The 57,671-nt window shown below is 44.2% G+C and carries 58 protein-coding genes and 1 tRNA gene (2 of these 59 running past the window's edge); 47 read left to right on the top strand and 12 right to left on the bottom strand.

The annotated features are described in order from the left end of the window. Window positions 1–767, bottom strand: partial view of an ATP-binding cassette domain-containing protein gene (locus J3U67_RS08010; protein ID WP_267391445.1) — the 5' portion only. Its footprint begins 1,138 nt before the window's first position; the window shows 767 of its 1,905 coding nt (coding positions 1–767); the start codon lies at window positions 765–767; the stop codon falls past the left edge of the window. Window positions 768–807: 40 nt separating this feature from the next. Then, window positions 808–1,830, bottom strand: coding sequence for a tRNA (adenosine(37)-N6)-threonylcarbamoyltransferase complex transferase subunit TsaD (gene tsaD, locus J3U67_RS08005; RefSeq protein WP_267391444.1), 1,023 nt, complete (start codon window positions 1,828–1,830; stop codon window positions 808–810). 196 nt (window positions 1,831–2,026) lie between these two features. On the opposite strand from tsaD, the gene queC reads away from it, so the two are divergent. The 4 genes from queC (at window position 2,027) to lipA (ending at window position 4,666) form a co-directional block, all read left to right on the top strand. Continuing rightward, window positions 2,027–2,689 (top strand): 7-cyano-7-deazaguanine synthase QueC, encoded by a 663-nt coding sequence (gene queC, locus J3U67_RS08000; protein ID WP_267391443.1) that lies wholly within the window; start codon window positions 2,027–2,029, stop codon window positions 2,687–2,689. A 110-nt stretch (window positions 2,690–2,799) separates the two neighbouring features. Continuing rightward, a complete protein-coding gene (locus tag J3U67_RS07995; RefSeq protein WP_100156240.1) occupies window positions 2,800–3,072 on the top strand; it encodes a YbeD family protein in 273 nt (90 codons plus the stop codon). After that, on the top strand, window positions 3,069–3,713 hold the full coding sequence (gene lipB / locus J3U67_RS07990) for a lipoyl(octanoyl) transferase LipB (protein WP_267391442.1): 645 nt from the start codon (window positions 3,069–3,071) through the stop codon (window positions 3,711–3,713). Before J3U67_RS07995 ends, lipB begins: the two co-directional genes overlap by 4 nt. Next, a complete protein-coding gene (lipA, locus tag J3U67_RS07985) occupies window positions 3,710–4,666 on the top strand; it encodes a lipoyl synthase (protein ID WP_267391441.1) in 957 nt (318 codons plus the stop codon). The genes lipB and lipA overlap by 4 nt, the downstream gene beginning before the upstream one ends. 141 nt (window positions 4,667–4,807) lie before the next feature. Here lipA and J3U67_RS07980 read toward each other — a convergent pair whose 3' ends face one another. Next, window positions 4,808–5,017, bottom strand: coding sequence for a hypothetical protein (locus J3U67_RS07980; protein ID WP_267404668.1), 210 nt, complete (start codon window positions 5,015–5,017; stop codon window positions 4,808–4,810). Window positions 5,018–5,828: 811 nt separating this feature from the next. On the opposite strand from J3U67_RS07980, the gene gltB reads away from it, so the two are divergent. Beyond that, window positions 5,829–10,295 carry a glutamate synthase large subunit gene (gene gltB / locus J3U67_RS07975; protein WP_267404666.1) on the top strand — a complete coding sequence of 1,489 codons (4,467 nt, stop codon included), beginning with the start codon at window positions 5,829–5,831 and terminating at the stop codon, window positions 10,293–10,295. A 49-nt stretch (window positions 10,296–10,344) separates the two neighbouring features. Continuing rightward, window positions 10,345–11,754, top strand: a complete 1,410-nt coding sequence (locus J3U67_RS07970; protein WP_267391438.1) for an FAD-dependent oxidoreductase — start codon at window positions 10,345–10,347, stop codon at window positions 11,752–11,754. Window positions 11,755–11,834: 80 nt separating this feature from the next. Here J3U67_RS07970 and J3U67_RS07965 read toward each other — a convergent pair whose 3' ends face one another. Both J3U67_RS07965 and J3U67_RS07960 read right to left on the bottom strand, forming a co-directional pair. Continuing rightward, window positions 11,835–13,463 carry an FAD-dependent oxidoreductase gene (locus J3U67_RS07965; RefSeq protein WP_267391437.1) on the bottom strand — a complete coding sequence of 543 codons (1,629 nt, stop codon included), beginning with the start codon at window positions 13,461–13,463 and terminating at the stop codon, window positions 11,835–11,837. 13 nt (window positions 13,464–13,476) lie between these two features. Further along, window positions 13,477–14,985 carry a polyamine aminopropyltransferase gene (locus J3U67_RS07960; RefSeq protein ID WP_267391434.1) on the bottom strand — a complete coding sequence of 503 codons (1,509 nt, stop codon included), beginning with the start codon at window positions 14,983–14,985 and terminating at the stop codon, window positions 13,477–13,479. A gap of 244 nt (window positions 14,986–15,229) precedes the next feature. Between J3U67_RS07960 and J3U67_RS07955 the strand changes: the two genes are divergently transcribed. The 4 genes from J3U67_RS07955 to speD are packed head-to-tail and all read left to right on the top strand — an operon-like array spanning window position 15,230 to window position 18,924. Further along, window positions 15,230–15,628, top strand: coding sequence for a DUF350 domain-containing protein (locus J3U67_RS07955; protein WP_100139677.1), 399 nt, complete (start codon window positions 15,230–15,232; stop codon window positions 15,626–15,628). A gap of 28 nt (window positions 15,629–15,656) precedes the next feature. Continuing rightward, entirely contained in the window at window positions 15,657–16,688 is a 1,032-nt protein-coding gene (locus J3U67_RS07950) for an SPFH domain-containing protein (protein ID WP_267391432.1), read from the top strand. 8 nt (window positions 16,689–16,696) lie between these two features. Next, the gene (locus J3U67_RS07945) at window positions 16,697–18,559 is read left to right on the top strand and encodes a DUF4178 domain-containing protein (protein WP_267391431.1); all 1,863 of its coding nucleotides are present in this window, start codon (window positions 16,697–16,699) and stop codon (window positions 18,557–18,559) included. Continuing rightward, window positions 18,559–18,924: an adenosylmethionine decarboxylase gene (gene speD / locus J3U67_RS07940; protein WP_267391430.1), complete on the top strand. Its 366-nt coding sequence runs from the start codon at window positions 18,559–18,561 to the stop codon at window positions 18,922–18,924. Before J3U67_RS07945 ends, speD begins: the two co-directional genes overlap by 1 nt. Window positions 18,925–19,313: 389 nt before the next feature. On the opposite strand, the gene J3U67_RS07935 is transcribed toward speD, so the two are convergent. Further along, complete coding sequence (locus J3U67_RS07935; protein WP_100152195.1) at window positions 19,314–20,120, bottom strand: outer membrane protein assembly factor BamD; 807 nt, start codon at window positions 20,118–20,120, stop codon at window positions 19,314–19,316. Here J3U67_RS07935 and rluD point away from each other — a divergent pair. Both rluD and pgeF read left to right on the top strand, forming a co-directional pair. Then, window positions 20,119–21,243: a 23S rRNA pseudouridine(1911/1915/1917) synthase RluD gene (gene rluD / locus J3U67_RS07930; protein ID WP_267391428.1), complete on the top strand. Its 1,125-nt coding sequence runs from the start codon at window positions 20,119–20,121 to the stop codon at window positions 21,241–21,243. The genes J3U67_RS07935 and rluD overlap by 2 nt on opposite strands. A gap of 12 nt (window positions 21,244–21,255) precedes the next feature. Then, window positions 21,256–22,050 carry a peptidoglycan editing factor PgeF gene (pgeF, locus tag J3U67_RS07925; RefSeq protein ID WP_416384681.1) on the top strand — a complete coding sequence of 265 codons (795 nt, stop codon included), beginning with the start codon at window positions 21,256–21,258 and terminating at the stop codon, window positions 22,048–22,050. 84 nt (window positions 22,051–22,134) lie between these two features. On the opposite strand, the gene J3U67_RS07920 is transcribed toward pgeF, so the two are convergent. From J3U67_RS07920 to J3U67_RS07910, 3 genes are all read right to left on the bottom strand, one after another. Continuing rightward, the gene (locus tag J3U67_RS07920; RefSeq protein WP_267391427.1) at window positions 22,135–22,284 is read right to left on the bottom strand and encodes a hypothetical protein; all 150 of its coding nucleotides are present in this window, start codon (window positions 22,282–22,284) and stop codon (window positions 22,135–22,137) included. 289 nt (window positions 22,285–22,573) lie between these two features. Next, window positions 22,574–22,858, bottom strand: a complete 285-nt coding sequence (locus J3U67_RS07915) for a hypothetical protein (protein WP_267391426.1) — start codon at window positions 22,856–22,858, stop codon at window positions 22,574–22,576. Window positions 22,859–23,204: 346 nt separating this feature from the next. After that, window positions 23,205–23,657, bottom strand: coding sequence for a hypothetical protein (locus J3U67_RS07910; RefSeq protein WP_267391425.1), 453 nt, complete (start codon window positions 23,655–23,657; stop codon window positions 23,205–23,207). 593 nt (window positions 23,658–24,250) lie between these two features. On the opposite strand from J3U67_RS07910, the gene J3U67_RS07905 reads away from it, so the two are divergent. The 17 genes from J3U67_RS07905 to J3U67_RS07825 are packed head-to-tail and all read left to right on the top strand — an operon-like array spanning window position 24,251 to window position 38,886. Further along, on the top strand, window positions 24,251–24,979 hold the full coding sequence (locus tag J3U67_RS07905) for a beta-ketoacyl synthase chain length factor (RefSeq protein ID WP_267391424.1): 729 nt from the start codon (window positions 24,251–24,253) through the stop codon (window positions 24,977–24,979). Next, complete coding sequence (locus J3U67_RS07900; RefSeq protein ID WP_416384682.1) at window positions 24,958–25,773, top strand: lysophospholipid acyltransferase family protein; 816 nt, start codon at window positions 24,958–24,960, stop codon at window positions 25,771–25,773. The genes J3U67_RS07905 and J3U67_RS07900 overlap by 22 nt, the downstream gene beginning before the upstream one ends. Continuing rightward, the gene (locus tag J3U67_RS07895) at window positions 25,748–26,008 is read left to right on the top strand and encodes a phosphopantetheine-binding protein (protein ID WP_100139688.1); all 261 of its coding nucleotides are present in this window, start codon (window positions 25,748–25,750) and stop codon (window positions 26,006–26,008) included. The genes J3U67_RS07900 and J3U67_RS07895 overlap by 26 nt, the downstream gene beginning before the upstream one ends. A 31-nt stretch (window positions 26,009–26,039) precedes the next feature. Then, complete coding sequence (locus J3U67_RS07890; protein ID WP_100139689.1) at window positions 26,040–26,297, top strand: acyl carrier protein; 258 nt, start codon at window positions 26,040–26,042, stop codon at window positions 26,295–26,297. Continuing rightward, window positions 26,290–26,844 carry a hypothetical protein gene (locus J3U67_RS07885; protein WP_267391420.1) on the top strand — a complete coding sequence of 185 codons (555 nt, stop codon included), beginning with the start codon at window positions 26,290–26,292 and terminating at the stop codon, window positions 26,842–26,844. The genes J3U67_RS07890 and J3U67_RS07885 overlap by 8 nt, the downstream gene beginning before the upstream one ends. Beyond that, complete coding sequence (locus J3U67_RS07880; protein ID WP_267404661.1) at window positions 26,841–28,544, top strand: AMP-binding protein; 1,704 nt, start codon at window positions 26,841–26,843, stop codon at window positions 28,542–28,544. The genes J3U67_RS07885 and J3U67_RS07880 overlap by 4 nt, the downstream gene beginning before the upstream one ends. Continuing rightward, window positions 28,541–29,281 (top strand): glycosyltransferase family 2 protein, encoded by a 741-nt coding sequence (locus J3U67_RS07875; protein ID WP_267391418.1) that lies wholly within the window; start codon window positions 28,541–28,543, stop codon window positions 29,279–29,281. The genes J3U67_RS07880 and J3U67_RS07875 overlap by 4 nt, the downstream gene beginning before the upstream one ends. After that, complete coding sequence (locus tag J3U67_RS07870) at window positions 29,274–30,224, top strand: glycosyl transferase family 2 (protein WP_267404658.1); 951 nt, start codon at window positions 29,274–29,276, stop codon at window positions 30,222–30,224. The genes J3U67_RS07875 and J3U67_RS07870 overlap by 8 nt, the downstream gene beginning before the upstream one ends. After that, window positions 30,208–30,666 carry an acyl-CoA thioesterase gene (locus J3U67_RS07865; RefSeq protein ID WP_267391416.1) on the top strand — a complete coding sequence of 153 codons (459 nt, stop codon included), beginning with the start codon at window positions 30,208–30,210 and terminating at the stop codon, window positions 30,664–30,666. The genes J3U67_RS07870 and J3U67_RS07865 overlap by 17 nt, the downstream gene beginning before the upstream one ends. Continuing rightward, the gene (locus tag J3U67_RS07860; RefSeq protein ID WP_267391415.1) at window positions 30,660–31,262 is read left to right on the top strand and encodes a LolA family protein; all 603 of its coding nucleotides are present in this window, start codon (window positions 30,660–30,662) and stop codon (window positions 31,260–31,262) included. Before J3U67_RS07865 ends, J3U67_RS07860 begins: the two co-directional genes overlap by 7 nt. Next, window positions 31,246–33,585, top strand: a complete 2,340-nt coding sequence (locus J3U67_RS07855; RefSeq protein WP_267404656.1) for an MMPL family transporter — start codon at window positions 31,246–31,248, stop codon at window positions 33,583–33,585. The genes J3U67_RS07860 and J3U67_RS07855 overlap by 17 nt, the downstream gene beginning before the upstream one ends. A 2-nt stretch (window positions 33,586–33,587) precedes the next feature. Next, window positions 33,588–34,841: an NAD(P)/FAD-dependent oxidoreductase gene (locus J3U67_RS07850; protein WP_267404653.1), complete on the top strand. Its 1,254-nt coding sequence runs from the start codon at window positions 33,588–33,590 to the stop codon at window positions 34,839–34,841. Then, complete coding sequence (locus J3U67_RS07845; protein ID WP_267404650.1) at window positions 34,835–35,275, top strand: hypothetical protein; 441 nt, start codon at window positions 34,835–34,837, stop codon at window positions 35,273–35,275. The genes J3U67_RS07850 and J3U67_RS07845 overlap by 7 nt, the downstream gene beginning before the upstream one ends. After that, window positions 35,268–36,488, top strand: coding sequence for a beta-ketoacyl-ACP synthase (locus tag J3U67_RS07840; RefSeq protein WP_267404647.1), 1,221 nt, complete (start codon window positions 35,268–35,270; stop codon window positions 36,486–36,488). Before J3U67_RS07845 ends, J3U67_RS07840 begins: the two co-directional genes overlap by 8 nt. Further along, window positions 36,469–36,939, top strand: coding sequence for a thioester dehydrase (locus J3U67_RS07835; protein ID WP_267391409.1), 471 nt, complete (start codon window positions 36,469–36,471; stop codon window positions 36,937–36,939). Before J3U67_RS07840 ends, J3U67_RS07835 begins: the two co-directional genes overlap by 20 nt. Then, the gene (fabG, locus tag J3U67_RS07830; RefSeq protein WP_267391408.1) at window positions 36,932–37,666 is read left to right on the top strand and encodes a 3-oxoacyl-ACP reductase FabG; all 735 of its coding nucleotides are present in this window, start codon (window positions 36,932–36,934) and stop codon (window positions 37,664–37,666) included. The genes J3U67_RS07835 and fabG overlap by 8 nt, the downstream gene beginning before the upstream one ends. After that, entirely contained in the window at window positions 37,660–38,886 is a 1,227-nt protein-coding gene (locus tag J3U67_RS07825) for a beta-ketoacyl-ACP synthase (RefSeq protein WP_267391407.1), read from the top strand. Before fabG ends, J3U67_RS07825 begins: the two co-directional genes overlap by 7 nt. Here the strand turns inward: J3U67_RS07825 and J3U67_RS07820 are convergent. Then, window positions 38,870–39,514, bottom strand: coding sequence for a 4'-phosphopantetheinyl transferase family protein (locus J3U67_RS07820; RefSeq protein WP_267391406.1), 645 nt, complete (start codon window positions 39,512–39,514; stop codon window positions 38,870–38,872). The genes J3U67_RS07825 and J3U67_RS07820 overlap by 17 nt on opposite strands. A 32-nt stretch (window positions 39,515–39,546) precedes the next feature. On the opposite strand from J3U67_RS07820, the gene J3U67_RS07815 reads away from it, so the two are divergent. The 11 genes from J3U67_RS07815 to J3U67_RS07765 all read left to right on the top strand — a co-directional run bounded on the left by J3U67_RS07815 (window position 39,547) and on the right by J3U67_RS07765 (window position 48,732). Beyond that, window positions 39,547–39,972 carry an excinuclease ABC subunit A gene (locus J3U67_RS07815; RefSeq protein ID WP_100139703.1) on the top strand — a complete coding sequence of 142 codons (426 nt, stop codon included), beginning with the start codon at window positions 39,547–39,549 and terminating at the stop codon, window positions 39,970–39,972. A 240-nt stretch (window positions 39,973–40,212) separates the two neighbouring features. Further along, a complete protein-coding gene (locus J3U67_RS07810; protein ID WP_267404644.1) occupies window positions 40,213–42,003 on the top strand; it encodes a 2-isopropylmalate synthase in 1,791 nt (596 codons plus the stop codon). Between the two features lie 226 nt (window positions 42,004–42,229). After that, window positions 42,230–42,532, top strand: a complete 303-nt coding sequence (gene ureA / locus J3U67_RS07805) for an urease subunit gamma (protein ID WP_100139705.1) — start codon at window positions 42,230–42,232, stop codon at window positions 42,530–42,532. A gap of 90 nt (window positions 42,533–42,622) precedes the next feature. Next, window positions 42,623–42,937: an urease subunit beta gene (gene ureB, locus J3U67_RS07800; protein WP_100139706.1), complete on the top strand. Its 315-nt coding sequence runs from the start codon at window positions 42,623–42,625 to the stop codon at window positions 42,935–42,937. A gap of 82 nt (window positions 42,938–43,019) precedes the next feature. Next, the gene (ureC, locus tag J3U67_RS07795; protein WP_267404641.1) at window positions 43,020–44,741 is read left to right on the top strand and encodes an urease subunit alpha; all 1,722 of its coding nucleotides are present in this window, start codon (window positions 43,020–43,022) and stop codon (window positions 44,739–44,741) included. A 20-nt stretch (window positions 44,742–44,761) separates the two neighbouring features. Beyond that, complete coding sequence (locus J3U67_RS07790; RefSeq protein ID WP_267404639.1) at window positions 44,762–45,346, top strand: hypothetical protein; 585 nt, start codon at window positions 44,762–44,764, stop codon at window positions 45,344–45,346. Beyond that, window positions 45,300–45,821, top strand: a complete 522-nt coding sequence (gene ureE, locus J3U67_RS07785) for an urease accessory protein UreE (protein ID WP_267404637.1) — start codon at window positions 45,300–45,302, stop codon at window positions 45,819–45,821. Before J3U67_RS07790 ends, ureE begins: the two co-directional genes overlap by 47 nt. Before the next feature lie 11 nt (window positions 45,822–45,832). Further along, window positions 45,833–46,552 carry an urease accessory protein UreF gene (locus J3U67_RS07780; RefSeq protein ID WP_267404630.1) on the top strand — a complete coding sequence of 240 codons (720 nt, stop codon included), beginning with the start codon at window positions 45,833–45,835 and terminating at the stop codon, window positions 46,550–46,552. Window positions 46,553–46,575: 23 nt separating this feature from the next. After that, entirely contained in the window at window positions 46,576–47,133 is a 558-nt protein-coding gene (locus J3U67_RS07775; protein ID WP_267404627.1) for a HupE/UreJ family protein, read from the top strand. A gap of 136 nt (window positions 47,134–47,269) precedes the next feature. Beyond that, window positions 47,270–47,905 carry an urease accessory protein UreG gene (gene ureG / locus J3U67_RS07770; protein WP_267404625.1) on the top strand — a complete coding sequence of 212 codons (636 nt, stop codon included), beginning with the start codon at window positions 47,270–47,272 and terminating at the stop codon, window positions 47,903–47,905. Then, window positions 47,905–48,732 carry an urease accessory protein UreD gene (locus J3U67_RS07765; protein ID WP_267404622.1) on the top strand — a complete coding sequence of 276 codons (828 nt, stop codon included), beginning with the start codon at window positions 47,905–47,907 and terminating at the stop codon, window positions 48,730–48,732. The genes ureG and J3U67_RS07765 overlap by 1 nt, the downstream gene beginning before the upstream one ends. 536 nt (window positions 48,733–49,268) lie before the next feature. Here J3U67_RS07765 and J3U67_RS07760 read toward each other — a convergent pair. Continuing rightward, window positions 49,269–49,344 (bottom strand) — tRNA-Ala (locus tag J3U67_RS07760). A gap of 245 nt (window positions 49,345–49,589) precedes the next feature. On the opposite strand from J3U67_RS07760, the gene mltG reads away from it, so the two are divergent. The 6 genes from mltG to J3U67_RS07730 are packed head-to-tail and all read left to right on the top strand — an operon-like array spanning window position 49,590 to window position 54,160. After that, window positions 49,590–50,594: an endolytic transglycosylase MltG gene (gene mltG / locus J3U67_RS07755; RefSeq protein ID WP_267404620.1), complete on the top strand. Its 1,005-nt coding sequence runs from the start codon at window positions 49,590–49,592 to the stop codon at window positions 50,592–50,594. Window positions 50,595–50,608: 14 nt separating this feature from the next. Further along, window positions 50,609–51,235: a dTMP kinase gene (gene tmk, locus J3U67_RS07750; RefSeq protein WP_267404618.1), complete on the top strand. Its 627-nt coding sequence runs from the start codon at window positions 50,609–50,611 to the stop codon at window positions 51,233–51,235. After that, entirely contained in the window at window positions 51,232–52,215 is a 984-nt protein-coding gene (gene holB, locus J3U67_RS07745) for a DNA polymerase III subunit delta' (RefSeq protein ID WP_267404616.1), read from the top strand. Before tmk ends, holB begins: the two co-directional genes overlap by 4 nt. A gap of 15 nt (window positions 52,216–52,230) precedes the next feature. Continuing rightward, window positions 52,231–52,590, top strand: coding sequence for a PilZ domain-containing protein (locus J3U67_RS07740; protein WP_100139715.1), 360 nt, complete (start codon window positions 52,231–52,233; stop codon window positions 52,588–52,590). Then, complete coding sequence (locus tag J3U67_RS07735; RefSeq protein ID WP_267404713.1) at window positions 52,590–53,372, top strand: TatD family hydrolase; 783 nt, start codon at window positions 52,590–52,592, stop codon at window positions 53,370–53,372. The genes J3U67_RS07740 and J3U67_RS07735 overlap by 1 nt, the downstream gene beginning before the upstream one ends. Then, window positions 53,369–54,160: an MBL fold metallo-hydrolase gene (locus J3U67_RS07730; RefSeq protein ID WP_267404614.1), complete on the top strand. Its 792-nt coding sequence runs from the start codon at window positions 53,369–53,371 to the stop codon at window positions 54,158–54,160. Before J3U67_RS07735 ends, J3U67_RS07730 begins: the two co-directional genes overlap by 4 nt. Before the next feature lie 254 nt (window positions 54,161–54,414). On the opposite strand, the gene J3U67_RS07725 is transcribed toward J3U67_RS07730, so the two are convergent. Further along, window positions 54,415–55,524: a hypothetical protein gene (locus J3U67_RS07725; protein ID WP_267404611.1), complete on the bottom strand. Its 1,110-nt coding sequence runs from the start codon at window positions 55,522–55,524 to the stop codon at window positions 54,415–54,417. A 1,471-nt stretch (window positions 55,525–56,995) separates the two neighbouring features. Here J3U67_RS07725 and J3U67_RS07720 point away from each other — a divergent pair. After that, on the top strand, window positions 56,996–57,671 hold the 5' portion of the coding sequence (locus J3U67_RS07720; RefSeq protein ID WP_267404609.1) for an SdrD B-like domain-containing protein. Its footprint extends 2,096 nt past the window's final position; 676 of the gene's 2,772 nt are visible here — the first part of the coding sequence; it begins with the start codon at window positions 56,996–56,998; the stop codon falls past the right edge of the window.

Here is a 57,671-nt window from a genome sequence, read left to right as displayed (position 1 = left end):
ATGTGTGCCTGTTGTTTGATATAGGCGGCCTGCTGCTGTGCGAGTCGCTGTGCGCGCTCTTGCTGGTAGAAATCGTAGTTGCCACCGTAAAGAGTCAGTTGTTGCTGTGCCAGTTCGACGGTTTGGGTGGTGGTGGCGTTGAGGAAATCGCGGTCGTGCGAGATGATTATCTGGGTGGTTTCGAGACCGGCCAGATGTTGCTCTAGCCACAGGACAGTTTCTAAATCCAGATGGTTGGTGGGTTCGTCTAGTAGAAGCAGATCAGTACGGCACATGAGTGCCTGAGCCAGATTTAGGCGCATACGCCAGCCACCGCTGAATGATTTTACTGGCTGTTGCTGTTCTTGCTGTGAGAAACCTAGGCCGTTTAGTAATTTGGCGGCACGTGCTGGTGCGCTGTAGGCACCGATTTCATCTAGACGTGCATGAAGTTCGGCCTGTTTGAGTCCGTCGTTGCCTGCTTCGGCCTGTTGCAGCAGTTGTTGTAGTTGCTGTAATTCTGTGTCGCCTTGAAGTACGTAGTCCAGCGCAGGGATATCAAGTGCCGGTGTTTCCTGCTTGACGGTGGCTAGCTGCCAGTGTTTGGGTAGGCGTAGGTCGCCGCTGTCATGGCTGATTTTTCCTTCCAGCAGGGCAAACAGGCTGGATTTGCCGGTGCCATTTTTGCCAATCAGGCCGACGCGCTGACCGGGATAGATGGTCAGGCTGGCGTGTTGCAGAAGCTGTTTGCTACCACGCTGTAAGCTGAGATTTTTTATTTCAATCATACATATCAAACGCTACAAGTTGAGAGGCAAGGGGGGCGGGTTAGTTGACAATCTGGCTAAGCGGCCAGCGCGGTCTAACATTAAAACTGCCGGTAGGGCGGGCGCTGGACAGATGCATAGCTCCGGCAAAGGCAATCATGGCACCGTTGTCAGTGCAGTAGGCTAGCGGAGGAAAAAATGTATGCACTTCAGGAAGGCTGCTGAGGCTTTGGCGCAACTGCCAATTGGCACCCACACCGCCAGCTACGACCAGTTGTTTGTAGCCGGTTTGCTGTAGTGCCTGTTTGGCTTTGCTGGTCAGTACATCGACAACGGCGTTCTGGAATTCGCGGCAGATATCATGTCTGATTTGTTCGGGTAAAGCTTCGCCGCAGCCAGTTTCTGCTTTGATTTTGTTGACGGCAGTAAGTACGGCGGTTTTTAAACCGGAAAAACTCATGTTCAGGTCATGCGAATGCAGCATGGGGCGCGGAAAATGCAGGCTGCCGCTGTGGCCAAGTCTGGCTAGCTCGGACAGTTTGGCACCGCCTGGATAGGGCAGGCCAAGTAGTTTGGCAGTTTTATCAAATGCTTCACCGGCTGCATCATCGATGCTTTCGCCCAGTAGGGTGTAGTCGCCGATGCCTTTGACGGCCATAAATTGGGTGTGACCGCCAGAAACCAGTAAGGCGACAAATGGAAAATCCGGTTTGTCGTCGCTGAGCAACGGCGACAGCATATGGCCTTCTAGATGATGGACGGGAATGATGGGTTTATTTAGGGCAAAAGCCAGTGCGTTGGCAAAGCTGGCTCCGGCAAGTAATGCACCACCTAGTCCTGGGCCTTGGGTATAGGCGATGGCATCGATGTCGGCAAAAGTTTTGCCGGCCTGATGCAGACACGCCTGTGTAAGCGGTGTTAGGCGGCGAATATGGTCGCGGCTGGCCAGCTCGGGCACGACGCCGCCATATTCGGCGTGCATGGCAATTTGTGTATGCAGCTGATGAGCCAGTAGTCCGTGTTCGGTGTCGTATAGGGCAACGCCGGTTTCGTCACAGGATGATTCGATTCCCAGTACCAACATGTTTGAATATTTGAATTTAAAGCAGTAAAGCGGTTTATTTTACCTGTTTTGGTGGCTTTCGTGGACTGGCTGTCGGTAGGGGAAGAGCAAATGTTTTATAATAAGTACTTGCGTGGTTCGCAAACTTCCCACGTCAGACGGCGGTAAAAGCGGTTTTTACGGCTGTTTCTGAAATCAAAACTAAGGAAACGAAATAATGAAACAACATACTCGAGCGCTGGTAATTTTTTCCGGCGGTCAGGATTCGACGACTTGTCTATTACAGGCTATTGCGACTTATGGGCGTGAAAATGTGCAGACGATTACTTTTCAGTATGGTCAGCGCCATGCGATTGAGCTGGAAAAAGCACGCTGGATTGCGCAGGACTTAGGCGTAGCCCAGACGGTAATGGATTTGTCATTGCTGCAAAGCATTACGCATAATGCGCTGATGGATAAGCAGGAGTCTATTGAAACTCCGGCAAATGGGCTGCCGAATACGTTTGTAGATGGCCGTAATGCGTTGTTTCTGTTGTATGCCGCTATTTTTGCTAAAGGACAGGGTATTCATGATGTGATTGCTGGCGTATGTGAAACCGACTTTTCCGGCTATCCGGATTGCCGCAATGTGTTTGTACAGTCGATGAATGTGACGTTGAATCTGGCTATGGATTATGAGTTTCGTCTGATTACGCCGCTAATGTATCTGGACAAGGCACAGACATGGGCGCTGGCAGATGAGCTTGGCTATCTGGATTATGTGCGCGAGCATACGCACACTTGCTACAACGGCGTGGAAGGCGGCTGCGGTGAGTGTCCAAGCTGTGTATTGCGTGAACGGGGTCTGCAAACCTATCTGGCACAGAAAAGAGCTGTTTAATATGGGTTTAAGGCTGCTGTTTGCCTGTGATTAAATTTTTTTACGTGATTAAGCCTGTTTTGCATGTGATTTACATGGTAAAAACGTGACCAAACAGGAAAGGTATGAAGATGAGTGATGATCTGAAAACCAGTATTATTGAATTTCCGCTGGATTTCCCGATTAAGGTAATGGGTGAACAGCATCCGGAATTTGCGGCTCGGGTGCTGGACGTGGTGCAGCAGCATGCGCCAGAAACCGCAGCTTCAGATATTAATACCCGCCCGAGTAGTAAGGGTAATTATATTAGTGCTACAGTGGTGGTTCGTGCCGAAAGTCAGCAGCAGTTGGATGATATTTATCGTTCTTTAAGCAGCCATCCGATGGTGAAAGTTGTACTATGAAAGTGGTGCAGCTGGGTTTACGCGCTTATCAGCCGGTATTTGCTGCAATGCAAGATTTTACGGCTGCTCGCACAGCCCAAACCGAAGATGAGTTGTGGGTTGTTGAACATCCGCCCGTATTTACACAGGGCATGGCCGGTAAACCGGAACATATTCTGGTGCATGATGATATTGAGGTAGTACAGATAGACCGCGGTGGGCAGGTGACTTATCACGGCCCGGGTCAGTTGGTGGTGTATACGCTGATTGATTTTAAGCGTCGCCATATTACCGTGCGTGAGCTAGTAAGCCGGTTGGAAAACAGTATTATTGCTACGCTGTCCGATTATGGCATTGCAGCGGAGAATGACCCGAAACGGCCCGGTGTCTACGTTAGCGGCCGGAAAATCGCGTCGCTGGGGCTGCGCATTAAACAGGGTGCGGTGTATCACGGGCTGGCGCTGAATGTGAATATGGACCTGACTCCGTTTACACACATTAATCCTTGCGGCTATGCCGGCTTGCATATGACGCAGATTGCTGAGCTGATAAAGCCGTGTCCAACACTGGCTGAAGTGGCAGAACGCTTAACCGGCTACCTGAGTTTGCAATTGAATGCTCCGCCTCCTGAGCGGCCATCTACACAGAAAGTTGTACTATGAATCAAGATAACAGCCAAGGGGTAAAACACAAGGGTGCAGAAAAAACGGCACGTATTCCGATTAAAGTGGTTCCTCTGGAACAAAAGCTGAAAAAACCGGAATGGATTCGGGCACGTTTACCGAGCAGTCAGAAGTTTTTTGAAATTAAAAGTATCGTGCGCGAACAGAAGTTGCATACGGTATGTGAGGAAGCCAGTTGTCCAAATATCGGTGAATGTTTTAGCAAGGGTACGGCTACTTTCATGATTATGGGTGATATATGCACTCGTCGTTGTCCGTTTTGCGATGTTGGCCATGGCCGTCCTAATCCGCTGGATGAGCAGGAACCAAGCCATCTGGCTGCTTCGGTAAAAGCGATGAATTTGCGCTATGTGGTGATTACGTCTGTTGACCGTGATGATCTGCGTGATGGTGGTGCGCAGCATTTTGCTGACTGCATTACTGCTATCCGTAAAGCCAGCCCGCATACTCAGATTGAGGTGCTGGTGCCGGATTTCCGTGGACGCCTAGATATTGCACTGGAAATTCTGGCGCAGACTCCGCCGGATGTGCTGAATCATAATCTGGAAACGGCACCGCGGCTGTATAAACAGGCGCGTCCTGGTGCAGATTATCTGCATTCACTGAAATTGCTGAAGCAATATAAGGTGCTACGTCCTGAAGTAGCCACCAAGTCTGGATTGATGGTTGGTCTGGGTGAAAGTGATGAAGAAATTCTGCAAGTGATGCAGGATTTACGCGACCATGATGTAGAAATGATTACCATAGGCCAGTATTTGCAACCCAGCAACAGCCATTTGCCAGTGTTGCGCTATGTGACACCGCAGCAGTTTAAGGCTTTTGAAAAACGTGCTTATGAGATGGGATTTAAGCATGGTGCTATTGGGGCGATGGTTCGCTCGAGTTATCATGCAGATGTGCAGGCTGAGCACGCAGGTGTGGTAAACGAATAAAACTTCAAGGGAGATGCGGGCATCTCCCTTATTTATTGATGGCAAAATACAGCATGCAAACTAGAAGATGCGTATTTTGGCTGTTATTTACGATACGCGTGAATTTTAGCCGCTAAAATTTCAATGCGTCTTTTCGTTTTTTCAGCGGCATTTACGTGGACTTAGACTTTTTATTTCTTCGTTTGTATGTAAATCGTATATGCGAATAATAGCTCCTGGAGAACCTGCACACAGGCTAATTTTAGTGCTGGTAATACCTGTGCCATTTTGTGCAACAAATTTAATATTCGGAGCTAAATCTCTTCCAAATTCATCTTCCGCGACAATATGATAATCGCCTTTCGGAGTCATACAACCACAGAGAAAGGCAATGATGATCAGGCAAAAAATATTTTTCATTTATTTAAATTTATTTTAATTTTGTAATGATATTTTATTTTATCGATAAATACTTTAAATGTCATTTGTTTGTTAATTTTCATTTTCTATCAGTTGTGTTTATTTAGGCAGATAGCTTTACCAGTGGGAGATTAAATGAATATTTTGGCAAAAAATTGATATTGGTTGGAATGGAAATGAATATATTGCCGGTGATCATCGGCATGGTGCTGCTCAGAGAATTTACTTTTCTGGTTCTGGATAGGGATTATTGAATACTATTTTTGGCGCAAGATCTGCGCTGTTGTCGCAAACATAAATTAGAAAATGTTTTAGGCTGGTGAGAGGATTTCAAATAAAGTCTGCACATTCATTCAAGTTAAAGATACGCAGGATAAGGACAATTTTTTTCTTTAGGGTCAGGTGTAGGCTGCCAGTTGTTATATATAATTGAATTACAATAATAATTGATTATTATTTTCATTTAGAATAATTTGCTGATGACATTATTCGTGTTTTCAGCAAATTTTTTTGCTTTCTGAAGACTGATTAACACGTTTATGTAAATTGGTGAAATATAGTGATTTTTTGATTAAATGCCGGTTTAATCTGCATATATATGTCTCTGGGTAGTGATTTATGCTGTAATTGATTCAAATTATAGCGTTTTTTTTATCGTTTCTATGAAAAAAGGTTTTGACGTTAAAGGGTAAATTTTTGTATGTTTGTTACCTTGTCTAACTAAATTGTGCTTTGCAATCAGTGCAGCAAACGAGGTTTCCTGATGTCCGGCTTATACGACCATACTCTGGTAAAAGAAAACTGCGGTTTTGGATTAATCGCCAATATTGAGGGTGAACCCAGCCATAAGGTGGTGCGTACCGCAATATTGGGGCTGTCGCGCATGCAGCATCGCGGCGCGATTTTGTCAGATGGTAAAACTGGTGATGGTTGTGGCCTGCTGCTGCAAATGCCGAAAAAATTCTTTCAGGCTGTGGCTGAGGAAAGCGGCATCACTCTGGCTAAAAATTTCGCCGTCGGCATGATTTTCTTTCCGCGCGATGAGGCGCTGGCACAGGAGTACAAAGCCATTATTGAAGAAGAGCTGACGCAGGAAACGCTGAATATTTCTCTGTGGCGCACGGTGCCCACCAACCCTAAAATGCTTGGCGCCATTGCGTTAGCCGATATGCCACATATTGAGCAGGTGTTTGTGAATGCACCTGCCGGCTGGCTGCCGCGCGATTTGGAGCGGCGGCTGTTTATGACGCGCCGGCGGATTGAGAAACGCATTAGTCACCGAGATTTTTATATTTGCAGCTTGTCTAATCAGGTGATGATATATAAAGGGCTATGCATGCCCAAGGATTTGCCGCGCTTTTATCCTGATCTGGCTGATTTGCGTATGCAAAGTGCAATTTGTCTGTTTCATCAGCGCTTTTCTACCAATACGCTGCCGCGGTGGCAATTGGCGCAGCCTTTTCGCTATTTGGCGCACAATGGGGAAATCAATACCATTTCCGGCAACCGTGCTTGGGCACGAGCACGCTCCTACAAATACCATACGCCTTTGATTCCGGATTTACAGACCGCTGCGCCGTTTGTGAATGAAACTGGCTCGGATTCCAGTTCTCTGGATAATATGCTGGAGCTGTTTGTGAATGGTGGTATGGATTTGTTTCGTGCTATGCGTTTGCTGGTACCACCGGCATGGCAGCACAATCCAGATATGGATGACGATTTACGCGCATTTTACGATTTCAATTCTATGCATATGGAGCCATGGGACGGGCCGGCAGGAATTGTGCTCAGTGATGGGCGCTATGCAGCCTGTACGCTCGACCGCAATGGTCTGCGGCCAGCGCGCTATGTGATTACGCAAGATAAGCTGATTACTATTGCCTCCGAAGTAGGTATCTGGGATTACGCTCCCGATGAGGTGGTTGAAAAAGGCCGTGTCGGCCCCGGTGAGCTGCTGGTGATTGATACGCGTGAAGGACGGTTGATGCAGTCGGCAGACATTAATACCGAGCTGAAAACGCGCCATCCGTATAAAGAATGGCTAGACAGAAATGTTTTATCGCTAATTCCATTTGAAAAACTGCCGGAAAATGAAACCGGAGAAGCCATTTTTTCAGCAGACCAGCTGTTGGTTTACCAAAAACTATTTGGCTATGACATGGAAGAGCTGGAAAGTGTGATTCGTGTGTTGGGCGAGAATGGACAGGAAGCAGTAGGTTCGATGGGAGACGATACGCCGTTTGCAGTACTTTCGCAGCGACCACGCCTGCTGTTTGATTATTTCCGCCAATACTTTGCTCAGGTAACCAATCCGCCAATAGACCCTTTACGCGAAAAGCATGTGATGAGCCTGAATACTTGTATCGGGCGTGAGATGAGCGTGTTCTTTGAGGCTGAAGGCATGTCGCATCGGGTGAATTTTAAATCACCAGTATTGCTTTACTCCGATATGCAGCAGTTGCTTCAGCTTTCTGCCGAACACTATCAGCATCATCACCTGCAGGCGGTGTACAACCCAAATGAAACCAGCTTGCAGGAAGCTTTGCTGCATTTGTGTGATGAGGCAGTTGCTGCGGTCAGAAATGGGGCAGTTCTGCTGGTGGTATCTGATCGCAATGTCAGCCGTAATGCTATGCCGATTCCGGCTGTGCTCAGTGTGGGCGCGATTCAGCAGCGGCTGGTAGAAACCAATTTGCGATGCGATGCCAATATTGTGGTTGAAACCGCATCTGCACGAAATCCGCACCATTTTGCCGTACTGATTGGTCTAGGTGCTACAGCGGTGTATCCGTATCTGGCGTATGAAAGTCTGGCCAGAATGGTAAGTATTGGTGCGATTACTAAACCTTTACGGCAGGTGATGCTCAATTTCCGTAATGGTATCAATAAGGGTCTGTATAAAATCATTTCCAAAATGGGTATCTCTACCATTTCGTCTTATCGCTGTGCCTGTCTTTTCGAAGCCATTGGTTTTCATCATGAAGTCATGCAGTTGTGTTTCAAAAATATGGTAAACCGTATTGAAGGGGCTACATTTGCACAGCTAGAAGATGATCTGCGCTGGTTCCACAAACGTGCATGGCAGAAAAGCCGTGGTCTGGAAATTGGCGGTTTTCTGAAATACAAGCCGCAGGGTGAATTCCATGCCTACAATCCAGAAGTGGTGAATACCTTACAGGCTGCCATCAACAGCGGTGACTATGCCCGTTACCGCCACTATGCGGATGCTGTGAATAAACGCCCTCCCTCCATGCTGAGGGATTTGCTACGGCTTAAAACGGAAGCAGCCACACCAGTGGCACTTGAACAGGTAGAAGCAGCAGAAAATTTATATAAACGATTCGATAGCGCGGCTATGTCGATTGGTGCATTAAGTCCAGAGGCACATGAGGCACTGGCCACGGCGATGAATCGTCTGGGCGGCTATTCCAACTCTGGCGAGGGTGGCGAAGACCCACGTCGCTACGGCACCGAACGTGTTTCACGGATTAAGCAAGTGGCTTCGGGACGTTTTGGCGTCACACCGGCCTACCTGATGAGTGCCGATGTGATTCAGATAAAAGTAGCGCAAGGTGCCAAACCGGGTGAGGGCGGACAGCTTCCCGGAGATAAGGTCACCCCATACATCGCGCAATTGCGCTTCGCTGTGCCCGGTTCCACCTTGATTTCACCACCCCCGCACCATGATATTTATTCCATCGAAGATTTAGCACAGCTGATTTTCGATTTAAAACAGATTAATCCGCGTGCGCTGATTTCGGTAAAACTAGTGTCTTTACCGGGCGTGGGTACCATCGCTACCGGCGTAGCCAAAGCTTATGCAGATTTGATTACTATATCCGGCTATGACGGCGGCACTGGCGCCAGCCCGATAACCAGTGTGAAATACGCTGGTAGTCCGTGGGAGCTGGGACTGGCAGAAGCCCAGCAGGCACTGGTAGAAAACAATTTGCGCCACAAAGTGCGGTTACAGGTTGATGGTGGCTTGAAAACCGGTCTAGACATCGTTAAAGCGGCTATTCTGGGAGCGGAAAGCTTTGGCTTCGGCACTGGCCCGATGATTGCGCTGGGCTGCCGCTATCTGCGTATCTGTCACCTGAATAACTGTGCCACTGGCGTGGCTACGCAGGATGACACTCTGCGCCACGAACATTTCCACGGTCTGCCTGAAAAAGCGATGAATTATTTTAAATTCATTGCACAGGATGTGCGTGAAATCATGGCACAGCTCGGCATCACCCGCCTGACTGATTTAATCGGCCGCACGGAGCTATTGGAAATCGTTGCTGGCATCACTCCGAAACAGGGTACGCTGGATTTAAGCAAGTTACTGTATTCACCCAAGGTACCGGATGGCAGTGCTCGCTACTGTACGCAAACCAATCCGCCATTCGATACTGGTCGCCTCAATCACACTATCATGCAGGACGTTGGCGATGCCGTACAGAGCGGTGCCGATGTGGATCTGACCTATGATATCAATAATACCGACCGCTCCGTAGGCGCTGCCTTAGCCGGACAGATTGCTGCTACTCATGGAAATCGTGGCCGTACTTCACAACGCTTTGACATCTATCTAAATGGTACTGCCGGACAGAGTTTTGGTGTTTGGCTGGCTGGTAGCATGAATCTGTATCTAACTGGCGATGCCAACGATTATGTCGGTAAAGGTATGGCCGGCGGCAAAATCGTGATTAGGCCGCATGGCGGCACTGCTTTCCGGCCAGAAGACACCACCATTATTGGCAATACCTGCCTTTATGGTGCTACTGGTGGCAAATTGTTTGCTTCTGGCAAGGCAGGTGAGCGCTTTGCGGTGCGTAATTCTGGTGCCACAGTCGTGGTGGAAGGTATTGGCGACAACGGCTGTGAATACATGACCGGCGGAGTAGTGTGTGTATTAGGCAAAACCGGTATCAATTTCGGTGCCGGTATGACTGGTGGCTTTGCCTATGTGCTGGATGTGGATGGCGGCTTCAGACAGCGTATTAATTCTGAGCTGGTTGAAGGTTTAGACATCGCCGCACTCACCATGCATCAGGAAAATCTACGCGGCCTCATCGCCGAGCATGTGGAAAATACTCACAGCCCGCTGGGGGAACGCATTCTGGCTGAGTGGGACAACTATGTGAACCGCTTTGTGCTGGTGAAACCAAAAGCCAATGATGTCGATGCGCTGCTGGGGCACAAACCGCGTACCGTCACTGAATTGCGCGCTGTTACCCAGTAAGAGCAGACATTAAGACAGCAATAATCAAAAATCGTGCAAGGAACACCACATGAGTCAACGCGAAAATGTTTATCAGTTTATTGATGTACCGCGTGTCGATCCACCGAAAGAACCGCTAAGCGTACGCCAGCAGGAATTTGCGGAAATTTATCAGCCCTTTACCACAGCACAGGCAATTGCTCAGGCAGACCGCTGTCTGGCCTGTGGTAATCCGTACTGCCAGAATAAATGTCCGTTGCACAACAACATTCCCAATTGGCTGCGACTGGCGAATGAAGGGCGGATTATCGAAGCAGCTGAGTTAGCACACACCACCAACAGCCTTCCTGAAGTCTGCGGCCGCGTGTGCCCGCAGGATCGTCTGTGTGAAGGCGATTGTACCTTGAATGCGGAATTCGGAGCCGTTACCATCGGAGCCATCGAAAAATACATTACCGAACAGGCATTTGCGCAAGGTTGGCATCCAGATATTGCCACCGTGGAAAAAGTGGGTAAAAAAGTAGCGGTGGTTGGAGCCGGACCCGCCGGCCTCGGCTGTGCCGATGTTCTCATCCGCAATGGTGTGGACGTGACCGTATACGAACGGGCATCCGAAATCGGCGGCCTGCTCACCTTTGGTATACCGGCGTTCAAATTGGAAAAAGAAGTCATGATGCGGCGGCGGCACGTACTCACTGATATGGGCATACAATTCAAACTGGGTGTCAATGTCGGCACCGACATTAGCTTGCAAGAGCTTGAGCAGCAATATGATGCAGTGTTTTTAGGCGTGGGTACCTATCAGGGACTACGTGCCGGCATCGAAAATGAAGAGGCCAGCGGTGTTTATCTGGCTTTGCCCTATCTGATTGGCAATACGGAACATCTGCTAAACATCGATAGCAAAGATTATGTATGCATGGAAGGTAAGCGTGTCGTGGTGCTTGGTGGCGGCGATACTGCCATGGATTGTGTACGCACCGCGCTGCGGCAGCAGGCCAAAGAAGTAATCTGTGCTTATCGCCGCGATGCTGCCAATATGCCCGGCTCCAGAAAAGAATTCAACAATGCGCGGGAAGAAGGCGTGCAGTTTAAATTCAATGTGCAGCCTCAGGCTGTGGTGACAAACGAAGCAGGCACAGTAACCGGCATTCAGGTTGTCCGCACCAGCATGGGCGTACCAGACGAACGCGGCCGGCGCCGTGCCGAAATCATAGCCGGTAGTGAAGAAATCATTACCTGTGATGCCATAATTATAGCCTTTGGTTTTGCACCGCACAGCATGCCGTGGTTAGGTGAAGTTGGTGTCACCGTGGACGAGCGCGGCCGTATTCAGACTAGTGGTGAATACAAACAGCAGACCGCCAATCCAAAAATCTTTGCTGGCGGCGACATCACCCGTGGTTCGGATTTGGTGGTTACCGCCATAGCAGAAGGACGTGATGCCGCACAAAGTATTATGGATTACTTCGAAATCTAGTATATCAGTAGCAGATTAAGCAGCCTGTGGACAAGTTCGTACACAGGCTGTTGTTTTTCAAATCAGACCGGTAATCAATATTATTGTTGTGCCAGAATCTGCTCAGCGGCACGTTTACCCCAATAGCAGGCTTCCTCGAAAATCGAATAGCCGGATAAATCACTATGGGCAAACTGTAAACGACCCTGATACGAGCGCAACGCCATTAAGCCCGCATTGGTGAGATAACCGGGCTGTGGTACGGCCATGGCATGGCCGCGTAGACTGATACGCGCCTGTACCATACGCTTTCGCAACACAATGCCATAAATCTCTTCCAATTCTTTAGCCGCGCATTGGTATATTTCTTCAGGTGAGGCCGATAGCATCCAGTGACGTATGTTGGTCGGCGAATCATGATTCAATGCTGTATAGGCAGTGAAAGATGTAAAGGGTGGCGGCCCTTGCCGAATTTGCTGGTGCGTGGCCACCACATAGCCTAGCCCATCACCTTGATACAAAATGTTGTCCCATGCCAGCGCGCTGCCTCTTTTTTCTGGAGGCATGCCGCGCAGCAAAAAATTAGCCACAATCCAAGGGGCATACTGAGGCATATGGGTCTGCGGCTGAAAACCATATCGCTGAATATTCTGCACCACGTGAGCTGCGATATACAGTGGCATGGCACAGATTGCATGCCGTGCCTGTAGCCAGAAATATTGCTGTTGTGCAGTACAGATTAACAGACGTACTCCCTGAGCCTCTTCTTCAATCGAAACTGCATAAGCACGGAGACTGTGCGGCTGAGTAAATGGCTGATCGGTTTCAGGAATGTTTTCGATAGCTTGCAGACGGCAAAATGCGCGTATCCGCTGCGACAGCTCATGTAAACCGTGCGGCCAGGTCAGCACTGTACCGTGTTCATTCTGCTCTGTGCCACGGGCGCAGAAATAGTGCAGGCCGGCCCACGCACAGATTTGGCCGATGCCTTGCCCATAATCATCTCGACAGCAATAGTCCAGATACCACAGCAGAGTAGGCGAGTGATAACCTTGCTGTTCCAGCCAATTGGCAAAAGTTATCCGTTCCAGACGGCGCCATTCGTTGTCGTTACTGGCCAAATCCAGCGGAATGGTAAATACACGCTTGCCATCCACACCACGCTGGCTGCTGATCTGATGAATAAAACGGAAAAAACGCTGACTATCGGCATCACGCTGAGGCAGCAATTCATTCTGCCAGTGTTGCTGATAGAATAAACGCTCATTGGGCACCTGTAGCAGTGAGCGCTCATCATACACACCATGCTGATACAGTTGTAAATCGCCGAGTAATTCTCGGATGTGTTCCGATTCCGGTGAGGGTAGGGGCAGATAATGCGCACCGGTGGGGTAATCCACACCAAACTGGTGTTCACCGCGATTATTGCCATTGCGTTCAGCACCATCAAGTAAAATATAATCGTGCATGCCCTGTCTGGATAACTGCCAGGCAGCAGACAGCCCCGCCGCACCACTGCCGACAATCACCGTATTCACATGGCGTGTTGGAATATTAGCTGGAGGTTGTCGTTGCGCATCACGAATAGCATGCCCCACAGCTTTACCGGGGAAATCCACACTGATTGGTGGCTGCCCTGGTACAAAATAGCGCCACGCCTCATAGCTGCTCAAACCCACCATACTGGCGCCCAACACATTGCTGAGAAACCGGCGGCGACTGATTTTCATCTGTTTACCCCTATCAGCGCATCACCGCGCGCCAGTCAGCCTCAAAATATTCCACTAACTTCTGCGTGTTCAGATGATTGGGTTCTACTGCTCGCCGCTGCATATCTTTTGGAAACACAAACATTTCGCGCGTCGTTTCTGCATCTAGATAGCGTGTCGGCACCCGATAATGGTCTGGAATCAGAAACTCACCAGTCTGATTGGCCATCACATAGCCCCACTCACCAAAAGAAGGGACATACACATGAAAAGGTAGCGTTTTCAGTCCGGCAGCTTCCAGTGTATTGACAATGCACCAGAACGCATTGGGTGCAAAGTAAGGTGAAGTAGACTGCACCACCAGATTACCATGCGGATTTAAATGTCGCGCCACCATACGGTACATTGGTACCGAATACAGTTTGCCGAGGGAAAAATTGGAAGGGTCAGGAAAATCGATAATCACCACATCGAATTTTTCCTGATTGTGTTGCAGCCATTGTGCCGCATCCGCATTAATAATGCGCAGTTTCGGGTGATTAAGCGAATTCTGATTCAACTCACGCAAAGCTGCCGAAGTACGGAAAACACGCGTCATACTTGCATCCAGATCCACCAGCGTAATCTGGCTTACCTGTGGATATTTCAGCACCTCCCGTGCTGCCAGCCCATCTCCGCCACCTAGTATCAAAATGCGGGAGGCCTGCGGATTCTGCTCCATCACCGGCAGTACCAGTGCTTCGTGATAGCGTGCCTCATCCACTGAAGAAAACTGTAAATTACCATTAAGAAACAATCTTGTATCATTATGCCATTTCGTAATCACCAGCCGCTGATAAGGAGAAGCGGTGCTAAACACCACTGGGTCACCAAAATAATGTTGTTCTGCTTTATTCGTAATGTGATTGGCGTAACAGAAAAACAGCAATAAAACCAACAGCACTATATTGCCGCGCATACGTAGACGCTGGTAACGAGGTAGCTCGTGCTTAAACAGCCGCGCTGTCAGCAGTGCCACTGCCGTATTTAAAATCCCGAACAACAGCGCACTTCTTGCCATGCCCAGCTTTGGAGCCAGAATCAGAGGAAACAACAACGAAACAGCCAGCGCTCCTAGATAGTCAAAAGTCAGTACACGGCTGACCACTTCTTTAAACTCCACCTCACGCAGATTCAGCACCCGCATCACCAGCGGCAGCTCCATTCCCGTAATAATACCGATAATCAGCACCAGCCCGTATAGCACCGAACGAAAAGGTGCCGCAGAAAAACCAAATAAAACAAACAAAAGCAGCGCCGAAACACCGCCGACAATTCCCACCAGAATTTCAATATCAATAAAGCGGCTCAGCGCATCACGGTCGGATATATAACGAGTCAGATGCGCACCAATGCCCATCGCAAACATATACACACCGATAATCGACGAAAACTGGAGTATCGAGTCACCAAGCAAATAGCTGGCCAGTGCCGCCATAATCAATTCATAAGCCAGCCCACAACTGGCCACAACAAACACAGAAACAATCAAAGCAGGATTCACAAATTATCCTTTTAATATTTTTTCAGCATCACAGCAGCCACCTGCCGTCCGTTGAAACCAGCTCTGTAATAAAAATAAAGCATCCCGATTAAAAAATACTTAATAAATATTTCTGCTCTAGCAACAAACCTGATACCACATTTCAAGCTAAAGCTAACAAATTGCAAAAAAAAGTAAATAATAAACTATACAAAAACATTATTATACGGTATGTTAAAAAACTAAACAGTCAGGATAATAAACTATGGTAATTACTCTCTGGCAGTACATACAATATTTAAAATATTTTGGCGTTGCCCTGTTGCTACTTATCGTATTTATTATTTTTTATATACGAATAACTCCGGTAGCCGAACTAAAATTGATTAAGCAGGGCAACCTTGCCTGTGCCGTCTCAATGAGCGGCGCCATGATCGGATTCTGCATCACCCTCATTTCCAGCATGTTGCAATCTGTCAATCTCATCAGTTTCATCATCTGGGGCGCGGCAGCCATGATTGTGCAGATTCTGGTGTACTTTATTGCCACATTGCTTATCCCCAAGGCCAATTTCGAACTGGCGAACAATAATATCGCCGTCGGCGCCTTGTTTTTCGGGCTGTCAGTGTCGATCGGCATCCTTAATGCAGCTGCACTAAGTTAACAATCAAACATCTGAACGGGATACAAAAATGGTTCTGAACTCAATTTTTGGCATTAACAAACTCGGTGGCTTCATCAAGAAACAATTCATTGATGTAATCCAGTGGGAAAACCCCGACCCTGAAGTCCTGATGTGGCGTTTTCCGATTAAGGATCAGGAAATTCAAAACGGAGCCGCACTCATTGTCCGCGAATCACAAAATGCCTTGTTTGTAGACGAAGGCGCCATCGCCGACCTGTTTGGTACCGGTACATTCACACTCAATACCCAGAATCTGCCCTTACTAACCGATCTCAAACATTGGGGTAAATTATTTCAATCACCATTCAAATCCGACGTGTACTTCTTCAATATGCGTCAGCAGCTTTCCAGACGCTGGGGCACCGCACAGCCGGTTACTATCCGCGACAATGATTTCGGTGCTGTTTCTGTGCGTTCATTTGGTATGTATTCATTCCGTATTGCCCAGCCAGAATTGTTTTTTAGCCAAGTAAGCGGTGTATGCGAAGAATACCGCACCGAAACACTGGAAGAACAGCTGCGCAATCTGGCTGTTACTCAGCTTGCCTCCGCTTTTGGCAACGCAAATATTCCTTTTCTGGATATGGCCGCTAATCAGATGCTGCTGTCGGAACAAATGACTACTCTATTACAACCGGCATTCACCGCCATGGGACTTGCGCTGGAAAATTTCACCGTAGAAAGCATTACCCTACCAGAGAGCCTGCAAGAGCGGCTGGATGAACGCATGGGCATGGGTATCGTTGGCGACATGGGACGCTACACCCAATACCAGACGGCTCAGGCTATTCCACTGGCTGCACAGAATGAAGGCGGAGTAGCCGGCATCGGAGCTGGATTAGCTGCCGGTATGAATATTGCTAATGTCATGACTTCAGGTATCACCGGTGCTGCCACTTCCGCACCGGCCTCTAAACCAGAAACAGCAGATATAACCGCTCGATTGTCACAGCTGAAAACCCTGCTGGAGCAGAATCTTATCAGTCAGAGCGACTATGATTCAGCTAAGGCCGAGATTCTCAGAAAACTCACTGACTAAATGGCTGTATGAACAGTTTTTCCTATCTGCTGCACAGTACTTGTCCGAGCTGTGGTGCCGAAATCGGTATACGCTCAGCAACCGCCGTCACCGCAGTTTGTGGCTATTGTCATTCTGTTTTATTAATCCAACAGAATGCATTAGTACTATCCGGCCGCCATTCTGCAGTTTTAAATGATCTATCACCACTGCAAATCGGTACTACCGGGATGTGGCAGGGTAAACCGTTCACCCTCATCGGGCGTATGCAAGTCAGCTACGAAGCCGGTTCGTGGAGTGAATGGCATGCACTGATGCATGATGGCAGCAGTGCATGGCTATCTGAATCCAATGACCGCTTTGTTTTCACCCGCCTGCAGTCTACACCTCCTCAAGCGAAAGCTTTACCAGAATTCAGCAATCTCAAAGTAGGAAGCTCTTATTTCAAATACAGAGACCGGCACTATGCCGTAGCCGATATCCGTGATATCCGCCGCGGCCAGTATGCAGCCGAAGGCGAACTGCCGGTGCCTTTACCTGAATCGGAAAAGGCACAGGTAGCAGATTGCCGCAATGGTACATCCTTCATTACACTAGATTACGCCGACGGTCAGGCACAGCCACAAGTCTTTGCCGGTAAAGGCGTGGCACTCAGTGCCCTGAGACTGCAAAACACCCGTACACCCGACCAGATTCGTACCCGTTCCGGTTATGTCAAGGGCAGTACCAAAAGAGGTAAATGTCCCAATTGCGGCGGGGAAATACGCTGGGTAAGCGGTGTGGCAGACCACGTTGTCTGCCAGTATTGCCGCAGCCAGCTCAACATGAGTGAAGAAACGGCTCACCAGAATGCGACGCATGAAATGCGTGAGCATCAACAACGCGCTCTAACCATTAAAATCGGCAGCAAAGCACGCATTGATAATGAAAACTGGTGGGTGCTGGGCGCCATGGTGTTGTATTACGTACCGGTAGAAAAAGTTATGCCGGATGTACCGCTTTATATCCAGCTGGCTGAACGCAAAGAAAGTGAAGATGAGGATGACTCAGCTGGCTGGACAGAATATCTGCTCTATTCACCCAAAAAAGGGTTTCTGTGGCTGGTGGAGCAGGGAAAAAACCAATGGGCAATAGCTACCACATTGGATGACTGGCCGGTTCTGAAAAAACCGCTAGAACCAATTAATGCAAACAAAGACAGCGTCCCATTTTTATATGATTACGCAGCTCAAGTTGAGTATGCAGCTGGAGCCTTTTACTGGCAAGTCTCTCCTGGCGACAGCATGTATTACATCGATTATGGGTGCGAAGAGCGTAAATTATCTACCACCCTGACCCGAAACGAACAATCATGGTCTGTCGTCAGCAATATACCGGCGACACTGGTGTCTGCATGGTTTCAGGGAAATAAAAACATCAGCATTGATGCCAAACCCATGCCTGCTGATAAAGCAGCAGTTCTTGTTCGTGAACATCAAAACATTAAAGCAAACGATTTTACCAAAGCCAACATTAAAAGCTGGCGGGTGAAAAACGTATTGCATCTCAGTACCGATATCTACACGCCAACCTTCTGGATGCTGGTATTTATTGTTTTGAATTTGCCTATTTTTATTAAAATTTTTATTGCTGGTGTAGCAGATTTTGAATATCTGTTCACGCCTTTGTGTTGGCATCTTCTTGCCTATGGATTACTCCGTGATTTTCCTTATCGGGAACTCTTTATATTCGGTTCAGCAGAAGGTTATAAAAAATTCAATATCTTCATGGCCATCCTGATTGTGATCGGCTTCACTTGGATAAATTATGCTTCGTATTCTTCTGAGAAAGCAGAAGATTCTACTGTTGGTCACAGCTATTATGGAGGTAGCAGTGGACATTGGCACAAATAATGCAGAATAATCATATTATCGGGCAGCACTGTCTGCTGGATGTTTATCAGTTGGACAGCAAATGGTTACAAAACAGTAGTGCAATCGAGCAGCTCCTGCGTCAGCTAGCCCAAGCTGCACGGGCACATATCTTGGAAAGCTATTTTCATACTTTTGGTGGTAGTGGAGGCGTAACCGGCGTATTGCTACTGGCCGAGTCACATATCAGTATCCATACGTGGCCGGAGCATCAGTATGCCGCTATCGATATATTTATGTGTGGGAAGTTACTGGCAGAAGCAGCAGTTACTGAATTAAAACAATTGCTACCAGACGCACAGATGCACATTCGCTGGCTGGCACGGACAAATCAGCCACAAGCATAAATGCCACTTTCATTGCTTTTGAGCATAGAATTTCGCAGATTCAGCAATACTGCAAAAAATAAACAGCTGGCAAACAAATAGCCCAGTGCAACACAATTAGCAATCAGTAAAAAATTTTTAAAAACGGGATATTAACTTTTATATATGTTCATCACCATCGGCTACTATAGCCAATTAAACCTAGAATAAAAAATATCGATACAAAATCGCCCTCAACTCAAAAACATCAATATCCAAATTATTATCTTATCTGGATAAAATTTTTATAGCATACAGGATTAAAAAGAATTTCAGTCTCCAGTCCAAATAACAAAATAAAAAAATTAGACCGATACCTTGTATCGATCTAATAGCACTGTTCATCAGATTTTGAGATTTACCGTTAGGCTTTACTTCCAATAACGCCACCATGGAATGGCATTGTGATCCTGCCACGGAGATTGCAGATACGGGCTATTTGGAAAATTCTGTGCCAGAACGCGCTTAGTATCATCACTGAGCTTCTGCTCACCCAGTTTTTCATACGCAGAAACCATAATAGCCAGTGCTTCCTCCACATTAGGCGTATTCTGGTATTGAGAAATAACCGTCTGTGCACGGCCAACAGCCGCCAGCCATGCACCACGTTTCATATAATAACGTGCTACTGAAAGCTCATTCCCGCCAAGCGCATCCAGCAGTTTCTGCATCTTATCGCGAGCATCGGCAGCATATTTACTTTGAGGGAAATATTCTACTAGTTGAGCAAAAGTGGTATAAGCTTCCCGGTTAGCTTTCGGGTCGCGGTCAGACCAATCTTGTTTGGCCAGCTTATTAACAAAGGATTTGTCCTCATTCAGCTGAATCAGTGCTTTCAAATACAAAGCGTAATCCATATTGGGGTGCTGCGGGTACAAACGCTGAAACTGTTCAATTGCCGCCAATGCTTTATCATTCTCATCATCTTTATAATAAGCATATGCTGTGTCCAGCTGAGCCTGCTCCGCATACGAACCATACGGGAATCGAGACTGCAGAATTTCGTATAATTTCTCTGCATGAGTATAATTACGATGCATCAGCTCATCGTGTGCTTCATTATACAGACGCTGAACAGACCAGTCCTGAGTAATCTGGGAATCCTTATCGACCGTACTTGTGCTGGCACAGGCACTCAGTAAAAGGCCTAAGGCCACCGCCAAAAACAAATTTTTCATGAAAGACACTTCTTTGTTAGAGAATGATGACGATTATAACGATGATTTGCCCTTTGCGGCAGATGAAGCTGCACAAAGTTATAAAAATTGGACCGTACCTAATGAACTAGCCGGCCTGCGCCTGGACGCAGCATTGGCCAAACTGGCGCCTGAGTTCTCCCGCAGCCGTCTCACTGCCTGGATCAGGGAAAATCACGTTACCGTTAACGGCCACATCGTACCGCCGAAGTATAAACTGATCGGCGGTGAAACCATACAGGCAGCCATACAACAGGATGAAAGCCAGCTCGCATTCACCCCCGAAGCTATGACACTGGACATTATATATGAAGATGATAGCGTACTGGTATTGAATAAACCGGCTGGTCTTGTTGTACATCCCGCAGCAGGCAATTGGCAGGGCACACTACTGAACGGCCTGCTCGCCTATTGCCCGGCACTGGCACAAGTACCGAGAGCCGGTATCGTGCACCGTCTAGATAAAGATACCAGCGGCCTCATGGTTGTAGCCAAAACCGTGCCGGCACAAACACACTTAGTACGCCAGCTACAAGCACGGACTGTTAAACGAACCTATCGTGCAGTGGCTGACGGAATCGTACCTTATGATGGCAAAATCGAAACACTGATTGGCCGTGATCCGCATAACCGCACACGAATGGCCGTGGTACCGTTTGGAGGCAAAGAAGCCATCACCCACGTCAAAGTGCTCGAACGATATGCCGATTTCAGCTATATCGAATGTCAGCTCGAAACCGGCCGTACCCATCAGATACGCGTACACATGAAAGCCGCAGGCCATCCGCTTGCTGGAGATCCGCTCTATGGCAACCCGCGCCATCCAGCTACCACCGAAGCCAAAGCAGCAATAAAAGCAATGGCACGGCAGGCACTGCATGCTTACCGGCTCAGTTTTATTCATCCGCAGACACAAGAAAAAGTACAGTTTGAAGCTTCACTGCCCGAAGATATCTATCACTTACTTTCTGTACTGCGTCTACAGGCAGGCATGGATTCAGCCATCAAAAACGCTGATGAATGGCAGAAACGTCTGACCGATGATGAAGACGAAGACTGGGATGACGATGATTACGACGTGGATGTAATTTACATACGCGAATAATAAGGCCGCCGCATGAATACACAATGGGACATGAATCAGGCACTTGGTCTGTGTCAGGACAAAAATGCCTTTGCACAGGCAGACTGGCCAGCACCAAACAATGTACATACCCTGATCACTACACGACTGGGTGGCATCAGCAAAGCGCCATTTGCATCATTGAACGTTGGTGCACACGTAGGTGATCATCCTCAAGCCGTAGCACAAAACCGCGCCATCGTGCAGCAGCAGGCAGCACAGCCAATCGCCTATCTGAATCAGACTCACAGTGTAAATGTAATCGCAGCCACAAGGGCATTATCTGCATTGCAGTCTGGACAGCCAGCTGAAGCCGACGCCAGCTATAGCCGCCAAGGAGAAAAAGTCGCCTGCGCCATCATGACAGCCGATTGCCTACCAGTGCTGCTGTGTGACCGTGCCGGTACAACCGTAGCTGCCGCCCATGCCGGCTGGCGCGGACTGGCCGGCGGCATATTGCAAAATACCATAGAAGCCATGCGGGTCAGCTCATTGGAAATAATGGCTTATCTTGGTCCGGCAATCGGAACCGAAGCTTTCGAGGTCGGTCCCGACGTATGGGAAGCTTTCTGTCTGCATCAGCCCAAAGCACAGGCTGCTTTTACTGACATCGGTAACAACCATTATCTTGCCGATATATATGCGCTGGCACGGCTAGCTCTGGCAGATGCCGGTGTACATCAAGTCTATGGTGGCACAGAGTGTACGGTATTGCAGCGCGAACGCTATTTCTCGTACCGGCGTGATGGACAAACAGGCCGCATGGTTAGCGCCATCTGGCTTGATTAAAGCGTATCTCATCGGCTTAACTTTCCGTTTGGTTAATCACACATAAAATGTGTCACCGAACCCAACGGTAGGTTTCAAGAAGAATCAATTGTTAAGCGGCAGTAAATCAGCATTCTGCAACAAACCGTCAATTTCCTGCATTAATGCTGAGGCAGTACTTAGACCCAGACGGGTAGGGCAGGTAAACATATTTTCAGCCTGCCGATGAGAATACTGTGTACATTGATTAACCACTAAATGACTTTCCGGGGGGCCGTTTTAATTAACCACTGCCAGCCAGCCCACGAAACCCAGTTTTTCCATTCAGCAGAATGTCAGTTTTCTGCTGGCCGTATGTAAAAGCCACTGATATACATATATTTATGTTATATGGATATAAAAATATTGTGGTAAATCTGAGCCTGATGTATAAGATGACCGGCGATCCGGATATCGTGATTTCGATAGACTATCGATCCAGCATAACTAAAAAACGGCAGTGGACACTGTGAGCAACTACTATCCTGCTCAGATGCGAACCGTTTCATCCACCAAGGCTACGGCCAACAATCAAAACCTGAGTGTGCTGGCCAATATTTTGGTATAAACGGATAAAAGCCGGATTTAGCGTCAGCGGAGGCACCGAAGCATTATGGTAGCGTTTAGCCTCACGGTAAAAAATTTCTGTATAACTTAAATAATCACAACGATAATAATACCGAACAAATACAGACGGCAACTGCCAACGCGCTTGCAAATACCTAAACAAACGAAAATGAAAGCGCCGTACTAGATGATAGGTAATACGATGAGGCCACGGACTCTTCACAGGCAAATTGACATTACCCCTTAAAAAAGATTCCTTATCAGCTGTACCATCTATAAAGAGTACATAAATTAAAGGACTAGAAGAAGTATCATTTGTGAATATATGGTTTATAATTAAATGTACACAACAAATTAGTTTTGATATACACAATACTTCTCAAGATTTTGGGTTATTGCATAAAATTGAAGATAAGATGTCTAATCCATACTCTAAAAATATAATTTAATCCTAATTTAACTGATTTTTCTGTCTAGTTAATTTTATCCATCCCTCTGTATATTGCTACATGAAGCAGAAAATTTATATATTTATAGAAATAGTATGAAAACTACAAAAAACTTTAAGTTTAGCTGAGTAACGATTTTTTAATTTTATTAATACGAATACCATCACGAATATTTAAAATGATTAATATGCAGTTTATTAATCCGGCACATAGTTCTAAGGTTTGTACTGAATAAAAAGTACTATCTAACATCTTAAATGAGAGATACTCTAGATATATAGCACAAGGAATAAGGATAAAAACGCCATTCAACGCTATAAATGGCATTCTCTTTCTCTTCTTTAAAACATTAACATTTTTCGATTGCCTAGCCAGTTTGAAACCAATAGCCCCTGTGATAATTAAACATGGAATCAGAACAAACAGACCGCGCCAAACAATCAAAGATTTTACTTTTTGAATTAGAAGAATATTTCCACTTATTTCTGCATAAATGGTACTGACCATAAATAATAAAATTAATATTAAAGATATTAATCCTGTAACTTTATGCAAAATTTTCAATATTTTCATAACTTACCTTAAGAAACTAACCAATATTTAAATTTAGGTGAATATAAACTCGAATTTGAATATTTATTATCAATAATAGTTAATATATTTATTTTTATTTTAAGCAAAATCAAAGTTGATTACTCATTATAGAAATTAAGAGCTAAACAGAACCTTGAGTAAATGTTTAAATTAAGTCAATTAAACAAAATATCAGCTATGCTTCAAGAAATAGACCACTTAATTGCCTATTTTGTTAGCTTAAAATCTTTGACTAAAACTTTAGAACGGCATTATTCGCAATAGCGCATCCTCTGTCGCACTATCTATCACAGAACATTCATAATGATATGAAACTAATACCATCACTCTTACTTATAAAAGCTAAATAGAAATAAATAATGTCAGTTGTGTTAAGAGACAGCTATATCTATGGGTTATGACATTCTCTCTTTCATGATTATCAATGTCGGAAATATTTAATAATAAAATGTTAATGATGCTAATCAAATTATAGTAAATGTTTTCTGATTAACATTTTAGGAAACAGTTTAATTGTTCTTGGCAATAAATTTACATATAATGCGACATTTATAATATTTTTAAACATATTTATGAAGTTTGCGATATCTGCATGGCGCGCGGTCAGCCCTTTTCACCGTACGTTAGCAGACTGGCAACAGTGGGTTGCTGAGGGGGAGGTAATAAAGAATTTATCTGCTGGAGAGATAGATGTTTCTTTTTTACCAGTCATGAAAAGACGTCGCCTTAGTTCCGCTGCACGCTTGATGTTTGCAGCATCATGGCCTTTGTTACCTGAATATACAGCTTGTCCTGTGGTATTCGTTTCTCATGACGGTGAAATAAACCGTAGCTTTCAATTATGGCAAAGTCTGATAAAACAGGAAGAGTTATCACCAACTTCATTTGCTTTGTCAGTACACAATGCCATCGTCGGTCAGTGGTCGATGCTTCGCGCAGATATGAGTGAATGTACCGCATTGAGTGCGCAATACAATGGACTGGAGCTAGGTGTAACTGAAGCCGTCGGTTTACTGCAAGAAGGTGCACAGCAGGTACTGATTGTAGTGGTGGATGAACCAATGGCATCAGAATATGAAGTCAATGCGGTACGGGCACCATTTCCCATGGCTCTGGGATTGGTCGTTACCCATGGCGATGAAGTCAATCTGGAGTATTGTGCCGAGCATCCTGTCCTTACAGATGCAGGTAAGCTCAAATATTACAGCAGCACATTAGAATGGATTGTGCAGCGGATAAATGCTCAGTCGGAGCGCTGGCAGTCTGCACCGCAGGGCGTATGGTATTGGCGAATAAACTGATGAATTGGTGTAATTGGTTATGGCGCTGGTGTGCAACAGCAATAGGCTTTTTGTTGTTTGGTATCTTCGGAATAGTGTTTAAAATTCTCCTTTTGCCTTATACCTTACCAAATACTCGGAAAAAAAGTGCTAGTCATTTAAAGGCGCGAAGACTGGTAGGCGGTATCTGGGCCGGGTTTATCCATTACCTGAGATTTACTGGAGTCATATCTGTACGCTATCAAGGGTTTGAGCGTCTTGGCAGGCCGGGGCAGCTTATCATGGTAAACCATCCGTCTTTGCTAGATGTGGTGTTTATGCTAGCTAAGGTTCCCAAGCTAAACTGCATCGTTAAAAAGGATTTATTGTCTAATCCTATTATGAAAAGCCCAATTTTAGCCTGTGGATTTCTGCCAAATGATGAATCTTTACAGATTATTGAAGACGCTGATGCAGTATTGAAGGGCGGTCAAAGCCTGCTGATTTTTCCTGAAGGAACGCGTACCGGTTGGGATAATAAAATCTGCTTTAATCGTGGTGCTGTTTCTATCGGATTACGCAGCGCTACAGTAATCACTCCGGTAGTAATCGTGATGAATCCGCCGGCATTAAAAAAAAATCAACCATGGTATCAGATACCGAAACAAAAAATTCAATATGATTTTTATGTAGGCAACGATATTGACCCACAAGATTGGTTGCAAAGCAAACCCTTACCCATAGCGGCCAGACAGCTTAACCAGCAGTTACAGGAATATTTTCAGCAGGAATGTAAAAGAGAAAGTTTAAATGGAAGATTTAATTATACAAATTAAAGAATTGATTATTGATAGTTTGGGTCTGGAAGATATCACAATAGACGATATCAAAGATGATACTGCTTTATTTGGAGATACTGGACTAGGGCTGGATTCTGTAGATGCTTTGGAACTTGGTCTGGCTATTCAGAAAAAATTTGGCTTGCAAATGGAAAGCGACAGCAGCGAGCTGCGTGAACATTTTTACAGCGTTCATTCATTAGCCAACTATATTCAAAGTAAATGCTTATGATAAATGTTGTATTGAATAGGGGAACTAGCAAATGACTGAACATGAAATCTATGCCATTCTGGCCAAAGCTTTGGAAAATCTTTTTGAAATTGAACCCGAACGAATTAAGCCAGAGGCAGATTTATTCAATGATCTTGAAATTGACAGTATAGATGCAATCGATTTAATTGATTATATCAAGCGACAAACAGGGCATAAATTAATGGCAGAAGATTTTCGCAATGTGCGTACAGTGGCTGATGTCATTCAGGCAGTGATAAACAAGGCAAAACAGTCAGATAATGCCTAGGTTGCAATTTTTCATAAATCTGACACTGGTACTGGTGACATTTCTCTATCCGTTTATTTGGTATTTCGGACAGATATATTTCGGCGTTACAGCAGTTACCATCCTGATGGCATGTATATGGTTGTTACGGGCTTTACTGAGTAAACAAAAATTACAGAAAATTATGTCGTTTGTTCTGGCGTTTATTTTTATGCTTTTATGCTGGATACATTCAGCTAAATTCATGTACTGGTATCCGGTGATGGTCAGCATACTGCTGTTACTGATATTTGGTGCTAGTTTGTTCAGCAAACAATCAGTAATTGAACGCCTTGCTCGTTTACAGCATCCGGATCTGCCAGAAAGCGGAGTACGGTACACCAGATGTGTAACACAGATATGGTGCGGCTTTTTTATTGTGAATATTTTGATTATTTCCGCATTGATTCTGGGTGCATACTGGCGGGCATGGGCAATCTATACCGGCGTAATTTCTTATATGCTCATGGGAATGTTATTGAGCGGAGAATTCCTATACCGTCGTCTAATATTAAAAATATCCATATGATGATGGCAGAACATTTCTGGGCAGAACGTACCCAAAGTCAGCACTTATTTGCTACTGGTTCAAGCAATCTGAACTGGCAGCAAGCTATGGCACAGGTAGCTGGATTGAGCCGGTATTTATCTTGTCGATCCGTAAAATGTGCAAGTTTGTATTTCGATGACGCAGGCTATTTTGCCATTGCGTTATTGGCCTGTGTCAAGGCTGGTATTGATGTTTGCTTGCTTACTTATTTGTCCGATGAAAACTGTTGCTGGCTTAATAAGTCATCGGATATTTTATTAACCGATATCATGCCCGATAAACTGACTATTCCCGCCTTTTTACAATCTGAGTGGTCAACCAATGCGCCTGCTGAGAGTAGCAGATTTATCGTTCATAATATTAATATCTTGCTGCAAACATCTGGCTCTTCTGGAATAGCCAAAATAATAAAAAAAACATGGGAGGAATTATGGCTTGAGGCACAAACAATAGCTTCCGTTTTACCGGCATCCGTTCTTCGACTAAAACCAGTTGTTTTAGGTAGTGTTAGTGTACAGCACATGTATGGTTTGAGTTTTCGGATAATGCTAAGCCTGTATCTGGGTCTGCCCATTTACCGGCAGCGTTTAGTCTTTCCAGAAGGACTTTTGGTCAGTAGTGCATCTTTTCAGCGCGTGATTTGGGTTAGCAGCCCTACCTTGCTGCATACCTTACGCTTATCGCATGATATTAAATTGGTTAAGGGACATGTTGCGACAATTATTTCAGCTGGCGGTGCCCTGGCCGAAAAAAGTAAATATTTTTTACAGCAACATATTTGTTCTGATGTCGTGGAAATTTATGGTAGTACAGAAACGGGCGTAATAGCTTATCGCAAAAAACAAGCGCACTGGCAATTTTTTCAGGATGTTATGCATAAAAGTACGGTAGAAGGTCTGATTATTCAGTCACCACGGTGTCTGCCGGAGCAGATTCTGGCGGATAAGATAGCTGAGTATGAGGATGGTTTTGAGCTTTTGGGTAGACTTGATCGTATCATCAAATTAGCAGATAAGCGCATATCCTTGCTGCAACTGGAAAACCAGCTGATGCAACATGAATGGATATCTGATGTTCATATTCTAAAACATCCACATGGCAGCCATCTGGCTGCATGGGTAGCTTTGAATCATTCTGGTATTCATGCATGGCGTCAGTATGGACGCAAGCATATCATCAACCAGCTTAGAGAATGTCTGGCTAAAAATCATGAAAGAATTTCAATTCCTCGTTACTGGCGTTTTAGTACGGTTTTACCGCGAAATAGTCAGAGTAAGCTGAATCCGGTTGATGCTGAGCGAGTATGGGCAGAACCGGTTATTAAACCTATAGTGTTGCATCAGCAGGAAATAACGGCTGATGAATACTTGTTTCACCTACAGATACCATTGGATTTGCTTTATTTTCGCGGTCACTTCGATAATTTTCATCTCGTACCTGGCGTTATTCAGCTTAAATGGTTCATAGAGTTGCTGCAACAATGCGGCTGGTTAAAACAGCATCCATTGCAGATAGAAAATCTGAAATTTCAAAACTTTTTACGGCCTGCTGATACGGTAGAACTGCATTTAAAACGTGATTGTGTACGCCAAAAAATCACCTTTCAGTGTATTATGAATGAAAAAAAAATTTCTTCTGGCCGTATGGTTATTCCTGCAGGTACAAGTGAAACGATATGAAATTGTTAGCATTGATTCCTCATTACAACCATTTACGCACAGTAGGAAAAGTGGCACTGGCTATGCAGGATTTCAACATAGACTGTCTGATTGTGGACGATGGTTCTGATAATGAAATCCGAAAAGAATTGCAACAATTGGTTCGTCCCAGTATCACCGTGATCTACCGTGAGAAAAATGGCGGCAAGGGTGCAGCTGTAAAAGAAGGTATCAATTATGCAGCTTTGCATGATTATACTCATGTATTACAGGTGGATGCAGATGCTCAGCATTGTTTGTCTGATACTTCAAAATTAATAAATGCAGCCATGAAGGAACCGAAATCGGTGATTTGTGGTCGACCGGTTTACGGACCCGGTACACCCAAATCTCGCCTTTATGGCCGTAAGATTACAAATTTCTGGCTAGCAGTCAATACGTTATCGACAGATATAAAAGATGGTATGTGTGGATTTCGTATTTATCCGGTTACACCAACGCTAGATGTTATTCATAGTGAATATGTAGGTAATTACATGGATTTTGATGCCGAGCTGCTTGTACATTTGCACCGGCGCGGGTGTTCCTTTGTCTGGATCGATACACCTGTGGCTTATGCTCAGGATGGCATTTCTCATTTTCGCTTCTGGCAGGACAATGTTCTTATTTCTAGAATGCATGCACGTTTGTTTTTCAATATGTTACGAAATGCATCAGTTTTGCTAAGGCGTAAATGGTCAAGGATTCTGCATGGCTAAGAACATCCGCCATTGGGCAAATCAGCAGGAAAGAGGCAGTAGCGGTGCTTTATGGCTGACCCGTTATTTGGTTAAGTACTTTCCGGCTTGGGGACTATCTCCGATAGTTTGTCTGGTGGTTACGTATTTCTATATTACGTCTTCATCTTCCAGACGTAATATTGCCCGCTATCAGCAATTGCTGGCACAAAAATGTTTTTATCTAACACCCGTATTAAGTAAGAAAAGCTCGGTTTTCCGACAGTTTTATGCATTCGCGCAAAATATTGTGGATCGCTTTGCAGTGTGGCAAGGAAAATTTTCTTATGAAAATCTAATCATTCATGACCCAGATAAGCTTGGCCAGGAGATTGACCGGCCAACGGCTGGAAAAAGAGGACAAATATTTGTTTGCTCACATTTAGGCAATACCGAAATCTGTCGTGCATTGGTGAAAAAGCATAAGCATCTGAAGCTAAATGTGCTGATTCATAGCGGCCATGCAGTGAAATTTCATCGAGCATTGCAAGAAGCCGGAGCTTATCGTATCCGCCTGATTCAGGTCACATCGCTGGATGCAAAAATGATGATGGAACTGAATGATCGGGTACAGCGTGGAGAATGGCTGGCTATTGCAGCTGACCGAGTACCGGTTCACGGTGAAAAAATTATCAATGTCCCTTTTCTAAATCAAATGGCCTGTTGGCCTCAGGGGCCGTGGTTATTGGCCGGATTGCTCAAAGTACCGGTAAATACCCTTTTCTGTTTTAAAGAAAATGGAAGCTACCATTTGTATTTACAGCGGTTTGCCGACAGTATTAATTGGCATCGGCATCAACGGGAACGCACTATAGAGCAGTATGTACAGCAGTATGCTGAGTTACTCACTGCATACTGTATCAAAGCGCCTAGGCAGTGGTTTAATTTTTTTGATTTTTGGAATCAAGATGACAAAGCAGTATAGTCAGTTGCGGTACAGTATGGTAATGGAAGTACCTTTTTTTGATGTTGATTCAATGGATATTGTCTGGCATGGACACTATGTTAAATATCTGGAAATAGCACGTTGTGCTTTTTTAAGTGCCATTGGTTATGATTATAATGTCATGAAGGCCAATGGTTATGGCTGGCCAATTGTGCAATTGCAGTTGAAATATGTGCGTCCAGCAGTTTTCGGGCAGAAAATTCTCATCGATGTCTTATTAAAGGAATATGAAAGCTGTCTAAAATTTGATTATGTTATTAGTGACTGTGCAACAGGTGAAAAACTGACCAAAGCATCTACTATGCAGGTTGCAGTGTGTATGAAAACTCGGGAAACACAGTATCAAACCCCAGAAAGCTGGGTTAAGGCGGTCAAGTTAGCAATGCAGAATGGTTTTGCACAGGAAAAAAAATCATGTTAAGAAATTTTTTATTAGTAAGCTGGTTGTGCTTATTAAGTGGACTGGTAAGTGCTTTTGGTTTAACAGATTTACAAGCGCAGCTGCAACAGCCACAAAATATCAAAGGTGATTTTGTTCAGCAGCGATTTTTACGTGGTACCAGTAAGCCGATTGTGACACAGGGCCAGTTTATACTGGTGCCAAAAGCGGGTTTGTTGTGGCAAATGAAAAAACCTTTTACAAATACCATGCGGGTGCGTCAGACGGGAATTGAGCAGCTTAATGCCAATAATCAGTGGATAGACAGTAGCCAGTCAGCCGCGGCGCAAAAAAATCAAGTGAAACTTTTTTTGGATTTACTTGGCGGTCAAACTAACGGAATTCAGAATCAGTTCAGTACGCGATTAACAGGAACAGCGCAAAACTGGCAATTGCATCTGCAACCTAAAAGCGTATTGATGAAACAGATTTTTACTAGCATTGATATTCAGGGTGACCAAGCAGTTAAGAAAATCATTCTGTCAGAAGTGCAGGGCGATCGCACTGAGATTGCATTTACAGCGCTAAAATTCAATTCAGCTCTAAACAGGTTTGAACAACATGCCATTTTACCGTAAACGTATTTGGACATGGCTGTACCTGCTACTAATATTGTGTGTGGCTATTTCTTTGCTGTGTAGCTGGCTGCAAAAAAATCGTCTGGATACGGACTTAATCAGCCTGCTTCCGTCTAACGGGCAAAACACACAGGCTCAGCAGCTAGCTGCAAAGCGCATGAATCAGCGCATGAATCGCGATATCGTGATTTTACTGAGCAGTGATTCAGCGGATAAAACCATCTCTGCAGCACAGATGTTGCAAAAAAAATGGCAGGCCAGCGGTATTTTTCAAACCGTTACCGGTAAAATTGAACCGGATGTTGAAGCTTTGAAGGCCACTATGCAGCGTTTGCAATTGGCTGTTGTATCGGAAAATAGTTGGCGACATATTATCAATGATCCGAAAAGTGCTTTTGCTCAGCAGGCACAAGTGCTTGTTAATCCATTTGCCGAACGCAGTATTTTATCTCCAGATCAAGATTGGCTTGGATTGGGAAATATCATCATGCATCAGGCCAGTCCGGATGGTCCGATATTTTATAACGTTCAAACTGGCTGGTTAAATATTGAAGAAAATGGCAAGACATGGATTTTATTACGGGCGCGTTTGCCAGAAAAGTCTGGTTTGATTAGTGTACCAGATAAACTGCTGCCGTTAGTACAGGCTACACAAGCTTCGATGGCGCAGAAAAATGTACAAATTCTGATGGCTGGTGGTGCGCTCTTTGCAGCAGAAAATAAATCTTCTGGAGAACGAGAAAGCCAGTATATGAGCATACTGGGTATGGGGCTGACATTTCTGTTGTTGCTCATGATTTTTCGCAGTCTGCGTATTCTGTTTTTGGTACTTCCTATGGCTGTAGGTATTTTGTTTGGTGTGGCCGCTACAGTCTCTATATTCGGCAAAATACATATTCTGACCCTTGTTGTGGGAACCAGTTTATTAGGAATATTGCTGGATTTTCCTCTTCACTGGTTAGCTAGTGGCGTGATTCAGCAGCACTGGCAGCGCTGGCAAGCATTACATATTGCCGGCAAAGCTTTTTTATTAAGTCTAGTGATTACCTTACTAGGCTATGCGGCTTTGCTAATTACGCCGTTACCGATATTGCAACAGACAGCTATTTTTTCTGCTGCGGCATTGATTGGTGCATTTTTGTTCAGTTTGTTGTGCTTACCTTTGCTTTTCAGCCGTACTCAAGAAAAGATTCAACCCCGTTTTTTACAGGTAATGCTTTCTTTAGGAAATGCCATTACTAGCTATCGCCTGTTTGTAGTACAGAAAAAATGGCCGTTGTTATTAGGGTTTATTTTGCTGGGTGTGGGTCTGTTAAATTTGAACACTCAAGATGACATCCGTCAATGGGTAAATTTGTCACCACAATGGCTGAGTCAGGCTCAGAAAGTTGGGGAGTTGACCCAGACTGCGCCTTCAGCTCAGTATTTTGTGATTCAAGCAAACAATGATGATGAGTTGTTGGCTAAAAATCAGGCTTTAGGGCAAGAATTGCAGAAATTAGTTTTACAAAAACAATTATCTGGGTTCCAGTCTCTGGATCAATGGGTTATGCCGACTGCTATTCAAAAGCAACGCAAAAGTGATGTTGAACGTTTGTTGAAAAATTCGGATAACTGGCAGGATTTAGTTTATTTAGGAATCGATGAAAACAATATAAGGAATTATCTGACTAATCTAAAACAATTGCCGGTTCAGTCTATATCTCAAAGCCTGAATAATGATCTGGCCACTGTGTGGCAGGATTTATATCTTGGCAAGATGGAGAATGGAGAGATAGCGTCTATTATTAGTTTGTCTGGAGTCAGACAGACAGCAGCCTTGCAAAAACTTGCAGATAAAAACAACAAGATTTATTTTGTTGATAATCTTCAGGCATTAAATCAATTATTTACTCATACACGCAATCAAGCTATTTTCCTGAAGTTAGCATCCTATGTCTTGGCAATTCTGTTATTAGTTTATGCGTTTGGCTGGCGCAAAGGATTATTGCTATTAGCCGTTCCCGTTTTGTCTTCGCTATCCTGTCTTGCGGTATTTGCTTTTGTGGGCTGGTCTTTGTCTTTGTTTGCGATCTTTGGTTTGTTTTTGGTTACAGCCATCGGTATGGATTATGCCATTTATGTTTCTACAGAGCAGATGGCTGTGGCTGAGCGTTTGGCGGGAGTATTGCTTGCCGCAATAACAACAATGATTTCATTTGCCATTCTGGGTTTCAGTGCGACTCCTGCTATAGCTAGCTTCGGTCGCAGTGTGGCTATAGGGGTGTTTTTTAGCATGATACTGGCTCTGAGTTTATTGCCTAGAGCCAAAAACAAGGGGTAGGTATGAGTCAGTTTGATGTGGTGATTATCGGTGCAGGGCCGGCAGGTGCCATTGCAAGTGCTCTATTAAATAAAAAAGGGTATCGGGTCTGTGTGCTGGAAAAGCAGGTTTTTCCGCGTTTTGTAATTGGAGAAAGCCTGTTGCCGCACTGTATGGAATTCATCGAAGAGGCAGGGATGCTTGAGGCTATAAAAGCAGGTATTTCTGATGGTTTTCAATTTAAAAACGGTGCTGCCTTTAGTTGGGGTAATCGCTATACGACTATCGATTTTACCGATAAGTTTTCACCGGGCCCAGGAACAACCTTTCAGGTAACCCGTGCCCGTTTTGACCATATTCTAATTAGTGAGGCGCAAAAGCAGGGAGTAGAAGTGCGTTTCGAGCATAGTGTTGAATCAATCGAATTTAACCGGCAGGCTGCTGTGCTTTCGGTGTCCGATCCACAAGATAAAGCTTACCAGATTGAGGCACAATTTGTACTGGATGCCAGTGGCTATGGTCGGGTCTTAGCGAAACTATTAAATCTCGAGTATTCCTCTTCGTTACCAGAGCGTATGGCTTATTTTACTCATATTGATGACAATGTGACTGACCCCACATTTGATCGCAATAAAATTCTGATATGTACTCATCCTGTTTTGCGTGATGTATGGATATGGTTTATTCCCTTTAGCAATAATCGCACATCGGTTGGTGTGGTAGGTCAACCGGAGTGCTTGAATAATTATGGTTGTGAGGGGGCAAAGGCAATTCTTAAGAAGTTTGTTAGTGAAGTACCAATGCTTAAACGTATTCTGAGTAATGCTCAATGGGATAATGAAGTCCCTTTTCGAACTCTGCGCAATTATTCTGCAAATGTTAAAAGTTTGTATGGTGAACACTTTGCCTTGCTGGGCAATGCCTCTGAGTTTCTCGATCCAGTCTTTTCATCTGGGGTAACCATTGCCATGCATTCAGCCAAGTTAGCGGCGGATGTATTGCACCGACAATTTTCGGGTGAGGCGGTGAATTGGCAGCAGGAATATGCCGATAAATTACAAGTAGGTATCAATGCATTTAAAACCTATGTTAATGGCTGGTATAGTACAAAATTTCAGGATGTCATCTATGCAGAGCACAATAATCCTGAAATCAGGCGCATGATTAGTTCTATTCTTGCAGGATATGCATGGGATGAAAATAATCCTTTTGTCACTAATTCAGAACGTCGGCTGGATGTACTGGCTGAAATATGCGGTCCTGCTAAATCATGCTGAAGAATATTTTTATTTGCGTGTTGCTTATGGTGGTTCTGAATGCCTGCCACAGTGTACCGGTAATTAATGTACTCCCCGAATTAAAACACACGCTAAGTATGCAAATTATTGATGTAAATGGAAATAACAGTCTGCTGTTAATTGAGCCGTTGGGAAGACAGCAATGGCGTTTTGTACAGGTGGATAGTCTGGGGGCGCCGATTTCAAGACAGATATTGCAAAATGGTAAATGGCGTAATGATGGTTTTATGCCACCAAACCCCGGCGCCCGACAATTATTTTCTGTGGTCTATGCCTATCTTGGACAGCAGCATCACTGGCCGGTACCCTCTGTATTGAATGATGTCAAGATTGTTACCGGTAAAGGGGATACTGTTGCAGATATCAGTTGGAAGAACCAGTATTGGCAAATCAGAGAGTTAGCTGATGAATAGGCCGGTTTTTCTAAGTCAGCCGGCAATGGTCAGTTCGCTGGGATGCGGGGTGCATGAACATATCATAGCTTTGCTGGGTAAAAAAGATAATTATTTGACACCAAGTGATAGTTGGGTAAATGGACAATCTTATCTATTTGGTGCCTTTAGTTCCCCGTTAAGACCTTTTCCGACTAATTTGAGTTCAGATTTTCGCAGTCGGAATAATCAGTTGTTGTGGCATGCACTGTTTCAAATTGAGGATAAGATACAGGCTGCAATAGCAGAATATGGAGCTGATCGAGTAGCGGTTGTTCTAGGTACATCCACCACAGGCGGAGATGAAAACCGTTCTGCGATGGAGTATGGATTTATCAGACAAGACTGGCTGAACAGTGGTTATAAACAGAGCTTGCAGTTGATGTCTTCTCCCGCAGATTTTGTTGCACATATCTATCAGTTACGCAATGTTCATTATGGTATTTCAACAGCTTGTACATCTGGAGCAAGAGCCTTAATTAGTGCCGCACGATTGTTGCGTATGGGATTATGTGATGCCGTAATTTGTGGCGGTGTAGATACTTTGTCGGCACTGACCATTAATGGTTTCCATGCTTTAAAGGTTTTATCCTCGGGTCAATGTCAGCCATTTACTGCTGAACGTGATGGCATCAATATTGGAGAAGGTGCTGCTGTTTTTATTATGACACTTGATGCAGACAAAGGTTTGCCATTACTCGGTTATGGTTCTTGTAGTGATGCCTATCATATGTCGAGCCCGAGACCGGATGCCGCAGGTGCCAGAAAAGTAATACAACAGGCTTTAGAAAAAGCACAATTAAAAGCCGGTTCTATTGGATGGGTTAATCTGCATGGTACTGGAACCATCCATAATGATGCTATGGAGGCACTGGCAATTCATCACGAACTGGGTGCTGAAGTATCCTGTGCATCAACTAAAGCTTTAACTGGCCATACGCTGGGTGCAGCTGGAGCGCTGGAAGCAGCATTCTTGTGGACGATAATCAGCCATCAAACCAATAAGGCTGGTTTATTACCACCGCATCGGGCAAAGACAAAAATTGATCCTGCGCTGGCTCCTATTCATCTGACCCATTATTCAGAAACGTTCGATATTGAAAGTCCGCGCATTGCTATAAGCACTTCATTTGCGTTTGGTGGCAATAATACTGCTTTGATTATAGGGAGTAATAATGCAAACCCCGATTTATGAAGTGGCTTCTCTGCTGCCTCATAGTGGCAAAATGGTGTTATTGGATGAAATAGTATCCTATGATGCTCATAGTCTGACAGCATATGCTTGTGTAAAACCAGAACAGATACTGGTATCTGAGGGTTGCTTACCTTCGTGGGCGGCCATGGAGATCATGGCACAAGGAGTGGCTGCTTGGGCTGGAGTATTATCACGTGATGCTGGTGAACCGGTGCGGTTAGGTTTTTTGCTCGGAACCAGAAAGCTACAGCTTTATTTTTCTGCGTTGCCCGTTCCAGCAATATTGCAGATAAAAATACAGGCATCTTTGCAGGATGCAAATGGTTTTGGTGTTTTTGACAGCCAGCTTTGGTTGTGTGAGGAAAATCGAAAGCCAACAATGTTATTGGCTGAAGCGGCACTGAACGTTTACAGCCCTACTGAAAACATAATAACGCATGATGATGAATAACGATAAAACTATTTTGGTGACTGGTTCCGCACGCGGTATCGGCAAAGGCATTGCCCTCACATTAGCTCAGGCAGGTTGGGATATAGTACTTCACTGTCGCAAAAGGCGTGATTCTGCTGAATCCGTAGCAGCTGAAATAGCTGCACTTGGCGGTCGCAGCCGTATCCTCACTTTTGATATCAGTGAGCGAGAGGCATGCAAGGAAATATTGCAGGCTGACATAGAAGAGCATGGTGCATATTATGGCGTGGTTTTGAATGCAGGAATCACCCGTGATAATGCTTTTCCAGCTCTAAGTAATGAAGATTGGGATCAGGTGCTGAATACTAATTTGGATGGATTCTTTAATGTACTGCATCCAGTGATGATGCCGATGATACGCAGGCGTAAAGCTGGACGTATTGTTTGTGTGGCTTCAGTTTCGGGTATTACCGGTAACCGTGGGCAGGTAAATTATAGCGCATCTAAAGCGGGTCTCATCGGTGCAGCCAAAGCATTGGCCGTAGAACTGGCGAAACGAAAGATTACCGTTAATTGCGTGGCTCCCGGCTTGATTGAAACCGAAATGATTGATGAGCATGTACCTGTTGATGAGATTGTTAAAGCCATTCCGATGCAACGTATGGGACAGGTAGAAGAAGTTGCGCATGCGGTAGCTTTTCTAGTTTCCGAACAGGCCGGATACATCACACGGCAAGTATTGTCTGTAAACGGAGGATTATGTTGAGACGTGTTGTCATTACAGGTATGGGGGGAGTCAGCGCTCTAGGTAATAACTGGCCAGCAATAAAAGCTGGATTGCTTGCCTATAAAAATAAAGTAGTCCATATGGACAACTGGGAGCGTTATAAAGATTTGAATACCCGACTAGCAGCTCCGATTTTGAACTATCAACCGCCGGTACATTGGACGCGCAAGCAGCTACGTAGCATGGGTAAAGTCGCGCAGATGTGCACTCAGGCAGCAGAAGATGCACTTGCTGAAGCCGGACTGCTTGGTGATGAATCCATTAAAGATGGGCGCATGGGTGTAGCCTGTGGCTCTTCTACAGGTAGTCCACAGGACATAAGGGATATCAGTGAACTGGTTCTCAATGGCAGTTCGGCAAATTTTAACGCCAACACTTATGTGCGCATCATGCCGCATACCACTGCTGCTAATTTGTCTATTTTCTTTGGTCTAACCGGACGGGTGATTCCAACTTCCAGCGCGTGTGCTTCCGGTAATCAGGCAATTGGTTATGCCTATGAAGCCATTAAATATGGCAAGATTGACATGATGCTAGCCGGAGGAGGTGAAGAATTATGTGTTTCTGAAGCTTTTGTATTTGATTCACTTTTTGCCACCAGTTTGCGCAATGAGACTCCTGAATTGTCACCATGTCCTTATGATGCCAGCCGAGACGGACTGGTGATCGGTGAAGGAGCCGGTATTCTTGTTCTGGAAGAATATGAAATGGCTAAAGCACGCGGTGCTAAAATTTATGCTGAAATAGTCGGATTTGGCTGTACCAGTGATGGATCACACATTACCCGTCCTGAACGTATGACCATGCGTCGTTGTATGGAGATGGCACTAGAAGATGCGCAATTGGACGCAGCTGAAGTTGGTTATGTAAATGGACATGGTACAGCTACAGAGCAAGGCGATATTGCCGAAACACTTGCCACTCAAGATGTTTTCGGACAAGTGCCCGTTAGTTCTCAAAAAAGCTATCTGGGACATACGCTGGGTGCATGCGGAGCGTTGGAATCTTGGTTTTCGGTTCAGATGATGAATGAAGGTTGGTTTGCGCCCACACTGAATCTAAATCAAGTGGATAGTCGCTGTGGCGAGCTGGACTATATTGTAAACACTGCGCGTACGATCCATACCGAATTTGTAATGAATAATAACTTTGCTTTTGGCGGGGTGAATTCGTCTCTAGTATTCAGACGGCTGGATTAATTGGCCACTGATGCCAGTTAAATTGACAGTTTTGCCAGTGTCCGAAGACAGAAGTACAGCACTGTGGGGATATAGAAAAGGAGGAGGGGTAAATAACGCTGATATGCCAGTTTTTATCAATCACGCAGCTATAGGCTTTCACAGGAGGATTGTGTGCCGGTATATGTAAAGCATTATAACCTTGTGGTACCAAGCACCAGCGGTGCATGTCAGCCAATTGTCCGCGGCTGACTTTGATGAAAGCTTCTTTGAGTGTCCATAACTGATAAAAAGCCGTGCTTAAATCGGCCTGTTGTACCAGCCACGCTTGTTCATTTTCAGTACAGAAAAGTTGTGCCAGTTCAAGAAAATTGCGCTTTTGAGCGTATTCAATGTCAATTCCGATTGCATCTTGAGTAGTTGAAGTGGCAATCAAACCAGCATGGCCTTTTTTATGGGTCAGTGAATAAATGCTGTATGGATCGGCAAGCTGTTGTTTTAAAAAACGGCTCGATTGCCAGTCTGTACGCTGTTCTAATTCAGGATGTTGCTGCAAACGCTTTCTGTCTGTGTTGTCCAGTTTCTGATTGCTATAAAGCCCGCATACATCAGCAGAGGCAAGCAGAATCACGCAGTCTATGTTCATCATGTAGTATTTTTTAACAATTAAAGGAGTAATGAATGAAGAAGTTTTCCCGTACCATCATAATGATTGCATTTATGGCGTGTGTAACTGCAGCTCATGCGCGTGATGACAAACTACTGCTTCCGATTCAGGATGCACTCAATTCGCCTGAAGCAGTAAAAGTACTTAATCCAAATGTGCAACTATATTTTGCCAAAAGCTCAGGGCGGGTTGTGCAGGCTGGATTGGTGACTAATCGAAAAACCAGCAGCGTTGGTAAATCAGATGAAGCAGCATGTCAATGGGCATTTCTGGCTGCTGTAAAACAGTTGCAGGAACAGGCATCATCTAATCATGCCACTAAAGTAACGAATATTGTCAGCTATTATAAGAAAAACAGTATGGCCAGTACAAATGAATACGAATGCCATGCTGGTGGCGTAATTGCAGGTGTTGCGTTGAAAGGGGATTTGGCTAAATAAAAGCTCTAGCAGTTAGAAAACCGTCGTCATATCTAATTAATTTTGGCTAATACGACGGTTTATGGTGCTTTTTTTATAATAAATAAAACCATTATTCTAATATGTACAAAATGTCTAAAAAATAATTTCAATAATATCTTTGAATAAAATAAACTTGTTTTTTTGTCCAATTTTACGTATATTAGCGTAATAGAATAATTGTAGCATGATGAAAAAAGTAAATTGGACAAAAGGTCAGTTATGCAATTGAATATAGACCGCTTAATTGCCTATTTTGGTGGCGTAAATGCTTTAGCTGAAGCCCTGAAACAGCATTATCCTGATAGCGCAGCCTCTGCTGCAGCCATCTATAAATGGCGTAAGCGTGGTTCCTTACCACTGAATCAACTGCAAAAAATTATTCTGATGGCTGAGAAACAAAACAAGCCGCTCGATATCAATGCTTTTATGCAACACAATAACACTACCTTGGAGAGACCAAGAATGACCAGTACCAATAATCGAGTCATTATATTTGATACCACTCTGCGTGATGGAGAACAGTCGCCGGGAGCGGCTATGACGAAGGAAGAAAAAATTCGCATTGCACGCCAATTGGAGAAGCTGGGTGTGGACGTAATTGAAGCCGGATTTGCAGCAGCCAGCCCAGGGGATTTTGATGCTATTCACACCATTGCTGAAATTATTCAGAATGCCACAGTGTGCTCATTATCCCGAGCAAATGAACGCGATGTACGTAAGGCTGGCGAAGCGATCGCACCAGCCAAGAAGAAACGAATTCATACTTTTATCGCCACCAGCCCCCTGCATATGGAGCATAAACTGCGGATGAAACCGCAGCAGGTGAAAGAAACCGCAGTCAAAGCCGTTAAAATCGCGCGCGAATATACGGATGATGTTGAATTCTCTTGCGAAGATGCATTGCGTAGCGATATTAATTTTCTAGCTGAAATCTGTCAGGCAGTGATTGAAGCAGGTGCCACCACCATTAATATCCCTGATACCGTGGGCTATGCCATCCCATTTCAGACAGAAGCCTTTTTCCGTGAATTGATTCAGAAAACACCGGGTAGCGATAAAGTAATTTGGTCGGCACACTGCCATAATGATCTCGGACTTGCTGTGGGTAATTCACTAGCAGCGGTGATTGGCGGTGCTAGGCAGGTAGAATGTACCATTAATGGATTGGGTGAGCGTGCCGGCAATGCCAGCCTTGAAGAAGTGGTAATGGCATTGAAAACCCGCCATGATGTTTTTGGCTTGGAAACCAATATCGACACCACGCAGATAGTACCAACCTCGAAAATGGTGTCTACTGTAACCGGTTATCCGGTGCAGCCGAATAAAGCCATAGTTGGTGCCAATGCTTTTGCACATGAATCCGGTATCCATCAGGATGGCGTGCTGAAATGTCGTGAAACATATGAAATTATGTCTGCTGAATCGGTAGGTTGGAGTACCAACCGCCTGACACTAGGCAAACTCTCCGGCCGCAATGCTTTCCGTACCAAATTGCAAGAGCTGGGTATTGAACTGGATAGTGAAGAAGCTTTAAATGCGGCTTTTGCCCGTTTTAAAGAGCTGGCTGATAAAAAACGCGAAATTTTCGATGAGGACTTGCATGCACTGGTATCAGATGAGTTAGTCAGCCGCGCGCCTGATCGTTACAAATACGTTTCACTGAGTATTCATAGTGAAACCGGTGAAGAGCCGGTAGCTGAAATCGTCTTTAATGTGGACGGAAACGAAAAACGCGCCAGCAGCCATGGTTCTGGTCCGGTTGATGCTGTCTTCAAAGCTATTGAATCAGAAGCGGGTAGTACAGCTGATTTGCAGCTGTATTCGGTAAACGCCATTACAGCGGGTACCGAAAGTCAGGGCGAAGTAACAGTACGGTTGTCGCGTGAAGGCCATCTGGTTAGCGGGCAGGGTGCTGATACCGATATTATTGTTGCCAGTGCCAAAGCCTATCTTTCAGCCCTTAATAAACTGGAAAGCCAGCCCAGAGTAAAAGCTCAGGGAGTGATTTAACTTGCATTGTTCTTTATATTGGGCTGTTTATATTAAATAAATCCAGTTTTCAGCAGTGTTAACCCGTATAAGCATATGTTTATACGGGTTTATCAATTTCACCGAAACATTCAGCTACCTATATACAGAAACACTACTTTAAGTTTATTATCAATTGTAAATAAAACTATCTTAGTTTATAGCGCAATGTAAATAACGTTCAGATATTTACACAGGAAAACAAACCATGCATTTAACCAGTCGTGAACAGGAAAAACTAATGCTGTTTCTGGCCGGCGAACTGGCTGCCAAACGTCGTGCTCGCGGTGTACTGTTAAATTATCCCGAAGCCATAGCCTACATCAGCAGCCAGCTACAGGAGGCAGCACGTGACGGCATGAGCGTAGCAGAATTAATGCAATATGGTGCGACATTATTAACCAGTGCTGACGTGATGGAAGGTGTGCCTGAAATGGTAAATGAAGTACAGATTGAAGCAACTTTTCCGGATGGTACCAAACTGGTGACTGTACACCAGCCCATTCGCTGATACAGAATTCAGACATTGCAGGTTACGCCCTGCTAAATAGCAACTACATGCAAACAAAATATTCGTACCACGTCTGATCAGGAGAAATGTATGATTCCCGGAGAATATGTGCTGGCTGCAGACGATATTATCGCCAATCAGAATCGCCGTACCCTTACCATTACCGTAGTGAACCGTGGCGACCGCCCCATACAAGTGGGCTCACATTATCATTTTTATGAAACCAATGCGGCGCTGGAATTTGAACGTGAACAAACGCGCGGCATGCGCCTGAATGTGCCTTCTGGTAATGCTGTACGTTTCGAGCCTGGTGAAGTGAAAACCATAGAATTAACCGAATATGGTGGTTTGAAAAAAGTATTTGGATTTCATAATGCCATTAATGGCAGTCTAAACAATCAATAATTATTGGTATCCAGATACCAGACAGAACCAAATTAAGTCACCACTAAACATTTCTACCAGTGAATTGAATCGAGAATCTGCCATGAGCCTGAAAATTTCCCGTCAGCAATATGTTGCCACCTACGGGCCTACCGTAGGCGATAAAGTGCGTTTAGGTGATACTGAATTGTTTGCCGAAGTAGAACGCGATTTACTTACTTATGGAGAAGAGGGCAAATTTGGCGGTGGTAAATCCATTCGGGATGGTATGGCGCAGTCTGCTACTGCCACACGCAGCAACCAGAATGTGTTGGATATGGTGATTACCAATGTACTGATAATGGATTACTGGGGCATCGTCAAAGCTGATATCGGTATTCGTGATGGTAAAATCGTGGGCGTTGGGCAGGCAGGTAATCCCGATACTATGGATGGTGTGACACCAAACATGATTATCGGTGCGGCCACCGAAGTCCATAATGGTGCCAATCTGATCGCCACTGCCGGGGGAATAGATACCCATATCCACTTTATCTCACCGCAGCAGATTACCCATGCCATTGAATCCGGCATCACCACCATGATTGGTGGAGGGACAGGGCCAGCTGACGGAACCAATGCCACCACAGTTACACCAGGGGCGTGGCATATACAAAAAATGTTACAGGCGGCAGAACAGGCACCAGTCAATCTGGGCTTTTTTGGTAAAGGCAATTGCGCCAGCCTCGAGCCTTTACGTGAACAGATAGCCGCCGGTGCGCTGGGGTTGAAAATTCACGAAGATTGGGGTGCCACCGCGGCTGTTATCGATGCTTCCTTAAAAATTGCGGATGAAATGGATGTGCAGGTAGCTATCCACACCGATACTCTGAATGAAGGCGGATTTCTGGAAGATACCATGCGTGCTATTGATGGCAGAGTAATCCATACCTTTCACACAGAGGGCGCAGGCGGCGGCCATGCACCGGATATCATCAAAGCTGCTATGTATCCGAATGTTTTACCAGCATCTACCAATCCCACACGCCCGTTTACCGTGAATACCATCGACGAGCATCTGGATATGCTGATGGTGTGTCATCATCTGGATAAAAGTGTGGCTGAAGATGTAGCCTTTGCCGATTCACGCATTAGACCGGAAACCATTGCTGCGGAAGATATTCTGCATGATATGGGTGTATTCTCAATTATGAGTTCGGATTCACAGGCGATGGGCAGGGTTGCGGAAGTTATCGTACGCACATGGCAAACTGCCGACAAAATGAAACAGCAGCGTGGCTCGTTGCCTGAAGAAACCGGCAACAATGATAATTTCCGTATCAAGCGCTATTTAGCCAAATACACCATTAATCCTGCCATAGCTCAAGGCATCAACGATTATGTCGGTTCAATCGAAGCCGGCAAAATCGCCGATTTGGTTTTATGGAAACCAGCTTTTTTCGGCGTCAAACCTGAAATTATCATCAAAGGTGGCACCATCAGTTATGCCCGTATGGGTGACCCGAATGCCTCTATCCCGACTCCTCAGCCGGTAATCTATCGTCCTATGTTTGGTGCACTGGGACGGGCTGTGCAAGATACTGCCGTATTATTTGTTTCACAGGCTGGAGTAGATAACGATATCCGTAGCCGGTATGGATTGCATAAACAAACTCTTCCTGTGCGCAATTGCCGTAATATCGGTAAAAAAGACCTAATTCATAATCATGACATGCCGGAAATTACCGTGAATCCGGAAACATATGAAGTACGCGTGAATGGTGAGCATATTACATGTGAACCAGCGAAAAAAGTAGCATTGGCACAGCGATATTTTTTGTTTTGAGAAAAGAGTGATAATTTATTATGAATAGATGTGAGTTTTTTCAAAAGATAAAAAATTTTTCAAGATTGACGATTAGTGAATTTAAAAATATGATGCTAATGTCATTTATTTTAACTACTGGTTTTTTTGTTTTAAATTCATTTGAGCTTAACAAAAGTGGAGAAAATTTTTTTAATAACCAAGATTTGTTTTTACAGAAATGGGATATAGCTAGTCAAGGTGTATATTCATTTAAATATATTATTATTTCGGCATTTATATGGTTTGTTATTACCGTATTTTATATACGTTTTGGCAATAAAAAAGATTTTAATGAATGGTATTTTTATGTTGATACACGAATAACTGAACGTACAGCAGCTATAGTATTTGGATTTATAGCTCTGGCAATATCGCTGATAATGGATTTGATACTATGGTTATTATTTAATCCGAATCATGAAGATTTTAGAATGGAAGTATTTAAAAATTTATTTCTGATTATAGGTGAATTTATTTATTTATTTGTTATAAGTGCTTGCTTATTAAAATATTTTATTCAAATTGCGAAATTAAAAAATGAATTTAATCATTCAGACCATCATAGGCAATCTGCAAACGCTTAAACAACAGCAGCAGATAACAACCCAGAAAGTCGATACCGTCTGCCTGCAATGGTTTGAAGCAGAACGCCGCATTATCCGCACCACCACCAATGACGGGCGAGAAATTGCTTTTCGCCTGCTGAAAGAAGGACAACGTCTGCATCATGATGATGTGGTGTATCTGGATAAGCAGCTGGCTATCGTAGTGCAGATTGAGCCTAGTGAAGTGATGGTTCTGGCACCACAGACCCTAGCGGAAATGGCACGCGCCTGTTATGAAATCGGGAACAAACATACCCCATTGTTTTTAGACGGAAATGAATTACTGTTGCCATTTGATAAACCATTGTTTGAATGGTTACAAGCGGCTGGTTTTGCGCCTACGTGCCAGCAACGGCGGTTAAGTGAACAATTACGTGCCAATTCTGCACCAGGTGTGGGCGGTAGTCACACGCATAGCCACAGCCATGATTTTGCAGAACACCACCATCATTAATGTTTGCATCTATGAGCAGCTTTGGAAGCCAGCTTGATATTCACGCTTTAACCCGTGCAGGTTTATTGCTGCAACTGGCTGATCCTACGCTGCCAATTGGAGGCTTTAACCACTCCGGCGGGCTGGAAACCTTTGTTCAGCACGGCGCAGTACATAATTCGGCTACCCTGAAAGAATTTGTTTGTACCCAATTGCAGCAAAACTGGATACACAATGATGGTGCCTATGTATCATTGGCCTACCATTCCAGCAAAGACAATAATCTGCCAGCACTGATGCAGCTAGATAAACAGATAGGTGCTGCCAAAGTAGCTCGTGAACTGCGTGAGAGTAGCTACAAACTGGGCATACGCCTGCTGAAAATTTTTGCACCGCATTACCAGACAGCCATAGTGAGATCCTTTCAGGATGCACTGTTGTCACAGCAGGTACGGGGATTTTATCCACTGGTATTTGGTCTGCTGGCGGCTGCAATGCATTTAGATAAAGCAGCTACCCTACAGGCATTTTATTACAACGCTGTAGTGGGCCTGATTACTAATGGGGTGAAATTGATTCCACTTAGCCAGATGGCGGGGCAGGAAATGTTAATTGAATTGCATGAAAAGATTGCTGAAACCGTAGCTGCCAGTATGCAGCCTTCTATAAAGCAATTAGGTGCGACAACACTGGCCACAGATATCAGAGCCATGCAGCATGAACGATTATATACTCGTTTATATATGAGTTAGATTCATCTTTAATGGAGAAAATCATGAAAAAAATATTTACCTTGTTATTATTAAGTCCGGTACTGGCCTTTGCTCACCCTGGGCATATAACTGAAGGCTGGCAGGCGGGTGCATTGCACCCGCTCAGTGGCTGGGACCATTTGCTGGCAATGCTGGCCGTGGGTTTGTGGGCTGCTACTTTCCCCGGAAAAGCGCGCTGGCTAATACCATTAACATTCGTTGGGGTGATGATAGTTGGTTTTATACTTGGTGCACATGGTATGCAGATACCGATGCTGGAGCAGGGAATAGCCGCTTCGGTACTGGTACTGGGCCTTGCTGCAGCGTGGCTTAAAAAAGTACCTGCTTCAGCAGCCATGGTTTTGGTCGGATTGTTTGCTCTGTTTCACGGCGTAGCACATGGTGCTGAAATGGGTGCTCATGGCACATTCAGCTATGCATGTGGTTTTGTTATTGTTACCGCTGCGTTGCACGCTGCCGGTTTTGGATTGGGTACGGCCTTGAGCAAACAGCAATGGTTATTACGCCTGACCGGCAGCTTGATTGGTCTGGTTGGCTTTGGGATGCTGTTTACAGCCTGATCGCTATTAACTCTCCGTGCAGACAGAAAAGGCTGATTTGCCTTTCTGTCTGTCTGCATGAGTTAAACAGTCTAAAACATTGTTCACAAAATAAATACAAATAAGCGCTTACCAAAGCGAAAGGTTTGCACATAAGATGCGTCAATACATAAAAATCGGCGTTGCTGGTCCGGTGGGTTCGGGCAAAACCGCATTGATTGAAAAACTGACTCGCCATATGGCACAGCAATACAGCATTGCAGTAATCACCAATGATATATATACACAGGAAGATGCCGAGTTTCTAACCAAAAATAGCTTGCTGCCACCTGAGCGTATTATGGGGGTAGAAACTGGCGGTTGTCCGCATACCGCCATCCGTGAAGATGCCAGCATGAATCTGGAAGCAGTAGACGAAATGGTGGCGCGGTTTCCAGATATTCAGATTGTCTTTATCGAAAGTGGTGGTGATAATCTTTCCGCCACCTTTAGCCCGGATTTGGCCGATGTTACTCTGTTTGTTATTGATGTGGCACAGGGCGAAAAAATTCCGCGCAAAGGGGGCCCCGGTATTACCCGTTCTGATTTACTGGTCATTAACAAAACCGATTTGGCTCCTTACGTAGGTGCCAGTCTCGAAGTTATGCAGCATGATGCTCAGCGCATGCGTAAAGGGCAGCCGTTTGTATTTACCAATCTGATGGCAGAAGAGGGGATAAATACAATAATAGACTGGATTAAAAAATACACCTTATTGGAAAATGTAGCAGAACCTGCAGGCTTGATACGCTAATGCACAGCCGATTAGCACTTGTCACTCAGCTCAACCAGCGCAGACAGACAATCTTAGGCAATTGCTTTTATACCCCGCCACTGAAAATCCTGACTTTACCCCATATGGCTACACCGGTATGGCCTCAGGCACTCTTGGTGATGCAGATGAGTTCTTCGCCGGGTTTGCTAGCTGGTGATCATATAGATATTGAGATAGAGCTGGCGCAACAAACACAACTGTACTTGTTCACACAAGCCTTTACTCGCATCCAATCCATGCCTCAGGCAGCAGAAGCGCAGCAGCATACACGTATTTTTCTACATGAAAACAGCCGGCTTTGCTATCTACCGCATCCATTGGTGCTGCATCGCGATGCGGCCTTAACTCAAAGGATGCAAATCAGTCTAGCGGATAACTGCCAGCTAATTTTGGGCGAAATCATCGCCTGCGGCCGCGTACTTAATCATGAACGCTGGGATTTTCGTTATTTGTCATCACGAGTAACCATCGACTATCAGCAACAGCCATTACTAAGCGACAATATCTTCTGGCAACCCAATCGCCAACCTCTTAATGTATTGGGACAGATGGAGCAATACACCCATCAAGCCTGCCTCTATTATGTCAATACCGCCGCCAGCAAAACGGACATGCAGCAGCTAATTAACCAAATATACACCGCTTTATTGCCAGATTGGCCACTTGAGAACGATGATTATCTGTGGGGTATCACACAAGCTGCAGATTGCGTTTTATGTGTGCGTGCTTTGGGAATGAATGCAGAATCGCTGCAAAATTTTATATATCAAATAAACCAAAATATTTTGATTAATAAAAATGATTGAAATAATGAAATAAATAATTCAATTTTAAATTGCATTAAATTGAAATATAAATTTGTATAAACTTTAAAATTTATTTTATTCGAATAAAAAGAATCTCTTTTTTATTCAAATTGTATCTGTTACATAGTTAGATTGAGTACCTTTTTAAAAGAGAAAACCTTGAAGCAGATAGCAGATTTCAAAATATGCTTAATCTTTAACCTTTAGTTACAGATAATAATTCACCTAAATTCTACTTTAGTACTTTAATGTTTTCAAATCTCTACACAGCTTCGTATATAAGTAAGTAAGAATAGCTTTCAATTAGAATGTGTATGAGTTTCAGATTTTTAGAACTGGCTAAAATGGAATTCATGCGATTCATTTCTCTTATTTTTAGCATGATTTTATTTGCAAATAGTCATTTGCTTTTATTTTCAAAGGTAAAAGAAAATCGAATAATTTATAAAACCGGAGCAAAACGCAAGCGCTGTAAAAAGCAGATACAAAAAAAGACGCATGTTTGCGTCCATTTATATATAAAATCATTATTTATATGGTGGAGGTAAGCGGGATCGAACCGCTGACCTCTTGCATGCCATGCAAGCGCTCTACCAACTGAGCTATACCCCCGATTGTTACAGCGTTTATTGCTGAACAGGCTGCGCATTTTACCTGAACTACTGAATTTTGCAAGCCCTAGCTTAAGCTTTCTTGTTAAAGTGGAAATACAGTTCTCAATCTGTAAACTATTCTACCCAATAAATATTGCATATCTGGACACACATTTGGATTAAAGGCAGGAGTGGTGGCTTCTGCCAATTAAATTTATACTTACAGGCTGGTTTAAAATAATCTTATTTAACAGGATAGCTTTTATGCGGCGTAAACAACGACGGGCGGTATTGCTGATTTTGACGGGTTTACTGATGTTTGCGCTAGTATGGGCATCGTTGTTGTTTATGCCTAAAAGTAACGCGGGCTATCGTTTGAAAGTGCCAGCAGGCTATGGTATTAGCGGAGTAAGCAGGATACTTACCAGTAATGATGTGATTTACAGCCGCTGGGCATTTGTTGGCACGGCCTATATGCTTGGCATGGGTGATAAAATTCATCGTGGCAATTATCGTTTGCCCCGCTCGGTATCAAGCTGGCAGATTCTGCAAAGGCTGCGAAATGGTAAGCCAGACAGTATTAATGTGCAAATTATTGAAGGTAGTACGTTTGCACAGATGCGCAGGATTGTTGATGGTACACCCGATATAGAACATCTTACTCGTGGCTGGACTGATGCCCAAATACTTAAACAAGTGGCAGATGATACCCATTATGCCCACGCAGAAGGGCTGTTTTTTCCAGCAACGTATGATATTAGCTCTGATAGCAGTGATTTATCGCTGTACCAGCAAGCATATAAGGCGATGCAGAAACATTTGCAGGCCGCATGGGAAGAACGGCGCAGTAATCTTCCTTACCAGTCTGACTACGAAATGCTGATTATGGCCAGTCTGATAGAAAAGGAAACTGGGCATGCGGAAGACAGAAGCAATGTGGCCGCGGTATTCGTTAATCGGCTTAATCAGCATATGCGCTTACAAACAGACCCTAGCGTGATTTATGGCATGGGCAGCCGCTATAAAGGTAAAATTGGCAAAGCTGATTTACGTCGTGACACACCATACAATACTTATACTCGCGCCGGACTACCGCCCAGCCCGATTGCATTGCCGGGCAAAGCTGCGCTAGAAGCAGCTGCTCATCCGGCAATTAATGATTACCTGTATTTTGTGGCGCGTAATGATGGTAGCGGACGTAGCCAGTTCAGCCACAGTCTGAACGAGCATAACGCAGCGGTTCGCCAGTATATTCTGAAAAAACCCTGAGCAGATTAGTATAGATGAAAGCAAAATTTATTACGTTGGATGGGATTGATGGTGCCGGTAAATCAACCAACCTCGATACCATTCGTACATGGTTTGAAAAACACCAATTGCCGGTACTGTTTACCCGTGAGCCGGGAGGCACTGCTATTGGTGAAGCGTTACGCGAGCTCTTGCTTAATCCTGCTACCCGTGCCAATGCCCGCACTGAAACACTGATGATTTTTGCTGCCCGTCAGCAACATCTGGATGAGGTGATTAAACCGGCTCTGGCACAAGGTATGCATGTTGTCAGTGATCGTTTTACAGACGCTACTTTTGCTTATCAGGGTGGTGGACGCGGTCTGCCTCTGGCTGATATAGCCATTCTTGAAAACTGGGTACAGCAGGGATTGCAACCTGATTTAACTTTACTACTGGATGTGCCCTTGATTGTGGCTCAGCAGCGTCTAAGTCACAACACAAGTCCCGATCGCTTTGAGCAACTGGATACTAATTTTTTTGAACACACACGTCAGGTTTATTTAGACCGTGCCGCGGCGGCACCGCAACGCTATGCCATCATTAATAGCAGCCTGCAACTGGATGCTGTAGCAGAGCAAATCAATCAGAGTTTGTCACAACAGTTTGGATTGAACCCATGATTTACCCATGGCTCGAACCTGTTTGGCAACAGATTGCCCGGCACTGGCAGAAGCAACCGCAAGCATGGTTGCTTTATGGCCATCCGGGAATCGGTAAGCGGGAATTTGCCGAGCATCTGGCGCAAGCACTGTTGTGTGAGTCCCCGCAAGCCAATCATCAGCCTTGTGGTGTGTGTACTTCTTGTCATTTATTCAGCCAGCACAGCCATCCGGATTTCCTGATGGTGACGCCGGAAGAAGCAGAAAGCGACGGCGGTGAACGAAAGCTGGCACAAATTAAAGTAGAAACCATCCGTAATGTGCTCGACTTTGCTCACCTGAGTGCCCATCGCGGCGGCAAACGTGTGGCTTTGATTTACCCTGCTGAAAGTATGAATACACAAGCCGCCAATGCATTGCTGAAAATTCTAGAAGAACCTCCGGCTGGGATGGTTTTTATTCTGGTCAGCCATCAGAAAGATCGCCTACTACCTACCATTAAAAGTCGTTGTCGTCAGGTGGTGCTAACCATGCCCACACCAGCAGAGGCATTGGCCTTTGCTCAACAATTACATGGTGAAAAAACGGCTGATTTGCTTGCCTTTCACGGCGGGGCACCCTTGTTTTCTGATAACGACAGCCATACGCAGCTACGTAATGAACTTATCCCTTTGCTCGTCAAGCCACGTCTGATTGCTATGCTGGATTATGCTGCTGCTTTTGACAAACAGAAACTGGCTCTGGCAACCTTTCTCGACTGGCTGGCCAAATGGTTACTGGATATGTCTCTAGCGCAGCAACATATGTGTGCCATGTATTATCCGGCTTGGCAAAATGCATTGAACGAGATTACTGCACAAATTGACCCGTTATCCCTGTTTGCTTTAATCGACAGAGTAAATGCGCTAGCCCCTTACGGTAAACATACCCTCAATGTTAAAATGCAACTAGAAGACTTGTTAATAGATTATCTTAATGTGTGGCAGCATAAACCCACATAAGCACAAAGGAAGTTTATGGCTGAAGCGCCTACCAATCTGCCGGGCAAAATGCTCAATTTAACCATTCCCGATAAACCAGAGCTGTATCGCAGCTATATGGCATTTCTACAGCATGGTGGCCTGTTTGCACCCACAACAGATACGTTTCAAATGGGTGAAGAAGTATTACTGGCGGTAAACCTGCCCGAATTCAACGAAGCCAAATATCTGCGTACAAAAGTAGTATGGATAAACACTGCTGCTACATCTACCGGCCAGCCTCAGGGAATCGGACTGGCATTTGGCAAAGATGAAGACAGCATTGCCGTAAAGCAGAGTATTGAAGATATTCTGCCTGGTTTACTGCTGAGCGAACGCACAACATATACCCTGTAATCATGCTTATCGATTCACACTGCCATTTGAATATGCCTGAGTTGGCAGCCAGACTGCCACAAGTTTTGGAGAATATGGCACAGGCAGAAATAGGGCAGGCTATTGCCATTAGCGTAGACCGCCAAAGTGCCGACGAAGTGCTGGCACTGGCCGAGCAGCATACAAATCTGTTTGCCAGTGTCGGAGTGCATCCTGAAGACCAAAACTCGGCGGAAATGAGTGTGGATGAACTGATTGCGGCTGCACAACATCCTAAAGTAGTCGGTATCGGGGAAACTGGCCTCGATTATCATTGGTGCAGTGGAGATCTGTCCTGGCAGCATGCACGCTTCAGCACGCATATACAGGCCTCCAACCAAACCGGTCTGCCCCTGATTATTCATACCCGTGATGCTGCTGCGGATACACTGCGCCTTCTACATGAAAACCAAGCACAACAAGGCGTTATTCATTGCTTTACCGAAGATACTGCCTTTGCTAAAGCAGTATTGGATTTAGGCTTTTATATTTCTTTCTCTGGTATAGTGACCTTCAAAAACGCGCAGCAGATACAAGAAGCTTGCAAATACGTACCTTTAGATCGCATATTGGTTGAAACTGATGCTCCTTATCTGGCTCCAGTGCCCAAGCGTGGCAAACCAAATGAACCGGCTTACGTACGTTACACCGCCGAATTTGTCGCACAGCTTCGCGGCGACAGCATGGCAACCATCGAAGCTGTCACCACCGCCAATACCTATCGCTTGTTTAGCAAATTACCATCGCTGACTAGCCAGCCATGACACAGATTACCCTAACTGTACTTGGCTGTGGCAGCTCCTCCGGCACGCCAGTAATCGGTTGTGAATGTGCTACCTGCACCAGCAGCGACCCGAAAAACAGGCGCACCCGTTGCAGTGCTCATATTCAGATAGGCAAACAGCACTGGCAAATTGACACCGGTACCGATTTTTACCATCAGGCTTTACAACATCAACTGTCGCATATCGATGGTGTGCTCTACACCCATCCTCATGCCGACCATCTAAACGGTATCGATGATTTGCGCGCATTCTGCTACAAACAGCGCGCGCCCATACCTATATACGGCCATCGTGATACATTGGCTAATATTTGCAGCCGCTTTGATTATGCTTTTCTGGAACAAAATAACTACTGGAACCGGCCTGTACTGCGCGCACATGAGTTACCGTTAAATCAGGGGCAGAGCAGGGTTTTCACTATTGAAGATGTACCTGTATGGCAGTTTACTGTACCACATGGAAGCTGGACAAGCAGTGCTTATCGCATAGGCAACATTGCTTGGTTTACCGATCTCAACCATATTGAAGAATCCATTTTCCCACATTTACAGGGACTAGATTACCTGTTTCTCGATTGCTTGATGGACACTTCATACCCCAGCCATCTTAGTACCAAACAGGCTTTTGCTTACGCCGAACGCATTCAGGCCAAACATACTTACTTTATCCACATGACACATAAACAGGAATACCATAATTTAAAGCAGCGCTGTCCGAAAAACTGCGAACCTGCTTATGATGGATTGGTTGTGCACAGTAGTTATTAGTTTCGCTCTGAATTGAACTAACCTAATAAAAAACAATTATTTAATAAACTGCGCGTGCTATCTATAGCAAACACAAATTTGTTTGCAACAAAAAAACGATTACGCTTAAGTCGAAATCTATTTTATTTTAAAATTGATTCGGTGATAGTTGTATTAATAAGCAAATTTTTTCATATCTATTACTTGAAATGAATAACCTTATTGGTAAAAAAGCCTACCTGTAGGTTTGTATTTTTATTATTGAAATCTAAGCTTTACAATTCTTCTTTCTCCGCATAATCATCCACAACAGCATCTGTCATTCTATTTAAATGTTTTTGCTTACTCAATTCCTTTAAATTACTATAGGAAATATAACTACAGCTTTCAAACAGCGGTCCTTTATCCAAAAGAGAGAATACGGGCCTACGAATTTCTTGAAACACTTTCCCCTTTCTCGCGTCTGGTGCCACAATATGAAGATTAATATTCATATTTGGCTGTAATGCAAGCAAATCTGCCATCCGTAACAAACCGGAATAAATCGAAGTAGTATGTTCTACTTCAAAAGCACGAACAATTGAACGTCCTTTTAACCAAATTACATCAATTTGTTCAATTGTACTTAATGTTGCTTCGTCATAATTAAGCGGTAAATGGTCTAATAAAAGTTCTGTTCCGTTTTTCCACTCTTTTAATACCCTGCACCTGTCTGCTTTGGGCAGCCAGATACGTAGCCCCATACGAGCGCCTATCTGCGCTAGTAATGCTTGCATTTTAATCGATTCACGCACATCTTGAGATTGCTGCTGTTTATCACTTGCCAAGAATTCATCATCATTGTCAGGTACAGAAACTTCTACAACCTTATCAATGCGGTTCACGATATGGACTTTAAGACTTTTTTGTTCTTTTTCATCCAATGGGTGTAATTCTGGATTTACTGATTGCTCTAATAACGTACTAGCTAGAAATTTACCGTCTTTATCTGTAAATTTATTTAAACTACAACGTACAAAGCCTGTCCAGATGGTGCTTTTTTTATCACAAGATTGGGTAAATGAAAGTTGCTGCCATATTTCGTCTAGATGAATAGGTAATGTTTCATGCAAAGGTAGCCACACTTTAGCGCGAACATGAAAACGAACAATATAAGGATCGTCTTTTACCATAAATATGGGCGTATCATCCAGAAATGGTCCATCTACTATTTCTAGCAAACCGCACCAGCGCGATAAACGTGTCACATAGCAAATCAGCACATCCCCAGCCTTAATACGGTTTGCCATTCCTTGCTGTCGATTACGAAAACCAGTAATCGTTCTATTCGAATGAGTAAATGCAGCATAAGTTTCTGGTGAAAAAAGATTAAGGTAATAAGCCATGATTTTTGTTCTTATCCAATACTTTTTTATCTAAAAAATAACAGCATCGCCTTTGATAAAAATATCGGCTGCCATGTATCTGCAACACAATTTAAAATTTACAATACTTTTAATATAGTATGTTGGCTTTGCCATATTGGTAAATTTTATTACATATTCTTAATGTTATCATTTTTTCCTACACATGAAAAAAAATATCGGCTTCTATTATCGATATGTCTAGGCATCATTGAAACGAAAAGAGCTGAATGATTCAATCGTATAGTGAGGTTAATCAGTTTGGCATGTACTGGTTTTTTGTATCTGTTAATGTGTATTAAACTTTAATACATAATTATATCTTTATTATTATTCCATCTATTTATAAATAAAGTAGCCTTAGTAGTGTTCTAAACTAATTCATGATGTTTAGTTTGTCTATATATTTATGCTTTTGGTATTTATTTGTACTAAGTTTGGCTTGCAAATGATAATTGAAAAAGGGTATAGTTAAAAAAATTTTATAAATAGGATTTTGCTGCACTGATTCATGTATAAAAACGGTGTAAAGATATTCGCTGTAATATTTATTATATTTGGCAGGATAGTTTATAAAAAGAGTAATGATGGGAATTAGAGGTTTAACATTTTGCAATAAATTATAGTGGGTCTGAATTCTATGATTTTTAAACATTTAATTTATAGAAGGAATTTTGATATATTTTACCGATAAAAAATTCAGCTTCGTTTGTTTAATCTTAATATAGGTTAGGTTAAATATTGATTTTGCTTGTGCAGCTATTATATTTCTCTTGAATACTATGTGTACTATTTATAGATTTTTCTTTGTGAACTTTGCTTCCAATTTAATGCAAATTTAAATTTTATTCATTGCATCCTTATGCTTTACAATAAAAAATCGTGCATTCCAGAACAAATATTAGGAAATTATTTCACTTGAAGAAATATAAGCCGGATGCTTGGATACTTTATTTTTGTGTCAGCATTAATTTTGAGTGCTGTACTTTTAATTCTTTCAACTAACGCGCCACATACAAAGCTTTAGTTGTAGTTTTTTGAAAAAATATAATTGATTTTTGTGCCGGCGGCTTTTTGCTTTGCTGGCTTTAATGGTCAGATAATATTCCACTTATATAGCTTAAAATAAAAGTATTGTCTTGATTATATTTATGTCTATGAGTTTGGGTTTGAAATCTATTTAGCTGATTTTGATATTTTATTTACGCTGTTTAAATTATAACTAAATGGGCATAATTTATCTGATAATTTTAAAAATATCATTATATTTTAATTACAATAATTTCATATGCATATTAAAATGGAGAATATAAGAATCTAAATAAAAATTAGAACTATCTATAAATAATATTTTTAAGGAGAGTAAACAGATAAATATTGAGAAGATGAGTAAGTGTGACTAGATTTATCTGTAAATTCAATAAAATGAATAATAATATATAAAGGTTAAATGATGAAGGGTACCCTGTTGAAATATGGTAAGGGGTTTTGCCATATGCTGACTCTTCTGGCATTTTTGTTCTGTAGCATTTTGCCGGTCAGATCGGCATTTGCGCAGGATGTGGAGTGTGCGGAAGTTAAAATTGTGATTGAGCAAAAGCTGTCTTTTGAGCGGCAAGCTTTTGATGCTCGGATGTTAATTAAAAATGGTCTGGATGCAAATCTGAAAAATATTCGTGTGGAGCTGGTTTTTACGGATAAGGATAATCAGCCAGTTGAAGTAACGCAAAAAACTGAGGATAGCCAGGCCAAATTCTTTTATCGTACTGATTCTTTGTCCGGTGTTGATGATATTAATGGGACGGGGCAGATTGCGGCCAAATCCAATGCTGATATCCATTGGATGATTATTCCTGCATTTGGCGCAGCTCAGGATAAGGACACGCTTTACAATATAGGCGCAAAACTCACCTATGAGCTAAATGGTCAGGAAACGACGGTAGATGTAGTGCCAGATTATGTGGTAGTGAAACCTCAGCCATTGCTGACGCTCGATTATTTTTTACCGGGAGAAGTTTATGGTGACGATCCGTTTACGGCTGAGGAAGAAACACCTGAGCCTTTTACTCTTGGTGTTCGTATTCGCAATGATGGTAAGGGCATTTCTTATCACACGGTGATTGATTCAG

Source organism: Snodgrassella sp. B3837 (assembly GCF_026535955.1).
GTDB lineage: Bacteria > Pseudomonadota > Gammaproteobacteria > Burkholderiales > Neisseriaceae > Snodgrassella > Snodgrassella alvi_E.
The sequence above is the reverse complement of the archived record's forward strand: the minus strand, read 5'-3'. Positions and strand labels throughout refer to the sequence as shown.

Coding starts and splice junctions, on each gene's coding strand:
- tsaD (WP_267391444.1), bottom strand. CDS start 1,830: ATGTTGGTACTGGGAATCGAATCATCCTGTGACGAAACCGGCGTTGCC.
- queC (WP_267391443.1), top strand. CDS start 2,027: ATGAAACAACATACTCGAGCGCTGGTAATTTTTTCCGGCGGTCAGGAT.
- J3U67_RS07995 (WP_100156240.1), top strand. CDS start 2,800: ATGAGTGATGATCTGAAAACCAGTATTATTGAATTTCCGCTGGATTTC.
- lipB (WP_267391442.1), top strand. CDS start 3,069: ATGAAAGTGGTGCAGCTGGGTTTACGCGCTTATCAGCCGGTATTTGCT.
- lipA (WP_267391441.1), top strand. CDS start 3,710: ATGAATCAAGATAACAGCCAAGGGGTAAAACACAAGGGTGCAGAAAAA.
- J3U67_RS07980 (WP_267404668.1), bottom strand. CDS start 5,017: ATGACTCCGAAAGGCGATTATCATATTGTCGCGGAAGATGAATTTGGA.
- gltB (WP_267404666.1), top strand. CDS start 5,829: ATGTCCGGCTTATACGACCATACTCTGGTAAAAGAAAACTGCGGTTTT.
- J3U67_RS07970 (WP_267391438.1), top strand. CDS start 10,345: ATGAGTCAACGCGAAAATGTTTATCAGTTTATTGATGTACCGCGTGTC.
- J3U67_RS07965 (WP_267391437.1), bottom strand. CDS start 13,463: ATGAAAATCAGTCGCCGCCGGTTTCTCAGCAATGTGTTGGGCGCCAGT.
- J3U67_RS07955 (WP_100139677.1), top strand. CDS start 15,230: ATGGTAATTACTCTCTGGCAGTACATACAATATTTAAAATATTTTGGC.
- J3U67_RS07950 (WP_267391432.1), top strand. CDS start 15,657: ATGGTTCTGAACTCAATTTTTGGCATTAACAAACTCGGTGGCTTCATC.
- J3U67_RS07945 (WP_267391431.1), top strand. CDS start 16,697: ATGAACAGTTTTTCCTATCTGCTGCACAGTACTTGTCCGAGCTGTGGT.
- speD (WP_267391430.1), top strand. CDS start 18,559: ATGCAGAATAATCATATTATCGGGCAGCACTGTCTGCTGGATGTTTAT.
- rluD (WP_267391428.1), top strand. CDS start 20,119: ATGAAAGACACTTCTTTGTTAGAGAATGATGACGATTATAACGATGAT.
- J3U67_RS07935 (WP_100152195.1), bottom strand. CDS start 20,120: ATGAAAAATTTGTTTTTGGCGGTGGCCTTAGGCCTTTTACTGAGTGCC.
- pgeF (WP_416384681.1), top strand. CDS start 21,256: ATGAATACACAATGGGACATGAATCAGGCACTTGGTCTGTGTCAGGAC.
- J3U67_RS07910 (WP_267391425.1), bottom strand. CDS start 23,657: ATGAAAATATTGAAAATTTTGCATAAAGTTACAGGATTAATATCTTTA.
- J3U67_RS07905 (WP_267391424.1), top strand. CDS start 24,251: ATGAAGTTTGCGATATCTGCATGGCGCGCGGTCAGCCCTTTTCACCGT.
- J3U67_RS07900 (WP_416384682.1), top strand. CDS start 24,958: ATGGTATTGGCGAATAAACTGATGAATTGGTGTAATTGGTTATGGCGC.
- J3U67_RS07895 (WP_100139688.1), top strand. CDS start 25,748: ATGGAAGATTTAATTATACAAATTAAAGAATTGATTATTGATAGTTTG.
- J3U67_RS07890 (WP_100139689.1), top strand. CDS start 26,040: ATGACTGAACATGAAATCTATGCCATTCTGGCCAAAGCTTTGGAAAAT.
- J3U67_RS07885 (WP_267391420.1), top strand. CDS start 26,290: ATGCCTAGGTTGCAATTTTTCATAAATCTGACACTGGTACTGGTGACA.
- J3U67_RS07880 (WP_267404661.1), top strand. CDS start 26,841: ATGATGATGGCAGAACATTTCTGGGCAGAACGTACCCAAAGTCAGCAC.
- J3U67_RS07875 (WP_267391418.1), top strand. CDS start 28,541: ATGAAATTGTTAGCATTGATTCCTCATTACAACCATTTACGCACAGTA.
- J3U67_RS07870 (WP_267404658.1), top strand. CDS start 29,274: ATGGCTAAGAACATCCGCCATTGGGCAAATCAGCAGGAAAGAGGCAGT.
- J3U67_RS07865 (WP_267391416.1), top strand. CDS start 30,208: ATGACAAAGCAGTATAGTCAGTTGCGGTACAGTATGGTAATGGAAGTA.
- J3U67_RS07860 (WP_267391415.1), top strand. CDS start 30,660: ATGTTAAGAAATTTTTTATTAGTAAGCTGGTTGTGCTTATTAAGTGGA.
- J3U67_RS07855 (WP_267404656.1), top strand. CDS start 31,246: ATGCCATTTTACCGTAAACGTATTTGGACATGGCTGTACCTGCTACTA.
- J3U67_RS07850 (WP_267404653.1), top strand. CDS start 33,588: ATGAGTCAGTTTGATGTGGTGATTATCGGTGCAGGGCCGGCAGGTGCC.
- J3U67_RS07845 (WP_267404650.1), top strand. CDS start 34,835: ATGCTGAAGAATATTTTTATTTGCGTGTTGCTTATGGTGGTTCTGAAT.
- J3U67_RS07840 (WP_267404647.1), top strand. CDS start 35,268: ATGAATAGGCCGGTTTTTCTAAGTCAGCCGGCAATGGTCAGTTCGCTG.
- J3U67_RS07835 (WP_267391409.1), top strand. CDS start 36,469: ATGCAAACCCCGATTTATGAAGTGGCTTCTCTGCTGCCTCATAGTGGC.
- fabG (WP_267391408.1), top strand. CDS start 36,932: ATGAATAACGATAAAACTATTTTGGTGACTGGTTCCGCACGCGGTATC.
- J3U67_RS07825 (WP_267391407.1), top strand. CDS start 37,660: ATGTTGAGACGTGTTGTCATTACAGGTATGGGGGGAGTCAGCGCTCTA.
- J3U67_RS07820 (WP_267391406.1), bottom strand. CDS start 39,514: ATGATGAACATAGACTGCGTGATTCTGCTTGCCTCTGCTGATGTATGC.
- J3U67_RS07815 (WP_100139703.1), top strand. CDS start 39,547: ATGAAGAAGTTTTCCCGTACCATCATAATGATTGCATTTATGGCGTGT.
- J3U67_RS07810 (WP_267404644.1), top strand. CDS start 40,213: ATGCAATTGAATATAGACCGCTTAATTGCCTATTTTGGTGGCGTAAAT.
- ureA (WP_100139705.1), top strand. CDS start 42,230: ATGCATTTAACCAGTCGTGAACAGGAAAAACTAATGCTGTTTCTGGCC.
- ureB (WP_100139706.1), top strand. CDS start 42,623: ATGATTCCCGGAGAATATGTGCTGGCTGCAGACGATATTATCGCCAAT.
- ureC (WP_267404641.1), top strand. CDS start 43,020: ATGAGCCTGAAAATTTCCCGTCAGCAATATGTTGCCACCTACGGGCCT.
- J3U67_RS07790 (WP_267404639.1), top strand. CDS start 44,762: ATGAATAGATGTGAGTTTTTTCAAAAGATAAAAAATTTTTCAAGATTG.
- ureE (WP_267404637.1), top strand. CDS start 45,300: ATGAATTTAATCATTCAGACCATCATAGGCAATCTGCAAACGCTTAAA.
- J3U67_RS07780 (WP_267404630.1), top strand. CDS start 45,833: ATGAGCAGCTTTGGAAGCCAGCTTGATATTCACGCTTTAACCCGTGCA.
- J3U67_RS07775 (WP_267404627.1), top strand. CDS start 46,576: ATGAAAAAAATATTTACCTTGTTATTATTAAGTCCGGTACTGGCCTTT.
- ureG (WP_267404625.1), top strand. CDS start 47,270: ATGCGTCAATACATAAAAATCGGCGTTGCTGGTCCGGTGGGTTCGGGC.
- J3U67_RS07765 (WP_267404622.1), top strand. CDS start 47,905: ATGCACAGCCGATTAGCACTTGTCACTCAGCTCAACCAGCGCAGACAG.
- mltG (WP_267404620.1), top strand. CDS start 49,590: ATGCGGCGTAAACAACGACGGGCGGTATTGCTGATTTTGACGGGTTTA.
- tmk (WP_267404618.1), top strand. CDS start 50,609: ATGAAAGCAAAATTTATTACGTTGGATGGGATTGATGGTGCCGGTAAA.
- holB (WP_267404616.1), top strand. CDS start 51,232: ATGATTTACCCATGGCTCGAACCTGTTTGGCAACAGATTGCCCGGCAC.
- J3U67_RS07740 (WP_100139715.1), top strand. CDS start 52,231: ATGGCTGAAGCGCCTACCAATCTGCCGGGCAAAATGCTCAATTTAACC.
- J3U67_RS07730 (WP_267404614.1), top strand. CDS start 53,369: ATGACACAGATTACCCTAACTGTACTTGGCTGTGGCAGCTCCTCCGGC.
- J3U67_RS07725 (WP_267404611.1), bottom strand. CDS start 55,524: ATGGCTTATTACCTTAATCTTTTTTCACCAGAAACTTATGCTGCATTT.